The organism is Plantibacter sp. H53 (assembly GCF_001650455.1).
GTDB classification, from domain to species: Bacteria; Actinomycetota; Actinomycetes; order Actinomycetales; family Microbacteriaceae; genus Plantibacter; species Plantibacter flavus_A.
Genome location: NZ_LWCT01000009.1, coordinates 1 through 57671 on the forward strand (window position 1 = coordinate 1; position 57671 = coordinate 57671).

47 protein-coding genes are annotated in these 57671 nt (G+C 70.0%); 23 read left to right on the forward strand and 24 right to left on the reverse strand.

Annotation, left to right across the window (positions count from 1 at the left end):
• Window positions 1-108: 108 nt before the first annotated feature.
• Window positions 109-1542 carry a HAMP domain-containing sensor histidine kinase gene (locus tag A4X17_RS06490; protein WP_082915975.1) on the reverse strand — a complete coding sequence of 478 codons (1434 nt, stop codon included), beginning with the start codon at window positions 1540-1542 and terminating at the stop codon, window positions 109-111.
• Between the two features lie 4 nt (window positions 1543-1546).
• Entirely contained in the window at window positions 1547-2251 is a 705-nt protein-coding gene (locus tag A4X17_RS06495) for a response regulator transcription factor (protein WP_064294861.1), read from the reverse strand.
• Window positions 2252-2448: 197 nt separating this feature from the next.
• Here A4X17_RS06495 and A4X17_RS06500 point away from each other — a divergent pair, with 197 nt between their 5' ends.
• The 5 genes from A4X17_RS06500 (at window position 2449) to A4X17_RS06520 (ending at window position 8485) form a co-directional block, all read left to right on the forward strand.
• The gene (locus tag A4X17_RS06500) at window positions 2449-4002 is read left to right on the forward strand and encodes a sugar ABC transporter ATP-binding protein (RefSeq protein WP_064294862.1); all 1554 of its coding nucleotides are present in this window, start codon (window positions 2449-2451) and stop codon (window positions 4000-4002) included.
• Complete coding sequence (locus A4X17_RS06505) at window positions 3999-5051, forward strand: ABC transporter permease (RefSeq protein WP_079003567.1); 1053 nt, start codon at window positions 3999-4001, stop codon at window positions 5049-5051. The genes A4X17_RS06500 and A4X17_RS06505 overlap by 4 nt, the downstream gene beginning before the upstream one ends.
• Complete coding sequence (locus A4X17_RS06510; RefSeq protein WP_064294863.1) at window positions 5044-6156, forward strand: ABC transporter permease; 1113 nt, start codon at window positions 5044-5046, stop codon at window positions 6154-6156. Before A4X17_RS06505 ends, A4X17_RS06510 begins: the two co-directional genes overlap by 8 nt.
• A 70-nt stretch (window positions 6157-6226) precedes the next feature.
• Window positions 6227-7288 (forward strand): rhamnose ABC transporter substrate-binding protein, encoded by a 1062-nt coding sequence (gene rhaS, locus A4X17_RS06515; protein ID WP_064294864.1) that lies wholly within the window; start codon window positions 6227-6229, stop codon window positions 7286-7288.
• Between the two features lie 126 nt (window positions 7289-7414).
• Window positions 7415-8485, forward strand: coding sequence for a hypothetical protein (locus A4X17_RS06520; protein ID WP_064294865.1), 1071 nt, complete (start codon window positions 7415-7417; stop codon window positions 8483-8485).
• Between the two features lie 33 nt (window positions 8486-8518).
• Here A4X17_RS06520 and A4X17_RS06525 read toward each other — a convergent pair whose 3' ends face one another.
• Window positions 8519-8932, reverse strand: a complete 414-nt coding sequence (locus A4X17_RS06525) for a PLD nuclease N-terminal domain-containing protein (protein WP_064294866.1) — start codon at window positions 8930-8932, stop codon at window positions 8519-8521.
• 48 nt (window positions 8933-8980) lie between these two features.
• Here A4X17_RS06525 and A4X17_RS06530 point away from each other — a divergent pair, with 48 nt between their 5' ends.
• The 3 genes from A4X17_RS06530 (at window position 8981) to A4X17_RS06540 (ending at window position 12646) form a co-directional block, all read left to right on the forward strand.
• Window positions 8981-9910: an aldo/keto reductase family oxidoreductase gene (locus A4X17_RS06530; RefSeq protein WP_064294867.1), complete on the forward strand. Its 930-nt coding sequence runs from the start codon at window positions 8981-8983 to the stop codon at window positions 9908-9910.
• A 130-nt stretch (window positions 9911-10040) separates the two neighbouring features.
• On the forward strand, window positions 10041-11102 hold the full coding sequence (locus tag A4X17_RS06535) for a LacI family DNA-binding transcriptional regulator (RefSeq protein ID WP_064294868.1): 1062 nt from the start codon (window positions 10041-10043) through the stop codon (window positions 11100-11102).
• A gap of 101 nt (window positions 11103-11203) precedes the next feature.
• Entirely contained in the window at window positions 11204-12646 is a 1443-nt protein-coding gene (locus A4X17_RS06540) for an L-fucose/L-arabinose isomerase family protein (protein ID WP_064294869.1), read from the forward strand.
• Window positions 12647-12713: 67 nt separating this feature from the next.
• Here the strand turns inward: A4X17_RS06540 and A4X17_RS06545 are convergent, their stop codons facing one another.
• Window positions 12714-13322 (reverse strand): DNA alkylation repair protein, encoded by a 609-nt coding sequence (locus A4X17_RS06545; protein ID WP_064294870.1) that lies wholly within the window; start codon window positions 13320-13322, stop codon window positions 12714-12716.
• A 39-nt stretch (window positions 13323-13361) separates the two neighbouring features.
• Here A4X17_RS06545 and A4X17_RS06550 point away from each other — a divergent pair, with 39 nt between their 5' ends.
• Window positions 13362-14213: an NAD-dependent epimerase/dehydratase family protein gene (locus tag A4X17_RS06550; RefSeq protein WP_064294871.1), complete on the forward strand. Its 852-nt coding sequence runs from the start codon at window positions 13362-13364 to the stop codon at window positions 14211-14213.
• An 18-nt stretch (window positions 14214-14231) separates the two neighbouring features.
• Here A4X17_RS06550 and A4X17_RS06555 read toward each other — a convergent pair whose 3' ends face one another.
• A complete protein-coding gene (locus A4X17_RS06555; protein WP_082915976.1) occupies window positions 14232-15524 on the reverse strand; it encodes an MFS transporter in 1293 nt (430 codons plus the stop codon).
• Window positions 15525-15741: 217 nt separating this feature from the next.
• Here A4X17_RS06555 and A4X17_RS06560 point away from each other — a divergent pair, with 217 nt between their 5' ends.
• The gene (locus A4X17_RS06560) at window positions 15742-16101 is read left to right on the forward strand and encodes an L-rhamnose mutarotase (protein WP_197479032.1); all 360 of its coding nucleotides are present in this window, start codon (window positions 15742-15744) and stop codon (window positions 16099-16101) included.
• Window positions 16102-16183: 82 nt separating this feature from the next.
• Complete coding sequence (rhaI, locus tag A4X17_RS06565; protein WP_175118044.1) at window positions 16184-17350, forward strand: L-rhamnose isomerase; 1167 nt, start codon at window positions 16184-16186, stop codon at window positions 17348-17350.
• Window positions 17351-17513: 163 nt separating this feature from the next.
• Here rhaI and A4X17_RS06570 read toward each other — a convergent pair whose 3' ends face one another.
• Window positions 17514-18347, reverse strand: coding sequence for an alpha/beta fold hydrolase (locus A4X17_RS06570; protein ID WP_064294873.1), 834 nt, complete (start codon window positions 18345-18347; stop codon window positions 17514-17516).
• 148 nt (window positions 18348-18495) lie between these two features.
• On the opposite strand from A4X17_RS06570, the gene A4X17_RS06575 reads away from it, so the two are divergent.
• From A4X17_RS06575 to A4X17_RS06605, 7 genes are all read left to right on the forward strand, one after another.
• Window positions 18496-19086 carry a TetR/AcrR family transcriptional regulator gene (locus A4X17_RS06575; protein WP_064294948.1) on the forward strand — a complete coding sequence of 197 codons (591 nt, stop codon included), beginning with the start codon at window positions 18496-18498 and terminating at the stop codon, window positions 19084-19086.
• Window positions 19087-19283: 197 nt separating this feature from the next.
• Window positions 19284-20042: a DeoR/GlpR family DNA-binding transcription regulator gene (locus tag A4X17_RS06580; RefSeq protein WP_064294874.1), complete on the forward strand. Its 759-nt coding sequence runs from the start codon at window positions 19284-19286 to the stop codon at window positions 20040-20042.
• 178 nt (window positions 20043-20220) lie between these two features.
• The gene (locus A4X17_RS06585; RefSeq protein WP_064294875.1) at window positions 20221-22260 is read left to right on the forward strand and encodes a bifunctional rhamnulose-1-phosphate aldolase/short-chain dehydrogenase; all 2040 of its coding nucleotides are present in this window, start codon (window positions 20221-20223) and stop codon (window positions 22258-22260) included.
• Window positions 22257-23720, forward strand: coding sequence for a rhamnulokinase family protein (locus A4X17_RS06590; RefSeq protein WP_064294876.1), 1464 nt, complete (start codon window positions 22257-22259; stop codon window positions 23718-23720). The genes A4X17_RS06585 and A4X17_RS06590 overlap by 4 nt, the downstream gene beginning before the upstream one ends.
• Before the next feature lie 9 nt (window positions 23721-23729).
• The gene (locus A4X17_RS06595; protein WP_064294877.1) at window positions 23730-24662 is read left to right on the forward strand and encodes a 2-hydroxyacid dehydrogenase; all 933 of its coding nucleotides are present in this window, start codon (window positions 23730-23732) and stop codon (window positions 24660-24662) included.
• Window positions 24663-24783: 121 nt separating this feature from the next.
• Window positions 24784-25620 (forward strand): FadR/GntR family transcriptional regulator, encoded by an 837-nt coding sequence (locus A4X17_RS06600; protein WP_064294878.1) that lies wholly within the window; start codon window positions 24784-24786, stop codon window positions 25618-25620.
• Entirely contained in the window at window positions 25613-26953 is a 1341-nt protein-coding gene (locus tag A4X17_RS06605) for an alpha-hydroxy acid oxidase (protein WP_082915977.1), read from the forward strand. The genes A4X17_RS06600 and A4X17_RS06605 overlap by 8 nt, the downstream gene beginning before the upstream one ends.
• 234 nt (window positions 26954-27187) lie before the next feature.
• Here A4X17_RS06605 and A4X17_RS06610 read toward each other — a convergent pair whose 3' ends face one another.
• From A4X17_RS06610 to A4X17_RS06620, 3 genes are all read right to left on the reverse strand, one after another.
• Window positions 27188-32398 carry an SdrD B-like domain-containing protein gene (locus A4X17_RS06610; RefSeq protein WP_082915978.1) on the reverse strand — a complete coding sequence of 1737 codons (5211 nt, stop codon included), beginning with the start codon at window positions 32396-32398 and terminating at the stop codon, window positions 27188-27190.
• A 67-nt stretch (window positions 32399-32465) separates the two neighbouring features.
• Window positions 32466-32840, reverse strand: a complete 375-nt coding sequence (locus tag A4X17_RS06615; protein WP_064294880.1) for a DUF3060 domain-containing protein — start codon at window positions 32838-32840, stop codon at window positions 32466-32468.
• A gap of 182 nt (window positions 32841-33022) precedes the next feature.
• Window positions 33023-34738, reverse strand: coding sequence for a YncE family protein (locus A4X17_RS06620; protein WP_064294881.1), 1716 nt, complete (start codon window positions 34736-34738; stop codon window positions 33023-33025).
• 328 nt (window positions 34739-35066) lie between these two features.
• On the opposite strand from A4X17_RS06620, the gene A4X17_RS06625 reads away from it, so the two are divergent.
• Complete coding sequence (locus A4X17_RS06625; protein ID WP_064294949.1) at window positions 35067-35735, forward strand: NAD(P)-dependent oxidoreductase; 669 nt, start codon at window positions 35067-35069, stop codon at window positions 35733-35735.
• A 31-nt stretch (window positions 35736-35766) separates the two neighbouring features.
• Here A4X17_RS06625 and A4X17_RS06630 read toward each other — a convergent pair whose 3' ends face one another.
• From A4X17_RS06630 to ddaH, 3 genes are all read right to left on the reverse strand, one after another.
• Window positions 35767-36525, reverse strand: a complete 759-nt coding sequence (locus A4X17_RS06630) for a polyprenol monophosphomannose synthase (protein WP_064294882.1) — start codon at window positions 36523-36525, stop codon at window positions 35767-35769.
• A gap of 114 nt (window positions 36526-36639) precedes the next feature.
• Window positions 36640-36873 carry a hypothetical protein gene (locus A4X17_RS06635; RefSeq protein ID WP_064294883.1) on the reverse strand — a complete coding sequence of 78 codons (234 nt, stop codon included), beginning with the start codon at window positions 36871-36873 and terminating at the stop codon, window positions 36640-36642.
• Between the two features lie 131 nt (window positions 36874-37004).
• A complete protein-coding gene (gene ddaH, locus A4X17_RS06640) occupies window positions 37005-37886 on the reverse strand; it encodes a dimethylargininase (protein WP_064294950.1) in 882 nt (293 codons plus the stop codon).
• Window positions 37887-38048: 162 nt separating this feature from the next.
• Between ddaH and A4X17_RS06645 the strand changes: the two genes are divergently transcribed.
• On the forward strand, window positions 38049-38486 hold the full coding sequence (locus A4X17_RS06645; protein ID WP_064294884.1) for an Lrp/AsnC family transcriptional regulator: 438 nt from the start codon (window positions 38049-38051) through the stop codon (window positions 38484-38486).
• A gap of 89 nt (window positions 38487-38575) precedes the next feature.
• The gene (locus A4X17_RS06650) at window positions 38576-38926 is read left to right on the forward strand and encodes a GntR family transcriptional regulator (protein WP_064294885.1); all 351 of its coding nucleotides are present in this window, start codon (window positions 38576-38578) and stop codon (window positions 38924-38926) included.
• A gap of 69 nt (window positions 38927-38995) precedes the next feature.
• Here the strand turns inward: A4X17_RS06650 and A4X17_RS06655 are convergent, their stop codons facing one another.
• Window positions 38996-42757 (reverse strand): bifunctional proline dehydrogenase/L-glutamate gamma-semialdehyde dehydrogenase, encoded by a 3762-nt coding sequence (locus tag A4X17_RS06655; RefSeq protein WP_064294886.1) that lies wholly within the window; start codon window positions 42755-42757, stop codon window positions 38996-38998.
• Between the two features lie 180 nt (window positions 42758-42937).
• Here A4X17_RS06655 and A4X17_RS06660 point away from each other — a divergent pair, with 180 nt between their 5' ends.
• Window positions 42938-44725 carry an NAD(P)/FAD-dependent oxidoreductase gene (locus A4X17_RS06660; protein ID WP_064294951.1) on the forward strand — a complete coding sequence of 596 codons (1788 nt, stop codon included), beginning with the start codon at window positions 42938-42940 and terminating at the stop codon, window positions 44723-44725.
• A 29-nt stretch (window positions 44726-44754) separates the two neighbouring features.
• On the opposite strand, the gene A4X17_RS06665 is transcribed toward A4X17_RS06660, so the two are convergent.
• The 8 genes from A4X17_RS06665 to A4X17_RS06700 all read right to left on the reverse strand — a co-directional run bounded on the left by A4X17_RS06665 (window position 44755) and on the right by A4X17_RS06700 (window position 54725).
• Window positions 44755-45750, reverse strand: a complete 996-nt coding sequence (locus A4X17_RS06665) for a DNA-3-methyladenine glycosylase (protein WP_231884313.1) — start codon at window positions 45748-45750, stop codon at window positions 44755-44757.
• An 88-nt stretch (window positions 45751-45838) separates the two neighbouring features.
• Window positions 45839-47788 (reverse strand): hypothetical protein, encoded by a 1950-nt coding sequence (locus tag A4X17_RS06670; RefSeq protein ID WP_064294887.1) that lies wholly within the window; start codon window positions 47786-47788, stop codon window positions 45839-45841.
• Between the two features lie 141 nt (window positions 47789-47929).
• Window positions 47930-48481, reverse strand: coding sequence for a thioesterase family protein (locus tag A4X17_RS06675; RefSeq protein ID WP_064294888.1), 552 nt, complete (start codon window positions 48479-48481; stop codon window positions 47930-47932).
• 124 nt (window positions 48482-48605) lie between these two features.
• The gene (locus A4X17_RS06680) at window positions 48606-49040 is read right to left on the reverse strand and encodes a hypothetical protein (protein WP_064294889.1); all 435 of its coding nucleotides are present in this window, start codon (window positions 49038-49040) and stop codon (window positions 48606-48608) included.
• Window positions 49041-49125: 85 nt separating this feature from the next.
• On the reverse strand, window positions 49126-50952 hold the full coding sequence (locus A4X17_RS06685) for a hypothetical protein (RefSeq protein ID WP_157583362.1): 1827 nt from the start codon (window positions 50950-50952) through the stop codon (window positions 49126-49128).
• Window positions 50953-51021: 69 nt separating this feature from the next.
• Window positions 51022-52146, reverse strand: a complete 1125-nt coding sequence (locus tag A4X17_RS06690) for a bifunctional 2-methylcitrate synthase/citrate synthase (RefSeq protein WP_064294891.1) — start codon at window positions 52144-52146, stop codon at window positions 51022-51024.
• 124 nt (window positions 52147-52270) lie between these two features.
• Window positions 52271-53170: a methylisocitrate lyase gene (gene prpB / locus A4X17_RS06695; RefSeq protein ID WP_064294892.1), complete on the reverse strand. Its 900-nt coding sequence runs from the start codon at window positions 53168-53170 to the stop codon at window positions 52271-52273.
• Window positions 53171-53201: 31 nt separating this feature from the next.
• Entirely contained in the window at window positions 53202-54725 is a 1524-nt protein-coding gene (locus tag A4X17_RS06700) for an MmgE/PrpD family protein (RefSeq protein ID WP_231884314.1), read from the reverse strand.
• Window positions 54726-54995: 270 nt separating this feature from the next.
• On the opposite strand from A4X17_RS06700, the gene A4X17_RS06705 reads away from it, so the two are divergent.
• Entirely contained in the window at window positions 54996-55457 is a 462-nt protein-coding gene (locus tag A4X17_RS06705; RefSeq protein ID WP_157583364.1) for a hypothetical protein, read from the forward strand.
• 85 nt (window positions 55458-55542) lie between these two features.
• On the opposite strand, the gene A4X17_RS06710 is transcribed toward A4X17_RS06705, so the two are convergent.
• The 3 genes from A4X17_RS06710 to A4X17_RS06720 all read right to left on the reverse strand — a co-directional run bounded on the left by A4X17_RS06710 (window position 55543) and on the right by A4X17_RS06720 (window position 57648).
• The gene (locus tag A4X17_RS06710) at window positions 55543-55875 is read right to left on the reverse strand and encodes a helix-turn-helix domain-containing protein (protein WP_064294895.1); all 333 of its coding nucleotides are present in this window, start codon (window positions 55873-55875) and stop codon (window positions 55543-55545) included.
• A 118-nt stretch (window positions 55876-55993) separates the two neighbouring features.
• Window positions 55994-56818 carry an NAD(P)-dependent oxidoreductase gene (locus A4X17_RS06715; protein ID WP_064294896.1) on the reverse strand — a complete coding sequence of 275 codons (825 nt, stop codon included), beginning with the start codon at window positions 56816-56818 and terminating at the stop codon, window positions 55994-55996.
• Complete coding sequence (locus A4X17_RS06720; RefSeq protein ID WP_064294897.1) at window positions 56815-57648, reverse strand: enoyl-CoA hydratase/isomerase family protein; 834 nt, start codon at window positions 57646-57648, stop codon at window positions 56815-56817. The genes A4X17_RS06715 and A4X17_RS06720 overlap by 4 nt, the downstream gene beginning before the upstream one ends.
• Between the last annotated feature and the right edge of the window lie 23 nt (window positions 57649-57671).

Below are 57671 nucleotides of genomic sequence, written 5' to 3' on the forward strand. Positions count from 1 at the left end.
CCTGAGAACGGGCCACCCACCCATATCCGCCCCTAACTCAGGAGTTCTCCGGCGCGGCGCCCCCGCCCGCCCCCGACACACCGGGCGACTCCTGAGAACGGGCGACGATCAGGCGGGATCGCCCGGCCTGGCCGACGCGACGGGCAGGGTGACGACGACCTCGAGACCGTGGCCGGGACGGTTGCGGAGCACGATCTCCCCACCCGCGTTGCGCGCGATGGCGGCGACGATCGCGAGCCCGAGACCGGAACCGTGCCCGGAGGACCGCGTCGCGTCCGAGCGACTGAACCGCTCGAGCGCCCGCGGTTCGAAGACCGGGTCGAGCCCTCCCGCGTTGTCCGACACCCGCAGCGTGAGCTGACCACCGTCGTCGTCGAGCATGACCGACACCCGGCGCGGAGCACCCCCGCGCTCGGTGAACGCCTGCAGCGCGTTCCCCGCGAGGTTGTCGACGACCCGGCCGACCTCGTCGGCGCGCACGGCGTACACCGCCGCGCCATCCCCCGGCCCGCTCTCGGCGATCGCACTCACGTACTCGACCTCGATCCCGGCCAGCGCGTCGTCCGAGGCGACCCGGAACCGTGCGCGCTCGACCGCTTCGAGCACGTCGGCCTCCAGCCTGGCCGCGCTCGTCCGCTCCTCCGGCGTCGCCGCCTCGATGCGGGACAACTCGAGCAGCGAGGTGACGAGCGCCGACAGCCGCGTCGCACTGCGCTCGGCCCCCTCGATGTCGGCGAGCAGTTGCTCGCGCGACGAGTCCTCGAGGCGCGCGAGTTCGAGCTGGGTGCGGAGGATCGCGAGCGGCGTCCGGAGCTCGTGACTCGCGTCGGACACGAGCTGCCGTTCACGGTCGGCCGAGGCCCGCAGCCGCTCGATGAGGTCGTTGAGGGTGATCGCGAGCTGTGCGATCTCGTCGTCGGCACGGCCGACCGGCAGCACCTCGTCCGTCGACCGCTCGCTGAGGCTCTGCGCACTCACCCGGAGCCGGGTGACGGGCCGGAGCGACACCGTCGTCAGGATCCACCCGCCGGCCGCCACACCGAGGACGAGGAGCGCGAAGGATCCGACGAGGAGGAGCCGCATCTGGACGAGGACGGTCGTCTCCTCGGCCTCGTCGCGCCCGGCGATGACGTACCAGGTGTCCCCACCGACGGTCACGGGCTGCGACAACAGGATGTAGGTGGCGGCACCGGCGTCGACCGTGGTGACCTCCCGCGTCGCAGCGAGCGCCGGGAGCGGCGCGGCGAGCGTCGTCGGCAGGCTGAAGACCGGGATGGAGCCGTCGGGGGCGATGACGGCGATGCGGGTCCCGAGGCCGGGTCCCTGGAGCGGGTCGTCGGGTCTCGCCTGCAGCGCGAACACGTATTGCGCGCCGTCACTGCGGAGCGCCTGGACGGTGCCGTCGCGGACGATGCGCTCCAGCTGGGCGTTGATCGCGAGCCCGGCGAAGAGCGACACGACGACGGCGATGAGCAGACTGCCCCCGGCGATCCGCGTGCGGATGCCGTGGTGCCGCGTCGACCGGCGACGGTCCGCCGACACGCCCTCAGCTCCCTGCGGCGACGAGCGAGAAGCCCACGCCGCGGCTCGTCACGATGCGGACACCCGCCTCCGCCAGGTCGAGTTTGCGACGGAGACGGCTGATGTACTGATCGACGACGTTCGGGTCGATGTTGTCGAAGGTCTCCCAGACCTCCCGCAGCATGGCCGCCCGGGAGACGACGACGCCCGGCTCGGTAGCGAGCACCCGGAGGACGTCGAACTCGGTCCCGCTCAGCGGCACGTCGTGGTCACCGACACGCGCGCGGTGCCGGTGCAGGTCGAGCGTCAGCCCACCGACCTCCAAGCGCGGCTGCACGGTGAGCGCGTCCCGCCGCCGGACCGCGCGGATCCGGGCGGCGAGCTCGGCGAAGGCGAACGGCTTGATCATGTAGTCGTCGGCCCCCGCATCGAGCCCGCGGACCCGGTCGTCCACGGCGTCGCGCGCCGTGAGCAGGATCACCGCGAGCGTCGGGTCGAGGCCTTTGAGCTCGCGGCAGACGGCGAATCCGGAGAGCCCCGGGAGCATGACGTCGACGACCGCGACCTGGAAGCCCGCGTCGCCACCGGATGCCGGCGCGATCGCCTGCCGCGCGAGGTCCAGTGCGGTCGGGCCGTCGAACGCCGTCGTCACGTCGTGGCCGTCCGACCCGAGACCGCGGGAGAGGAGGCCAGCCATCTCGCGTTCGTCATCGACGACGAGGATCCGCACGGTCGTCCTCCTTCGCCATCGAGCATCCACAGCCTAGGCGAGCCGACCTGGGCACCGTTTCTGAAGGTCCTGTCAGGAACGACCACTTCGCCTTGCCGCCCGCGATGCGGCGGCCATACAGTGCAGGTGCTCCCGACCCTGAATCGATTCACATCCCGCCGGGAGCGAGCCCCTCACCGTGGAGGAACGGACCCTCAATGACGATCGACCATCCAGCGCAGCCGGCGCGCACCGAGCCCGCCGGGCGCAGCGCCCAGCCGGCGCTCTCCCTCATCGGAGCGGCCAAGACCTTCGGCCCCGTCGTCGCCCTGGCCGACGGCACCATCCGGATCGAGGCCGGCGAGATCCACGCGCTCGTCGGCGAGAACGGCGCCGGGAAGTCCACGCTCGTGAAGATCCTCGCCGGGCTCTACACGCCCGATGCCGGCGACTTCACCCTCGCGGGGAAGCCCGTCGCGTTCCGCGGGGTCGCCGACAGCAAGGCCGCGGGCATCTCCGTGATCTACCAGGAGCCGACCCTGTTCCCCGACCTCACCGTCGCCGAGAACATCTTCATCGGCCGCCAGCCGAAGAACGGCCTCGGCCTCATCAGCACGGGCGCCATGCGGAAGGCCGCCCGCGCCCTGTTCGACCGCCTCGGCGTCCAGATCGACCCCGACCGCGTCGCCGAGGGCCTCTCGATCGCCGACCAGCAGATCATCGAGATCGCGAAGGCCATCTCGCTCGACGCCAAGGTCCTCATCATGGACGAACCGACCGCCGCGCTCTCCGGCGTCGAGGTCGACCGCCTCTTCCAGGTCGCCCGCTCCCTGCGCGACGCGGGTGCCGGCATCATGTTCATCTCCCACCGCTTCGAGGAGGTCTTCGCGCTGTGCGACCGCATCACGGTCATGCGCGACGGCCGCTACATCGCCACGCACGTCACGAGCGAGACGACGGTCGACGCGATCGTCCGGCAGATGGTCGGTCGCGACATCGCCGCCCTCTTCCCCAAGCAGGACGCGGAGATCGGCGACGCGGTCCTCACCGTCGACGGGCTGTCGCGCGCCGGCGTCTTCTCCGACATCTCGTTCACGGTGCGCTCGGGTGAGATCGTCGCCCTCGCCGGACTCGTCGGCGCCGGGCGCACCGAGGTCGCCCGCGCCGTCTTCGGCATCGACCCCTACGACACCGGACACGTCACGCTCGACGGCAAGCCGGTCAAGGCCGGCGACCCGCAGGCGGCGATCGACGCCGGCATGGGCTTCGTCCCGGAGGACCGCCGCAAGCAGGGTCTCGTGATGGACCTGTCGGTCGCCCGCAACGCGACCCTCACCCTCCGCCACCGGCTCGCGCGGTTCGGGATCATCTCCGGCCGCCGCGAACGCCAGGCGGCCGAGGAATGGTCGGCCCGCCTCCAGGTGAAGACCGGCTCCCAGGAGTACGCGGTCTCCACCCTCTCCGGCGGCAACCAGCAGAAGGTCGTCCTCGCGAAGTGGCTCGCGACCGAGCCGATCCTCCTCATCGTCGACGAGCCCACCCGCGGCATCGACGTCGGCACGAAGAGCGAGGTCCACCGCCTCATCTCCGAACTCGCCGGCCGCGGCATCGCGATCCTCATGATCTCCTCCGAACTGCCCGAGGTCCTCGGCATGGCCGACCGCGTCCTCGTCATGCACGAGGGCCGGATCACCGCCGAGCTCACCCGCGAAGAAGCGACCCCGGAGACCGTGATGCACGCGGCCACCGGTTCCCTGGAAGGCGCACGATGACCGACACCACCACCAAGCCGGGAGGCGGCGGCCCCGTCACCGTCGCGACCGAGCGCACGACGAACCCGATCGCGTCGATCGTGCGACTCCGGGAACTCCCGGTCACCGTCGCACTCGTCGTCCTCGTGCTCGTGACCTACCTCGCGAACCCGCTGTTCCTGTCCGCCCAGGGGGTGAAGGACCTCCTCCTCAACGCGACGATCATGATCATCCTCGCCGTCGGTCAGGCGCTCGTCATCATCACCCGCAACGTCGACCTGTCCGTCGGCTCGATCCTGGGGCTCGTCGCCTTCGCGACCGGCACGATGTTCGCGACGATGCCGCAGCTGCCGATCATCGCGGTGTTCGCCATCGCGATGCTGCTCGGCGCGGTGCTCGGTGCGATCAACGGTGCGCTCGTCACGATCGCGAAGGTCCCCGCCCTCGTCATCACCCTGGGCACGCTCTACATCTACCGAGGCTTGAACAACGCGTGGGCCGGTGGCACGCAGTACTTCGCGGACGACCGACCCGACGCGTTCGGGAACCTGTCCGTCGACACCGTTCTCGGCTTCCCGGTCATCACCCTCATCGCGATCCTCGTCGTGGTCGTCGTCGCCGTCTACATGGCCGGCGCACGGTCCGGCCGCGACCTCTACGCGATCGGGTCGGACCCCGACGCCGCGAAGCTGTTCGGCATCCCGGTCGGCCGCCGCGTGTTCCTCGCCTTCCTGGCGAACGGCCTGCTCGCCGGACTCGCCGGCGTGCTCTACGCCTCCCGCTTCAACTCGGTCGGCGCGACCACCGGGTCGGGCATGGAGCTCGACGTCGTCGCAGCGGCCGTCGTCGGTGGTGTCGCGATCTTCGGCGGCAGCGGCTCCGTCGCCGGGGCCGCGATCGGCGCGATCCTCCTCACCACCATCACGAGCGCCCTCACCGCCCTGCGCGTCGACAAGTTCTGGCAGCAGGCGATCGTGGGCATCCTCATCCTGGCCGCGATCGTCATCGACCGCGTCGCCAGCCTCCGTACGGCCAAGAAACTGCGAATGAGCGAGGCACGCGATGTCTGATCTGAAGACCCCGACCACCTCGGGCACCACCCCGAAGGCTCCGTTCACCAAGGGCTCCGGCCCGCTCGGCACCGACACCACCGGCGTGCTCGTGGCCGAACCGAAGGGCCGCACCGGCGCCTCGCGCATCCTGCTCGGCCGCGACGCCATCATGATCTACGCGCTGCTCGTCGTCGTCATCGGTGCCTGTCTGCTCATCCCGCGGTTCGCCTCCCCCGTCACCGTCGGCTTCCTCCTCCTCGACGTGATCCCGATCCTCCTCATCGCGATGCCGATGACGCTCGTGATCATCACCGGCGAGATCGACCTGTCCGTCGCGAGCACCGCGGGCCTCACGAGCGCCGTCATCGGTGTGCTGTGGGCCGGCGGCGGGATGGACATCGGGGTCGTCCTCCTCATCGGGCTGCTCGTCGGAGTCGTCGCCGGCGCGTTCAACGGCTTCCTCATCGCGGTGGTCGGACTCCCGTCGCTCGCGGTGACGATCGGCACGCTCGCGCTGTTCCGCGGCCTCGCGCTCGTCGTGATCGGCGACAACGCGGTCGCGAACTTCCCACCCGAGCTCACCGCGTTCTTCACGTCGAAGATCGGCTCTACCGGCATCCCCGTGGTCATGGTCGGGGTCCTCGTCGTCGTGCTCGCCTTCGGGGTCGTCCTGCACCTGACCCCCTTCGGCCGCGGGCTCTACGCGCTCGGGTACAGCACGGAGGCGGCGAGCTTCGTCGGCATCAAGGTCGCCCGCTCGAAGTTCTGGCTCTACGTCGCGACCGGCGGCGTCTCCGCCCTCGCGGGGGTGTTCTGGACGCTCCGCTACTCGAGCGCCCGCAGCGACAACGCCTCCGGGCTCGAACTCGCCGTCATCGCGGCAGTGCTCCTCGGCGGCGTCTCGATCTTCGGCGGTAAGGGTTCCATCCCGGGCGTCGTCGCGGGTGTGCTGCTCATCGGCACCATCAACTACGCGCTCCGGCTCGGCCGCGTCTCCGACGTCGTCCTCATCATCGTGACCGGGACCCTGCTGATCGCCTCGGTGGTCGGCCCCAGTATCTTCGAATCCGTCAAGCAGTGGAACCACCACCGACGGATCCGACGCAGCCTGCCCCAGCACTGATCTCCCGATCGGCGCAGCCCTCGGGGCACCCCACGCCACAGCACCAGGCGTATCCAGAAAGGAACAGACAATGCAGTCGATTCGAAACCGCGCAGCAGGCCGTCCGGCCCGTCGCGCAGCGGCCCTCATCGCCGCAGCAGCCTCCCTCGCACTCATCGCGACGGGGTGCGCCACCGGCGACTCCGCGGGATCAGGTGGTGGCGGCGGTGCCGCGGAGAGCATCACCTTCATCCCCAAGCAGCTCAACAACCCGTACACGGACGTCGTGCTCGGCGGCGGCAAAGACGGCGCGAAGGCGGCCGGCTTCAGCGCCACCGAGGTCGTCGGCCCGCTCGAGGCGAGCGCGTCCAGCCAGGTGTCGTTCATCAACGCCGAGACCCAGGCCGGCACGAACGTCATCGTCATCGCGGCGAACGACCCCGACGCCGTCTGCCCCGCCCTCAAGGAGGCCCGCGACGGCGGCGCGAAGATCGTCGCGTTCGACTCCGACACCAGCAAGGACTGCCGCGACGTCTTCATCTCCCAGGTCGTCGCCAAGGACGTCGCCCTGATCCAGACGAAGCTCATCTCGGAGCAGATCGGCGGCTCGGGCGAGATCGCGATCCTCTCGGCCACGGCCAACGCGACGAACCAGAACGAGTGGATCAAGTACATGGAGGAGGAGCTCGCCTCCAACCCGGACTACAAGGACATCAAGCTCGTCGCCAAGGTCTACGGCGACGACGACGACACGAAGTCGTTCCAGGAGGCCCAGGGTCTGCTCCAGGCGCACCCGAACCTCAAGGGCATCATCTCGCCCACGACGGTCGGTATCGCCGCGACCGCCCGCTACCTCTCCACCTCGGAGTACAAGGGCAAGGTCGCGCTGACCGGCCTCGGCCTCCCGAACGAGATGCGTCCGTTCGTGAAGGACGGCACCGTCACCGCGTTCGCGCTGTGGGACCCGGCTCAGCTCGGCTACGTCGCAGCGTTCGCCGGCAAGGCACTCGCCGAAGGCACGATCACGGGCAAGGAGGGCGACACCTTCGAGGCCGGCGACCTCGGTGAGCGCGAGGTCGGCGCCGACGGCACCGTCATCGTCGGCCCGCCGACCACCTTCGACGCATCGAACATCGACAAGTACGACTTCTGACCCGTTCGCAATTCAGGACGATCTCGGCGCGTCGCCCCCGGACCCTCGGATCCGGGGGCGACGCGCCGTTCGCGTCCTGAATTGTGAACCGCACGTGCATCCGATGGCGGCGATATCGTGAACGCTGTGCCTCCGACCGCCGAGCCCGACACGACCGAGCTGACGCGGCACCTCCCGTGGAAGGAGGTCGTCGCCGACCAGCCCTGGGTCTTCCGCGACGCCGCCGTCGGCGCGGGCGTGGTCGTCGCGAGCGGGCTGTACCTCTGGTGGGCGGCCACCAGCCTGCCGCTGCGTCTCCCGGACGGATGGGAGGGCCTCAGCAGCGGGATCGAGATCGTCGCCGGCATCGTCGCCGTGGTCGCCGTGCTGGCGGTCGTCCTCGGCGGTTTCCTCCTGACGCAACCGCTCACCGAGCGTCGCCTCCTCCGCGTTCGTCGCTTCGCCGCCGACAACGGTCTGGAGTACCGGGCCAACGGTGCGCCGCCCCCACCGGTCGGCGTCGTCTTCGGCACGGGCCTGCACATCGCGGTCGCGAACCAGCTGCTCAGTCCGGAGGGGCGACGGATCCGCGGACGGACCGGGCCGGCGACGGTCGGCGTGACGATCGGCGACGCGACCCTCTCGGAGCGTTCGGCCTCGGGCGGTGCCGGCAAGACCCGCGGTTCGGTCGGTTTCGTGCACGTCTCCCTGCCCACGCGGTCACCGCACCTGCTGCTCGACGGTGTCGCCAACAACGGCGGCGCGCGTCGCGGGATCGCACGCACCGTCGAACACGAACAGCTCGTCTCCCTCGAAGGCGACTTCGACCGGCACTTCGCCCTCTACGTCCCCCGCGACTTCCAGGTCGAGGCGCTGCAGGTGTTCACCCCGGACGTCATGGCGCTCCTCATCGACCACGGCCGGCGCTGGGACATCGAGATCGTCGACGACAACCTCTTCGTCACCACGAGCGGGAGCTTCCGGCTCTGGGACGCGTCGGAGACGCTGCGGCTGTTCCGGTTCATCGACCTGGTCGTCCCGAAGCTCGGTGGACGCATCGCCCGCATGAGTCCGGTCACCCCGCGTCCGTCGCGTTTCGACGCGGGGACCACCCGTGGGGCGCGACTGCGTCCGAGCCGGAACTGGGTGCTCGTCCCCGTCCTCGTGGTCGCCGGACTCGTCGTCGGTGCCGAGATCCTCGTCGCCGTCCTCGACTGACCGTCGTGCGGACCGCGTCGTGCGCAGCAGCGGTCAGCGGGGCTCGTCGCGACGGTCGTCGTCCCGCGCGAGCTCGGCTTCCAGCTTGAGGATGCGCTCGGCGTCCTCCGCGGCCTGGATCTCGCGTTCGAGGGCCGCGAGCTGCTCCTCGGTGCTGCTGACCGCGCGGTCGGGCTGGGACGGCGAGGGTGACGAGGATGCCGCGGGACCCCAGGAGCCGCTCGAACGGGACGCACTGCGCGGCCGACGCTCGGGGAACCTGATGCGGCTGTTCGACCAGTCCTTGCCGAGCAGGAACCACAGTCCGACGCCGATGAGCGGGATGAAGACGATGAGCAGTACCCACACGATCTTGGGCAGGTTGCGTACGACGGGCTCGGGCTGACCCACCACGTCGATGAGCGCGATGATCGTGAGGACGATGAGCAGCAACGACAACACGAACATGTCGTCAATCCTAGGCAGACCATCGGTGGGTTCGGCCAGGATGGTCGGATGAAGACCATCCCCCTACCCCAGACCGACCTGACCGCGTCCAGCATCGTCCTCGGCCTCATGCGCATCGAGCCCCTCGACGACGAGGCGATCCGCACCCTCTTCCACACCGCACGAGACGCCGGCGTCACCGTGTTCGACCACGCCGACATCTACGGCTCGGAGCGTCACGGCTGCGAGCGCCGCTTCGGAGACGCCGTCACCCTCACCGCCGCCGAGCGCGAGCAGGTGCTCATCCAGTCGAAGGTCGGCATCCGCCCGGGCTTCTTCGACTTCTCGGAGGAGCACATCCTCCGCACCGTCGACGAGTCGCTCGCCGCCCTCAAGACGGACTACCTCGACCTCCTGCTTCTGCACCGCCCCGACAGCCTCGTCGAGCCGGAGGAGGTCGCTTCGGCGTTCGACGCCCTGCAGGCCTCGGGCAAGGTCCGGAACTTCGGTGTCTCCAACCACACGCCGGCACAGGTCGAGCTGCTGAAGGGCTCCGTCGAGCAGCCGCTCATCGTCAACCAGGTGCAGCTGAGCATCACCCACGCCCCGATCATCGCGTCGGGCGTCGCCGCGAACATGGCGGGCCTCGACCAGTCGATCGACCGCGACAACGGGATGCTCGACTACAGCCGCCTGACCGGTATGACCCTGCAGGCGTGGTCGCCGTTCCAGGCCGGCTTCTTCACGGGCGTCTTCATCGGCGACCGCGAGCACTACGCGGAGCTGAACGACGTGCTCGACGAGCTCGCAGCCGCACACGGCGTGACGCCGTCCGGCATCGCGACCGCGTGGATCACCCGTCACCCCGCGAACATCCAGGTCGTGCTCGGCACCACCAAGCCGTCGCGCGTCGAGGAAGCGGCCGCAGGTTCCGACGTGAGCCTGTCACGCGAGGAGTGGTACCGCCTCTTCACCGCTGCGGGCCACACCCTCCCGTAGCGGTCGCCTCCGGACCGTTCTCAGGACTTCCGCGGCGTGTCGGGCGGAGATCGCCCCACCACACCGGAGGAGTCCTGAGAACGGGACGAGGGGCGCGCCGGGTACGCTCGGAGTGGAATCGGAGGGCAGCATGGCGAAGCACGACATCGGGTTCGCCGCCGTCGCCAGACTCGCCGGCGTCTCGAACGCGACCGTCTCCAACACGCTCAACCGCCCCGAGATCGTCGCCCCCGCAACGCGCGAGCGCGTCCTCGCGGCGATCGAGGAGCTCGACTTCGTCCCCAACCGCGCCGCCGCCACCCTGCGACAGGGCACGAACCGGCTCATCGGCCTCGTCATCCCCGACATCGCGAACCCGTTCTACTCGGCGATCGCCCGCGGGGTCACCGAGGCCGCGGCCGAGCACGGCTACACGGTCGCGCTCTGCGTGAGCCATGACGACCCGGACCTCGAACTCCGGCACTTCGAGATGCTCGCCGAGCACCGGGCTGCCGGCGCACTCGTCGCTCCGTTGACGGCCGACGCCTCCCGGCTGGCCCAGCTGCGACGGGTCGGCAGCCGCCTCGTGCTCATGGACCGTACCGCCCCCGAGGGCACCGGCTGCTCCGTCGCGATCGACGACGTGCACGGCGGGGAACTCGCGGTCGCGCACCTGCTCGCCGATCCCGCCCGAGTGTCCGCCGGACGCGATGCTCCCGCCCTCGCCGACGGGTCGATCGTGCTCGTGAACGGCGACCTGGCGATCCCGCAGTGCGCCGATCGACGCGAGGGTGCCCGGAACGCGTTCGTCGCGGCCGGTCTCGACCCCGACGACCTCCGCGAGGTCACCGTGGACGAGATGACCGTCGACTCGGGGCGCATCGCGGGCCGTCGGATCGCGGCAGAGACACCGCGTCCGACCGGGGTGTTCTGCACGAACGACCAGCTCGCGCTCGGCGTCATCAGGGGGTTGAACGACGGTGGTCTCGCGGTGCCCGACGAGGTGTCGGTGGTCGGCTACGGCGATCTCGCGCTCGCAGCCGACGGGCGGGTGCCGCTCACCACGGTCGAGCAGCCGAAGGACGAGCTCGGGCGTTTGGCCGTCGAGATCCTCCTGGCCGAGCTGGGGGCCGACCGCGCGGCACACGAGCACGTCACGCGGACGCTCGAGCCGCATCTCGTCGTCCGCGAGTCCGCTCCCCTGCCTGCCTGAGCAGCGGCGAGGCTGGACGCGGCGGTGACGCCCGGGTACAGTCGTCACCAGTATTTAATCGATTAAATACTCCCGTACCCGCACCCATCCAAGGATCGACGATGACCCACACCGCAGCAGCCGCCCACCCGCTCCTCACCCCGAAGGCACGGCGGAAGCCCCGCATCGGCCTCGTCGCCGGCGGCCTCGGTACCTACTGGCCGCAGTTCCCGGAGCTGCTTCCCCAGCTCCAGGAATCGGCCCGGTACGTCTCGGAACGCTTCCAGCAGATGGACGCCGAGGTCGTCGACGTCGGCTTCATCTCGGACGCGCAGGAGGGCGACGCCGCGGCGGAACAGCTCCGACAGGGCGACTGCGACCTCATCGTCCTGTTCCTCACCACCTACCTCACCTCCTCGATGGTCCTGCCGATCGCCCAGCGCGCGAACACCCCGGTCCTCGTCATCGACCTGCAGCCGACCGAGCGGATGGACCACGCGAGCTTCGACACCGGCGCTTGGCTCGCCTACTGCGGGCAGTGCCCCGTGCCCGAGGTCGGCAACGTCTTCCGTCGGGCGGGCATCCCGTTCCGCTCGGTGTCGGGGTGGCTGCGTCAGGAGTCGGCGTGGGACCGCATCTCGCAGTGGATCCGGGCGGCGCACGTCCGCGCAGCCCTCCGTCACGCCCGCCACGGCCTCATGGGACACGTCTACCCCGGCATGCTCGACGTCTCCACCGACCTCACCCTGCTGCCGACCACCTTCGGCTCGCACGTCGAGGTCGTGGAGTTCGACGACCTCCGGGTCCTCGTCGACGAGGTGACCGATGCCGAGGTCGCCGACCGCATGGCCCTCGCCAGGGAGGTCTTCACCCTCGACGACACGGTGGTCGAGGACGACTTCGCGTGGGGAGCGAAGGTGTCGGTCGGGCTCGACCGGCTCGTCGACGAGTTCGCGCTCGACAGCCTCGCCTACTACCACCGGGGCCGCGACGGCGAGCAGCACGAGCGACTCGGCGCCGGCATGATCCTCGGCGCTTCCCTCCTCACCGCTCGCGGTGTCCCCACGACCGGCGAGTACGAGTTGCGGACCACGGTCGCCCAGCTCGCGACCCAGGTCGTCGGCGCCGGTGGGTCGTTCTGCGAGATCCAGGCGCTGGACTTCGAGGACGGAGTCGTCGAGATGGGGCACGACGGTCCGGCGCACCTCGCCGTCAGCTCCCGCGACCCACTGCTGCGCGGACTCGGGGTCTATCACGGCAAGCGCGGCTGGGGCGTGAGCGTCGAGTTCGACGTGCGCCACGGGCCCGTCACACTGCTGGGGCTGGGACAGGACCGCGACGGATCACTCGCCTTCGTCGCTTCGGAGGGCGAGGTCGTCCCGGGCCCGCTGCTCGCGATCGGCAACACGACGAGCCGCGTCGACTTCGGGCGCGACCCGGGTGTCTGGGTGGACGAGTGGAGCGCGACCGGTATCGGGCACCACTGGTCGCTGTCGCTCGGGCACCGGGCGGCGGATTACCGGGCTGCGGCGAGCCTCCTGGGGATCGACTTCCGCCAGGTGTGAGTCCGCGTCGGCCCCTGCGCTGAACCCGGTCCCCGAGCCTGTCGAAGGGCGCTCGCGACAGGACGGATCAGAGCACGGCGCGAAGACGCTCCATCGCGGGCTCCACCACGGCGATCGGCGCCGGCCGCTGCAAGCCGTCCAGGGCGACGGCCAGCCGACGGGTGGCGCGATCGACATCGCCGCCACCCGCACCGAGCTCGCGGATCGGGGCGAGCAGCGCCGCACGTCGCAACCAGGGCTCGTCCTGCATCCAGCGGTCGAGGACGCTCTCGGCCTTGGTCCGGGGCGTCCCGTCGAGGCGCTCCAGGAGCGGTCCGATGACGTCGGTGGCCAGCGGGTCGGCGAGCTCGGGCACTCGACCGGCGCGGACGAAACCTTCGATCCGCGTCAGGTCGGTGCGCTTGAGCACCGGGACGCTCGACTGCAGCAGGACGATCGCGGCGAGCCGGCGCTCGAAGACCGGCACGGCCCACAGCTCCGAGGCGAGGGCTGTCAGCTCGTCGTGCTCCAGCCCGCGGAACTTCCGGAGCGCGTCCCGCACGGTGCCGCGGACCGCACCGACCGAGGACCCGTAGGACTGAAGTCCATCGCCCAGCCGCTCGGCCACGTCCGCTGCGCGATAGCCGTCGCCCTCGTATTGGAGCGCCGCGTCGATGAACTCCCCCGCAGCACTCATCCCACCATTCTCACCCCTGGCGCCGGGTACGGTGGAGCGATGACCGTCGTGATCGTGGGACTCGGACAGCTCGGCTCGGACGTCGCCGGGAGGCTCCTGGCCCGTGGGGAGGACGTCGTCGGCGTGAAGCGCACGGCGCCCGAGTCGAACCCGGCCCCCGAGTCGGTCGAGGGGCGCTTCACGCTCCAGCTCCGCGACCTCACGACCTCCGTCCCCGACCTTCCTGCGGACACGACGGCGATCGTCGTGGCCCTTGCGCCCCGGGCACGCTCGGTCGATGCCTATGACGCCCTCTACCGCGACGGTGTCGGGCACCTCCTCGCTGCCGTAGCCGCACTCCCCGGCACCCCACCCCGCATCCTGTTCGTCTCGTCGACCGCGGTGTGGGGCGAGGACGGTGGGGAGACGATCGACGACACCACGCCGGCCGTCCCGACCGCCGGTACCGCGCGCGCCCTGCTCGCAGCCGAGGAGGCCGTCCTCGCCGCCGTGCCCGAGGCGAGCGCCATCCGCTTCGGCGGCCTCTACGGTCCGACGGCCACGATGTTCGTCGACCAGGTCCGCGACGGCCGCGTCACCCGGCCGTCCGGCTGGACCAATCGCATCCACCGTGACGACGCCGCTGCCGTGATCGTGCACCTGCTCGACCTGCCGGCGGCATCGCTCCCGCCGGTCGTGGCGGGCATCGACGAGGAGCCGGTCCTGCTGTCGACGGTCGCCGACTTCCTCGCCGATCGACTCGGCGTCGCTCCCCCGACGCTCGACGACGCCGGTCGCACCCCGGAAGAACCGCACCACGGCAAGCGCATCACGGCGGCCGCCCTCCGCGACACCGGATTCGCCTACCGCTATCCCACCTACCGCGAGGGCTACTCGGCGCAGCTCCCCTGACCGGACGGCCGGAGCGGATCACGGCTGCTTCGTCACCTCGGCCATCGCCCGTCGCCCGGACGGCACGAGCACGGCGACGGCGAGCACCACGAAGGTGAGCACGCCGGCGACGACGAGGAGCACTTCGACGGACACGACGTCGGCGAGCGGCCCGAACACGATCATCCCGAGCGGCATCGACACCGCCATGACGATGCCGACGAACCCGAACACGCGACCCTGACGCTCCGATTGGACGCGTTCCTGCAGCAGGGTCATCGACGTCGTCGAGAAGAACGGCACCGCGATCCCGAGCAGGAACATGAAGCCGAAGAAGACCCAGAGGTTGGTCGAGAGTCCGAGCCCGATGGACAGCGCCCCGAACACCACCGAGGACCCGACGATGAGGAGCACGCGGTTCCTGGTGCCGCCCCAGATCGCGATGATCGCGCCGCCGCCGACCATGCCGACGCTGAAGGCGAGTTCGTTCACGGTGAGCATCCAGACCTCGTCGCCGAAGGTGCGGGCGATCATGAGCGGCGTGAGGTAGGACGGCGCGACGACCAGCAGGAACACGATCGCGAAGAGGATGAGCAGCCATCGCACGAAGCCGTGGTGCCAGACGTAGCGCACGCCCTCGGTGAGGTCGGCGAAGTAGCCGGGGCGCTCGCCCGACCGAACGAGCGTCCGCACCGGCACGAGCAGGAGCAGCCCGATCCCGATCGCGGCCGTGACGACGTCGACGAAGAAGATCGCGACGAGCGACGCGCTCGCGTACAGCGCACCGGCTGCAGCCGGCGCGACGAGCATCATGGCCGACTGGATGGATCCGTTGATGCCGTTGACCCGCATGAGCTTGTCGGTCGGCGTGATCTGCGGGATGAGCGCCGACACCGCCGGCATCTGGATACCCGCGCCGACCGAGCGGATCGCGAGCGTGAGGAAGATGAGCCAGAGCTCGGCGGCGCCGTTGATGAGGAAGATCGCGAGCGCGAGGGTCGTGATGGCGATCGAGCCGTCGGCCGCGATGATGAGCAGCTTGCGGTTCATGCGGTCGGCCCACACCCCGCCGAAGATCGACACGATCGCCTGCGGCAGGAACCCCGCGACGGCGGCGAACGCGAGCACCACACCGGACTTCGTCTCGAGTGTGAGGTGCCACATGATCGCGTACTGCACGAGCATCGAGCCGAACAGCGAGACCGTCTGGCCGGACAGGAACACCGCGACGTCGCGACGCCAGTGCGGGCCCTCCGAGGCGACGGCCGTCTCCTCCGAACCGTCGGAACCGTCGATCGTGGGTGCATCGGGTGGCGCGTCGTCGGCAGCCATACGTTCCACGCTAGGGACTTCGCTCCGGGGTGTCCAGGGGTGATCGTCGCGGACGACGGGCGCGCCCTGAACGCCGAACGGTCGATGCACCCTGTCCAGATCTTCAGACGTCCGGTCAGCCGGTCCGTTGACCCGCGGCCGATCGCCCGGATACGCTGCTTGCGATCCTCTGAATCGATTCAGAGCGTCCGTGAACCGAACCGAAAGGTGCGCCTCGATGACGAGTGCCCGACCCCTGCACCGCGTGTGCTTCCAGCTCCAGGTCAAACCCGAGCGCCTCGCGGAGTACCGCGAACGCCATGCCGCCGTCTGGCCGGACATGCTGCGGGCTCTCGCCGACACCGGCTGGCACAACTACTCGCTCTTCGTCCGCGACGACGGCCTCCTCATCGGGTACTTCGAGACGGCGTCCCTTGAAGCGGCCCAGGCCGGCATGGCCGAGACCGAGGTCAACGCCCGCTGGCAGGCCGAGATGGGTGAGTTCTTCGTCGACCTCGACCTCCCGCCGGACCAGGGCTTCCTCCAGCTCACCGAGGTGTTCCACCTCGAGGACCAGCTCGCCGCCCTGCACGAGTAGCATCATTGAAACGATTCACGTATGCTGCAGTCAGCGCCGTGAACGCGCCCAAGACCACCGGAACACGCACAGAGAAGTGACCATGACCAGTTTCGACACCATCACCCCCCTGCTCGAGAAGCAAGCCATCGAACTCCCCTCCTGGGCGTTCGGGAACTCCGGCACCCGCTTCAAGGTGTTCACGACGCCCGGCACCCCGCGGACGCCTGAGGAGAAGATCGCCGACGCCGCCAAGGTGCACGAGTTCACCGCCCTCGCGCCGAAGGTCGCACTCCACATCCCGTGGGACCTCGTGGACGACTTCAGCGCGCTCCGTCGCTACGCCGAGGACCACGGCGTCGCGCTCGGCACGATCAACTCGAACACCTTCCAGGACGAGGACTACAAGTTCGGCAGCCTGACCCACAGCAACCCGGTGATCCGTCAGAAGGCGATCGACCACCACTTCGCCTGCATCGACGTCATGCACGCGACCGGCTCGCAGGACCTCAAGATCTGGCTCGCCGACGGCAGCAACTACCCGGGCCAGCAGGACATCCGCGGCCGGCAGGACCGCCTGGCCGACTCGCTCCAGCAGATCTACGCCCGCCTCGGCGAGGAGCAGCGACTCGTGCTCGAGTACAAGTTCTTCGAGCCGGCGTTCTATCACACCGACGTCCCCGACTGGGGAACGTCCTACGCCCAGGTGGCCCAGCTCGGTGACCAGGCCCTCGTCTGCCTCGACACCGGCCACCACGCGCCTGGCACGAACATCGAGTTCATCGTCGCCCAGCTCCTGCGTCTCGGGAAGCTCGGCTCGTTCGACTTCAACTCGCGCTTCTACGCCGACGACGACCTCATCGTCGGTGCAGCCGACCCGTTCCAGCTGTTCCGGATCCTCTACGAGGTCGTCCGCGGCGGCGGCCTCGACGACGACTCGCCGGTCGCGTTCATGCTCGACCAGTGCCACAACGTGGAGGACAAGATCCCCGGTCAGATCCGCTCGGTGCTGAACGTGCAGGAGATGACCGCGCGCGCACTGCTCGTCGACCGCGACGCACTGACGGCGGCACAGGAGGCCGGCGACGTGCTCGGCGCGAACGGCATCCTCATGGACGCGTTCTACACCGACGTCCGCGGGCCGCTCGCCGCCTGGCGCGAGAGCCGCGGCCTGCCCGCCGACCCGTTCGGCGCCTACCTGGCCTCGGGCTACCAGCAGCACATCGCCGAGGAGCGCGTCGGCGGGACGCAGGCGAGCTGGGGCGCTTAGGCACACCCGAGCACGAGGAAGCCCCGCGACCGACCCGGTCGCGGGGCTTCATCCACATCCGGACGTTCACAACTCAGGACGCGCGCGGCGTGTCACCCCGGGTGCGCCGGCCGAGCTCACCGACGCGCCGGAACGGACCTGAATTGCGAACCGACCGAGCCGACTACTTCGCGAGGAAGGCGAGCAGCTGCTCGTTGACCTCGCGGTAGTGGGTCCAGAGCATGCCGTGCGGGGCGCCCTCGATCTCGACGTACTCGGCGGAGGGCAGCGCCTTCGCGAACACGCGACCGGTGGAGTCGATCGGCAGGACGCGGTCGCCGGTGCCGTGGACGATGAGCGACGGGACGTCGATCTTCGCGACGTCGGCCCGGAAGTCGGTCAGCCAGGTCGGCTGCGCCGCGACCGACGCGTACGGCGACGCGTTGTAGGCGAGCTGCGTGTTGGCCCGCAGCGCCTCCTCGCTCAGGCGCGAGCCGAGGTTCTCGTCCGTGTTGAAGAAGTTCTCGAAGAAGCTGGTGAAGAACGCGTAGCGGTCGTCGGTGACGGCGGCGAGGAGCCCGTCGAACACGTCCTGCGGGACGCCCGTCGGGTTGTCATCGGTCTGCAGCAGGTACGGCTCGAGCGATCCGAGGAAGACGGCCTTCGCGACGCGCTCCGAGCCGTAGGTGCCGAGGTAGCGGCCGACCTCGCCGGTGCCCATCGAGAAGCCGACCAGGACCGCGTCGTGGAGGTCGAGCCCGTCGACGACGGCCTTGAGATCGGCGGCGAAGGTGTCGTAGTCGTAGCCCTCGGTGGGCTTGGAGGACTTGCCGAAGCCGCGGCGGTCGTAGGTGATGACGCGGTAGCCGGCGTCGAGGAGCGCCGCGGTCTGCTTCTCCCACGAGGAGCCGTCGAGGGGGTAGCCGTGGATGAGGACGACGGGCTGGCCGCTGCCGTGATCCTCGACGTAGAGCTCCACGGAGGTGCTGTTCTCGGTTCCGACGGTGATGAACGACATGGTTCGATTCCTTTCGTCTTCGGCGTCCGGGCTCGTCGCCCGGTTCCACGCCCCGAATTGAGAACGATCGTTCTCTTCGGTGTCCATCAGCATAGGGAACGATCGTTCTCGATGCAAGTACACTGATGGAATGACCAGCGAACAGATGATGACCATCGCGTCGCCGAGCCCGGCGAGCGCACCCGCGACACCGGCCTCCGTGCGCGACATCATCGTCGACGCCGCCGACCGCCTGTACTACGCGAAGGGCATCCAGTCCGTCGGCATGGACGAGCTGCGCTCGGCGGCAGGCGTATCGCTGAAGCGCCTGTACTCGGAGTTCCCGAGCAAGGAGGACATCGTCCTCGCGGTCATGGAGTACCGGCACGCGATCTGGACCACCGGCGTCAGCGCCCTCGTGGACGACGCCGAAACGCCCCGAGACCGCCTCCTCGCGATCTACGACTACCTGGCCGGCTGGTTCAGTGACGACTCGTTCCGCGGCTGCGGATTCATCAACACCTTCGGGGAGCTCGGGGGCGTCTCGCCGGCGGTCGCCACCATCACCCGCGAACACAAGGCGTCCTTCCAGGACTACGTCGCCGACCTCGTCGCCGACGCCGGCGCGCCGGCATCACTCGCACCCCAGCTCGCGATCCTCGCCGAGGGCGCCCAGACCACCGCCGCCATCACGGGTTCCCCTGAGGCCGCGCTGCACGCTCGTCGCGCCGCCGAGACGCTCATCGACGCCGCCTCCTGAGATACCTCGGCGTCCGTGACGCACGCTGGTTCGCAACTCAGGACGCTTGCGGCGCGGCGCGGCGCCACGCCGCGTCACGCGACCAACGCGCCGAAGGCCTCCTGAGTTCTGAACCAGACCGAGACCTCCCCCCGCTGTGACATCCTGTTCACACGGACACGAACGGACACGTCCGACACCGAAGGACAGGGGGCGGCATGGCCACGACCGGCACGCTCGGCGCCGAGGAACGGCGGACCCGGCTCACCGCGATCCTCGAACGCGACGGCAGCATCCGCCTCGACGACGCGGCTGCGGAGCTCGACGTGTCCTCGATGACCGTGCGACGCGACCTCGCCGACCTCGAGCAGCTCGGCCTGGTACGGCGCGTCCGGGGCGGGGCGATCCCGACCCTGCGCCCGAGGACCTTCACCGAGCGGTCCGCGACGGGCGTCCGCGAGAAGGGCGCGATCGTCGAGAAGCTCCGGTCACTCATCCCGACGGACGGCGCGATCGCGATCGACGCCTCCAGCACGGCCGGCGGCATCAGTCGACTGCTCGGCGAGTCGACGCTCACGGTGGCGACCAACTCCTACCCGAACTTCCTCCTCGCCGGCGCGAACCGCGAGATCACGGCCATCCTCGTCGGCGGCCAGGCCGAGCCGCGCACTGACAGCTTCATCGGCCCCATCGCCTGCCAGGCGGCGTCGTCGGTGCTCTACCGGCGCTTCTTCCTGTCGGCCGCCGCGATCGACTCGACCGTCGGCAGTTCGGAGGTCACCCTCGAGGAGGCGCAGGTCAAGCAGGCGTTCGCCCGTGCCTCGGACGAGACGATCCTCGTCGCCGCGTCCTCGAAGCTGGGGCAGCGCGCGATGGCGGTCGGCTTCGCCCTGGCGGACATCGACCTCCTCGTCACGGAACTCGACCCCACCGACCCCGCGCTCGACGCCTACCGCGACGCCGTCGAACTCCTCTGAGCACCCGGCCCCGCACGTCCCGTTCTCAGGAGTCACCCCGCGCGTCGCTCCGCGACGACCGCGACGCGCCACAGCCCTCCTGAGATCGGGACATCCGCCATTGCGAGATCTGTCACTTCGTGTGACACTTAACACGATTGAACACTGGGCACGGACGTGCCCCGACGAAGGAGTGCGAATGTCCGTGAACCCCACCGCTGCAGAGCTCATCGCCCGCAGCAACCGCCTCGGGAGCGACCCGAAGAACACCAACTACGCCGGCGGCAACACCTCGGCCAAGGGCACCGAGATCGACCCCGTCACGGGCGAGCCGGTCGAGCTCCTCTGGGTCAAGGGCTCCGGCGGCGACCTCGGCACGCTGAAGCCCGAGGGTCTCGCGGTCCTTCGCCTCGACCGCATGCGCGCCCTGCAGGACGTCTACCCCGGCCTCGACCGCGAGGACGAGATGGTCGCCGCCTTCGACTACACCCTGCACGGCAAGGGCGGCGCGGCTCCATCGATCGACACCGCCATGCACGGCCTCGTCGACGCGGCCCACGTCGACCACCTGCACCCCGACTCCGGCATCGCCATCGCGACCGCCGCCGACGGCCCCGAACTCACCGCGAAGATCTTCGGCGACAAGGTCGTGTGGGTCCCATGGCGTCGCCCCGGCTTCCAGCTCGGCCTCGACATCGCCGCCATCAAGGCCGACAACCCGCAGGCGGTCGGCACCATCCTCGGCGGGCACGGCATCACCGCCTGGGGCGACACCTCCGAGGAGGCCGAGGCGAACTCGCTGTGGATCATCGACACCGCGGCCGCCTACATCGAGGCGAACTCCCGCCCCGAGCCCTTCGGTCCGGCGCTCGACGGCTACGCGGCCCTCCCCGAGGCCGAGCGTCGTGCGAAGGCGGCGGCCCTCGCGCCCACCATCCGCGGGCTCGCCTCCGCCGACCGTCCCGTCGTCGGCCACTTCACCGACAGCCCCGAGGTCCTCGACTTCCTGGCCTCGGCGGAGCACCCGCGCCTCACCGCACTGGGCACGAGCTGCCCCGACCACTTCCTCCGCACCAAGGTGAAGCCGCTCACGGTCGACCTGCCCGCCACGGCGAGCGTCGAAGACGTCATCGAGCGCCTCGGCACCCTGCACGAGGCGTACCGCGAGGACTACCAGGCCTACTACGACCGCCACGCCACGGCCGACAGCCCGGCGATCCGCGGTGTCGACCCGCTCATCGTCCTCGTCCCGGGCGTCGGCATGTTCAGCTTCGGCAAGGACAAGCAGACCGCCCGCGTCGCCGGCGAGTTCTACGTCAACGCCATCAACGTCATGCGCGGCGCCGAGGGACTCTCGACCTACGCGCCGATCGACGAGGCCGAGAAGTTCGCGATCGAGTACTGGGCGCTCGAGGAGGCGAAGCTGCAGCGGATGCCGAAACCGAAGCCGCTCGCGACCCGCATCGCGCTCGTCACCGGTGCCGCATCCGGCATCGGCAAGGCCATCGCCACGCGTCTCGTCGCGGAGGGCGCGGTCGTCGCGATCGCCGACCTCTCACTGGAGAAGGCGCAGGCCGCGGCAGCCGAGCTCGGCACCACGGACGTCGCGATCGGCATCGCCGCCGACGTCTCGAACGAGGCAGCCGTCCAGGCCGCGATCGACGAGACGGTCCTGGCCTTCGGCGGGCTCGACCTCGTCGTCAACAACGCCGGTCTCTCGCTGTCGAAGTCGCTCCTCGAGACCACCGAGGCCGATTGGGACCTCCAGCACAACGTCATGGCGAAGGGCTCGTTCCTCGTTTCGAAGGCCGCCGCACGCGTGCTCATCGACCAGAAGCTCGGCGGCGACATCGTCTACATCTCGTCGAAGAACTCCGTGTTTGCCGGCCCGAACAACATCGCCTACTCCGCGACGAAGGCCGACCAGGCCCACCAGGTCCGTCTCCTCGCCGCAGAGCTCGGCGAGTACGGTGTGAAGGTGAACGGCATCAACCCCGACGGGGTCGTCCGCGGCTCCGGCATCTTCGCCTCGGGCTGGGGTGCGAACCGCGCGAAGACGTACGGCATCGACGAGCAGGACCTCGGCAAGTTCTACGCGCAGCGCACCATCCTCAAGCGCGAGGTCGTCCCGGAGAACGTCGCGAATGCGGTCTTCGCGATCTGCACGAGCGACTTCAGCCACACGACCGGACTGCACATCCCCGTCGACGCGGGCGTGGCCGCGGCCTTCCTGCGATGAGCGCGGCAGGCCGGAGCGGCACCGTCGCGGCGGTCGACCTCGGGGCCACGAGCGGGCGGGTCATGCTCGGCTACGTCGGCCCCGGCGAGCTGCGCCTCGTACCGGTAGCGCGGTTCCCGAACACGCCCGTCCGCACGCCGGACGGCCTGCACTGGAACATCCTCGAGCTGTACCGCTCGATCATCGCGGGGCTGTCGGGCGCAGCGAAGCAGGAGCCGCACCTGGCGAGCATCGGCATCGACTCATGGGCGGTCGACTACGGCCTCCTCCGGCAGGGGCGCCTCCTCGGCGCACCGTTCCACTACCGCGACGAACGGACGGCTGCAGGTGTCGAGGCGGTCCACGGAACGGTCCCCTTCGCCGACCTCTACCGCGTGAACGGCCTGCAGTTCCTGCCGTTCAACACCGTCTACCAGCTCGCGACCGATCGCGACGCCGGCATGCTCGACGTCGCCGACACCGCGCTCCTGGTGCCCGACCTCATCGCGCACTGGCTGACGGGTGCCCGTGTCGCCGAGGCCACCAACGCGTCGACCACCGGCCTCGTCCGCGCTGGCGAACCGACCGCCTGGGACACCGAGCTCCTCGGCCGGCTCCACATCCCGGCGACGATCCTCCCGCCCATCGTCCAGCCGGGCGATCGCATCGGGACGCTCCTCGAAGCGGTCGCCGCCGAGGTCGGCCTGGCCTCCTCCACCCCCGTCACCGCCATCGGCTCGCACGACACGGCGTCAGCGGTCGTCGCCGTCCCGATGACGACCCCGGATGCCGCCTACATCTCCTGCGGCACCTGGGGACTCGTCGGGGTCGAGCTCGAACGCCCGGTCCTCACCGAGGCGAGTCGAGCGGCGAACTTCACGAACGAGGGCGGCGTCGACGGACGCACCCGCTTCCTGCACAACGTGATGGGACTCTGGCTCCTGAGCGAGTCGGTGCGCACCTGGGAGCGCGGGGGCGAGACGATCGACCTCCCCGGGCTCATCGCCCAGGCCGCCGCGGTCGACGCACCCGTCTCGGTGTTCGATGCGAACGACGCCCGGTTCCTCGCCCCCGGTGACCTGCCGGCGCGCATCGCCGGGTTCCTCACCGAGCACGGGCGGGCGGTCCCGCAGTCCCGTGCCGAGTTCGTCCGGTGCATCATCGAGAGCCTGGCGCAGGCGTTCGCGGACGCCGTCCACACGGCCTCAGAGCTGTCCGGGGTCCAGGTGCGCGCGATCCACGTCGTCGGCGGCGGATCCCAGAACACGCTCCTCTGCCAGCTGACGGCCGACCGTGCGGGGATCCCCGTCATCGCCGGCCCGGTCGAGGCGACGGCACTGGGGAACGTCCTCGTCCAGGCGAGGGCGGTGGGGATCATCGACGGCGACCTCGAGTCCCTGCGCGCCCTCGTCGCCCGTTCCTTCGAGCCGACCCGCTACGAGCCGCGCAAGCCTGCCGGCTCCACGACCGTCAGCCGGTAGCGTCGCAGCATGACCGCTTCTCCACTCATCGTCAGCCTGCCCGCCGACCTGCGCGAGGAGGTGCTGTCGCAGGGACCCCTCCCCGAGGGCGTCGAGTTCGTCGAATGGGATCTGCGCACCGAACCGCCGGTCGAGCACATCGACCTCGTCGTGCCCGTGTACCTCGGCTCGAACAAACCGCTCGCGAACGTCGGTGCGGTGACGCCGAAGCTCGTCCAGGTGCAGTCGATCGGTTACGACGGCCTCGCGGACCTCCTCCTGGAGGGCATCACCCTCGCCAACGCGGCGACCGTCCACGAGGCCTCGACGGCGGAGCTCACGGTCGGGCTCATCCTCGCCTCGCAGCGCGGCATCCCCGACTTCGTGCGGGCCGAGCGGACGGGCGAATGGCTGCAGAGCCAGCGCCCGAGCCTCGCCGACCGCCGCGTGCTCCTCATCGGGTACGGCGGGGTCGGTGCGGCCATCGAGGAGCGCCTGCTCCCGTTCGAGGTGGAGGTCATTCGGGTGGCGTCGAGCGCGCGGGAGGACGAGCGGGGGCCGATCCACGGCATCGACGAACTGCCCGAACTCCTGCCGCACGCGGAGATCGTCATCGTCGTCGTCCCGCTGACCGACAGCACCCGCGGCTTGATCGGAGACGACTTCCTGGCGGCACTGCCCGACGACGCCCTGGTCGTGAACGTCGCCCGCGGCCCCGTCGCCGACACCGACGCCCTGGTGGAGCACGCGACGAGCGGTCGCATCCGACTGGCGCTCGACGTGACCGACCCCGAACCACTGCCCGCCGACCACCCGCTGTGGTCCCTGCCGAACGTGCTCGTCTCCCCGCACATCGGGGGTGCGACGAGCGCCATGCTGCCGCGGATGGCGCGTCTCCTGCGTCGGCAGATCGAACATCTGTTGGCCGACGAGGAGCCGGAGAACATCGTCCTCCGCACCTGAGACGGGCGTCGATATCCGCCGAAACCCCCTCGCAGAGAAATCTGCGAGAAGGGCTCGCGTTGAATCGGTTCAAGAGGTAGGGTTTGTGGTCTGACCACACCGCAGTGTCGAAGGAGGATCGATGAACGCACCAGCGACGGCCGCGCCGGCCGCGGCCCCGGCGACGCAGCCCGCCACCCCAGCGGCGGAGCCCCGGGCCTGGGAGGTCGTGCTCGCCCGCATCGAGTCGGACCTCCTCAGCGGTGTCCTCACCCCCGGTGACCGCCTGCCCGGCGAACGACAGCTCGCGATCGACCTCGGCGTCGGTCGGTCCAGCGTCCGCGAGGCGATCCGCGTCCTCGAGGTTCTGGGACTCATCCGCACCCACACGGGATCCGGCCCCACCGCCGGCGCGATCATCGTCGCCACGCCGTCCGGTGGCATGGCCACCCTCATGCGGCTCCAGGTGGCCGCGCAAGGGTTCGCCGTCCAGGACGTGGTCGACACCCGGCTCGTGATCGAGACCGCGGTCGTCCACAGTCTCGCGTCGCGCGCCGGAACGACCGTCCCCGATCTCACGCACCCCGAGTCCCTGCTCGACGCGATGGACCAGTCGACGCTCACGGAGGCCGAGTTCCTCGCCCTCGACGCGCAGTTCCACCTGTCGCTCGCCGAGGCGGAGGGCAATCAGGTCCTCGTCGCCACGATGTCAGGCCTCCGCGACTCCATCGAGCGCTACGTCCTGGCCGGTGTCCCACAACTGGCGTCGTGGTCAGCCACCGCCGACCGCCTGCGCGCCGAGCACCGGGGCATCGTGGAGGCGATCCGTCACGCCGACGCCCCGCTGGCCCGCGATTCCGTCCGCTCCCACATCACCAACTACTACCAGGCTCGCGAACGGTCAGAAGACGACAGTCCGCACCCCTCGACACCCACCTCAAGCGACAGTTCGCGGAAAGAAGAGACAGACCATGGTTGAACGCCGCATCCCCAAGCCCCATGACCTCCTGCCGCTCATGCAGTTCAGGAAGCCGGAGTTCAACGCTCGCCGGCGACGGCTGGCGGCCGCCACCACCATCAGCGACCTCCGGGCGATCGCGAAGAGGGTCACGCCGACGGCGCCCTTCGATTACACCGACGGCGCCGCCGAGGGCGAGATCTCACTGGCTCGGGCACGGCAGGCGTTCCAGGACATCGAGTTCCACCCGGCCGTCCTGAAGAACGTCGCGAACGTCGACACCGGCTGGGACGTCCTCGGCGAGCGTGTCGCGTTCCCCTTCGGCATCGCGCCGACCGGCTTCACCCGCATGATGCAGACTGAGGGCGAACGGGCGGGGGCCTCCGCCGCCGCGGCCGCGGGGATCCCCTTCACCCTGTCGACCATGGGCACGACCTCGATCGAGGACGTCAAGGCGGCGGCACCCGGTGGGCGCAACTGGTTCCAGCTGTACATGTGGAGCGAGCGCGAACGGTCGATGGCGCTCGTCGATCGCGCGGCCGCGGCCGGCTACGACACCCTCGTCGTGACGGTCGACACCCCGGTCGGCGGCGCCCGCCTGCGCGACGTCCGCAACGGCATGACGATTCCGCCGTCGCTCACCCCGAAGACCATCGTCGACGCGCTCCCCCGCCCGGCATGGTGGATCAACTTCCTCACCACGGAGCCACTGGCTTTCGCGAGCCTCGACCGCTGGTCGGGAACCGTCGCGGCGCTCATCGACACGATGTTCGACCCGACCGTCGGCCCGGACGAGGTCAAATACATCCGCGAGCAGTGGAAGGGCAAGCTCATCGTCAAGGGCGTCCAGTCGGTCGCCGATGCGAAGCTCGCCGTCGACCTCGGTGCGGACGCCGTCCAGCTCTCCAACCACGGCGGCCGCCAGCTCGACCGCGCGCCGATCCCGTTCCACCTCCTGCCGAGCGTCGTGCGCGAGGTGGGCAAGGACGCAGAGGTGCACCTCGACACCGGCATCATGAACGGCGCCGACATCGTGGCCTCCGTCGCGCTCGGTGCGCGCTTCACCTTCATCGGCCGCGCCTACCTGTACGGGCTCATGGCCGGTGGACGCGAGGGCGTCGATCGTGCGATCCAGATCCTCTCGGGTGAGATCGTGCGCACGATGAAGCTGCTGGGTGTCGCCTCGCTCGACGAGCTGCAGCCTCACCACGTGACGCAGCTGTCGCGGTTCACGACCCTGCAGCCGCTGCCCGAGCAGTCGACACTGAGTGCCGGACGCTCCACAACAGCGAAGCCCGCGACGTCGCCCGCCCGCAAGGCTCCTGCGCGGAAGCCCGCAGCCGCGAAGGCGTAACCGTCTCCTCACTCGACCGGCCCCGGTCACCGCGCGCGTCGAAGGATCCTTGTCGACAGGCTTGGTGACCGGGGCCTTGGACGTCCTCGCAGGCGCACAGTTCCGTCCCGAGCTCTCGCCAGACGGCACGCCGCACGACGCGAGCGCGGGGCCGCCTCACGCTTCCGCATGAGACGACCCCGCCGCCGGCCTGGGCCGATCAGTCCTGCCCGAACCCCGGGCAGGACCGTCTCGTCATTCCGTCAGGTCCGAGCCGACCTCCTCACGCTGACGGCGGCGCACGATGAGGCCGAAGCCCAGGGCGATCCCGAGCAGCGCGAGTGCCGCTGCGCCTCCGAGGAAGGCGCCCTCGGCTCCGGTCTTCGCGAGCGGACCGTCCGTCGATCCGGACGAGACGACGGGTGCCGGCGTGTTCGGTTCGGGCGTCTCCGGTACGACGATTCCGACGTACCAGGACTCGGTGGAGGCGGATACCAGCGAGCGAGGCTGCACGCCGTCGTCGAACGATCCAGACCCGTCTTCCGCGGTCGTCGTGACGATCCGGTGGTGTGCGCCGAGCTCGGCGCGCTCCTCGAGATCGACGCTGACCGACGCACCTGGTGCCAGCTCACCGTCGACGGACAAGGCTGACCGGGGCTCCATGCCGTCGTCGAGGACGACGTCCGTGAGTGTCCGCGGACCGGTGTTCGTCACGATGTACGTCCACGTGATGCCGTCAGCAGCCAGGATCTCCGGCCCGGGAGCCTCCTCGACGATTTCGCCGTTCAGCAGCACCTCGACGCTGATCTCACCGGCGGTCGGCAGCTGCACTTCGGCCAGGTCGTCGTCGGAGACCCGCGATCCATCGGCAGCATGTGCTCCCGACGCCGACACCTCGCGCGAGACGAAGCCCGCGTCGATGTCCGACTGCGTGATCGTGGTCTCGAACGTGGTCACTTCGATCGAGCCGGGGGCCAGAGACTCCCAGGTCCCGATCGTCTGCTCGTCGTCGTGGACCTCGACGTTCCGCAGCGTCGGCAGCCCGGCGTTCTCGACGGCGACGGTCCAGTCCACCGTGGCACCGACCGCGACCTCGTCACGGACACTGCCCACGATCGACACCGTCACCGCAGCACCCGTTGCCAGATCGATGGTGACCGAGTCACCGGCCTCGACCGTGTCGCCGGCGAGGTCGACGCCGGACGCGACCGCATCCGTGGTCAAGGACCCTCGATCGATGTCAGCCTGCGTCAACGTGTACTCCACCGTCGCGACCGCGGACTCGCCGAGCTGCAACGTCCCGGGCTCGCCCGGCCACACCACCTCCGGCTCACCCATTCCAGCGAACCGGTCGCGGACCTGGACCTCCGTCAATGCGGTGCCGGCGCTCGTGTTCGTCGCGGTGAGCTCGAACTCGATCACCGAGCCGACGACCAGGTCGCCGTCAGGCAGGATCGCCCGCTCGTCGACCGTGATCGAGGAGTCGATCACACCCTCGTACCAGCTGACGTCCTCAGCACGCACCGGACCCATCGGCCGATCGCCCGCCTCGACACCAACGACCTCCGCGGTGACCGTCTGCTCAGCGAACACCGCGTCGGAATCGACCGTGATCTCGCGGCTCTCGCCCGGGGCGAGCGTCTCGATGACCGCCAGCTCGGACCCGAACGAATCCGAGACGGACAGATCAGCAAGGGTGCGGATACCGGTGTTCGTGACCACGTACGTCCACTCGATCGACTCGCCGACCGTCACCTCAGGACCAGGAGCCGAAACGACATCCTCTCCGTTCAGCAACACCTCGATCGACACCGCACCGGCCACGTCCAGCGGCACCTCCGCAGTGTCCTCATCGGTCACCGACGAACCGTCCGCAGCGTGGAACCCTTCCACCTCCACCGATCGGGATACCAGGCCGGCATCGATGTCGGACTGGGTCAGGGAAGTCTCGAACGTGGTGATCTCGATCGCCGCGGGCGCGAGGGTGTCCCAGCTGCCGATCGACTGTTCGCCATCGCGAACCTCGACATCACGCAGCGTCGGCAAGCCGGCGTTCTCGACGGTGACGGTCCAGTCCACCGCGGCACCGGCCGCGACCTCGTCGCGCACGCTGCCCACGATCGACACCTTCACCGCAGCCCCCGTGACGAGATCGACGGTGATGCTGTCGTCATCGCTGACAGCGCTTCCGAGCGCGTCGGTCCCGGCGACGGTCGCATCGTTGGTCAGGCGACCACGGTCGATGTCGGACTGCGTCACGGTGTAGCTCGCCGTCGCCTGCACGGTCGCCCCGGCAGCCAGCACACCGGATTCGGCGGGCCAGTCGAAGGCGAGTTCGCTCAGGCCCCGGAGGTCGTCGTCCAACTGGACGTCACTGAGGGTTCCTTGCCCGCTGTTCGTGGCGACGAAGGTGTAGTCGATGACCGAGCCGACCTCGAGATCCCCCTCGGGCAACGTCGCACGCTTGTCGAGCACGATGCTCGAGTCGACGGTCTGGTACCCGAACACGAGGTCGTCGCGACCACTTCCCATCGGGACCGTGAACGGACCGGCGACGTCGTCTCGGCGATCCTGCCAACCGGCGGTCTGCAGGTGTGACGCCGGGAGCGTCGTGCCGTCGACGACCACCTCGTACTCCTGGCTGGAAACGAGCCCGTCGATCGAGAACGTCCCGTCCGATGCGGTCGAGCTCTGCTCGATCGCATCGCCGCCGGCCGGACGGAGGTCGAGCCTCACGTCGGCCAGGCCGGGCTCGTCGGCCTGCTGCACGCCGTCGCCGTTCCGGTCGTCGAAGACGACACCGCCGACCGTGGAGCCGACGACCTCGGACGTCTGGTTCGGCGTCCGGAGACGGACCGAGTTCGATCCGAAGTAGGCGTCGGCGCTGTTCTGGTAGACGTCTCCCGCCTCCTGCCCCTCCACCGAGAGGTCGAGACGGAGGCCACCCGCGGCCGTGGAGTTGAACCCGACGTAGACGACACGCACAGCGGTCACGGTGGAGAGATCGGCGTCCTCGGCGAGATCGACCCACTCGACCTCGTCGCCGGGCGCATCGCCGATGAGGCGAGGATCGGCGGTCGTGACCTGCACCGTCGCCGGCTCGACGCCCAACAGGCGAAGGCTCTGGAGCGTGGCGGTCCCCGAGAAGCTGGAGCCGCGGGCGTCGCCGTTGTATGGCAGGACGTCGAGGAACACGACGTTGCCCTCGTAGTTGCTCCGGGTGAAGTTGTACCAATAGGTCGTGAAGTCGATCGACGTGTCGTCGGACTCGATCTGCGGCTTCCCCGCGGCGCCGCTCAGCGAGAGGGTGTCCACCTGCACGACGTTGACACGCGAGGACGCCTGGAGCGCCGTGTCGCCGATGCCGGAGAGGGTGCTCAAGGTGGACAGGGTGCCGTTGGTCCCGCCGGTCCAAGCGTTCGGCTTGACCGGCCGCTGGACCGACACCGTCGTGCCGATGCGAACGGGCTTGAGCGACGTGGACGACGCATCGAGCACGACCGGGGCCGTGCTTTCGAGCGTGACGTACGCGGGAGCGCGGTCGTCGCGGGTGCCGGGGAGGCCATCGGGGCCGAGGTCGGCCTCGCGCACGCCGACGACTCGCCACGCCGGGTCGAGACGCGACACGTCGAAGGCCGTCACCGCGGAGTCGAGTCGCACCTCGGTGCGGACCGCGTCGAAGGTGATGGGCGCAGCGTCGAGGCGTGCGCCGGCCGGTCGAACCAGGCTGGTCTGCGCGATCTGGTCGACGGAGTTGCCACCGACGACCGACGCCGAACCCGCTGCCAGCGAGTGGTTCGTGGTGAACAGCTCGACGCAGGTGCTCGTCCGCTGTCCGCGGGCACCGGTCTCGTCCGCCGTCCAGGTGTGGTTGATCGTGATGCAGGATCCGACCGGCGCACGCGCCTCCAACGGGACACGGACGGACAGCTTGAAGTCTGCGACGCGCCCGATCACGTCCTTCTGCCAACTCTCTCCGAGGTACTGCACGCGCACCCCGGTGATCGCCGTGGGGCCCCCGGCCTCCTGCGGCGTGTCGAACCAGGCGTTGCTCTCGGGGTCCTGCTGATCGGTTCCGTTCGTGTACTGGACGAGGAACCGGTCGGCCGGCTGCTGCTGGAGGGTGCTGTCGCGGACGACACCGAAAGCCACGGCCGGGGTGTCGAGGACGAACTGAGCCTCCTCGGGATTCCAGAACTGGTGGGTGACCAGGTTCGTCAGCCCCTGGCTGCGGGTCTGGCCGGACTCCGCGCGGGTCGGCGGGGTGACCGTCCCCTCGGAGAAGAGCTCGGCGTCCGGCGACACCAGACTGTTGCTCACGCTCGTCCAGCGGGACGCGTTGAGCGGCGGATAGCTCGGCGTTCCGGAGATGTAGCGTGCTGCGGAGATGCCCGCCGTCGGCGGAGCGAGGACCCAGCCGCCCTCTTCGTCGTCCTTCAGGTTCTGCGTCAGACGCGCTGAGGACTGACCACCGATCGCACCGACGATGGTCGAGCCACCGTTGGTGGTCCAATCGGGACCCGTCAGGGTGTAGGGGATCACGATGGCATCGGCCGCCTTCTCAGGGACGTCGTCCTTCGGGTACCAGAGGGTCGGCCGGATGGCCAGGCGGGTGGGAGCCACGTCGCTGATCGGGAGGGAGGTGATCCGTAGGGTGATCTCCTTGCCGTCGACGGAGACGATTTCCGCAAGGTCGCTCTCGAGTTCGACGCCACCGGCGGTGGGACCGTCGTACGTCAGGGTGACGTCGATCGGGAGGTCGATCTCCATGGGCCGCCGCTGTCCGGCTTCGAGCAACGAGGTCAGCTGTACGCCGATGGACAGCGGAATCGCGTCCTCCAGACCGTTCCCGAAGTCGTACTGGCCAAGCGCGTTGGACTGGCCACCGACCGGCGTGAGGTCCGAGCGGTACTCACCCACGGTCGTGAGCGTCCCGCCGGACGCCTCTCGAGCGCCCGTGCCGTCCTCGTAGACGACCGTCGCGTCGTACACCGTGCCGGGGGCCGTCGTGAATCCGTTCATCGTCGCGGTGAGACCGTCGACCGTCACGAGCGACCCCGAGGGGATCGACATCGTCGCACGGAGCGTGCGCCCACCGTCCTCGAGCACGTAGCGGGAGGTGAACGTCGGAGAGTCGTTGTTCAACTTGATGAGGGACGATTCGTCCCAGACCCACCCCTCGGGCAGGGTCTGCGAGGCGACACCGTCGGTGAGTCCGTCGCTTCCGAGCGACCAGGCGAACATCGCCGAGGAGCCGGTCGCGATGAGTCCGTTGTCGGCAGCCGGGTCGAGCGTGCCGACGATGCCGTCGTCCGTGATCGAGAGCTTGAACTCGGTGAACGAGCCGACGGCTTGGAGGTCGGTGGTCGCCGCAGCCGGCGCCGAGAGCACACCACCGAGCGCGGTCGTGATGGCCAGGGTGCCGGCCATGAGTTGCAGGCGCGAACGCCAGCGAGGGGGTTTCATGCTGTTTCCTTCGAGAGAACGATTGCGGCCGGGCGGCCGCACGGGGACGGGATGTCGGGGAGGGTGGTCACTGAGCCGGCGCCAGGGTGTTGCCGGGGAAGGCGTCCTCGGCGAGCTCGGCGCCGTCGAGCCAGGTGAGGTCGTTGCCGGATCCGACGACGTCGACACGCTCGACGAAGTCGATGCTGATCGTGTTGTCGTCGCCGTCGACCGTGAGCGAGGTCGCCGAGTCCGCATGCAGCGTGACGGCGTCGGCTCGCACCGTCACGGCACCGCAGTCGCCGATGAGGCGCACGTTCGCGCCGTCCGAGCCGATGGTGACATCACGGCCGGTGCACTGGGTGACGGCAGGTTCGGCCACGCTGGCGATCGGTGCGGACGTACAGGCGACGAGGGTGCCGACGAGCGCAAGGGTCACGGCGGCGAGGACGGCTGGTTTCATGGGGGAGATCTCCGGTCGGTTTCCGAATGTCTGATTCTACACGTGAAATACTAGCCGACGAATGAGTGATATACAAGCGGTCACGAGAGTGCAGGCCGACACGACGACGGAACGCGCGACCCCTCAGGGCCGCGCGTTCCGTCGGATGCGCTGTGTGCGCGTCGATGACTGGGGCTTCGCCCCTACCCCACCCTCCTCCGCGCGCACGCGATCGCGATCGCGGAGGACCCGAGCCCGGCGAGGATCAGGATCGCCGCCAGTGCGAACGGCGCGGAGTCGGCCCCCGTCCGGACCAGCGAACCGTCCTCGGACGAGGGATCGATCGGGCTCGGAGGCGGAACGACGACCGTCGCAGCGGTGATCGTCCAGGTGAAGGTCGTGGAAGCGACCAGTTCGCCTGCGGTCGCCGAGACGGTCACGGCGAAGACCCCGACGGTGGTCGGGATCCCCTGCAGCACGCCCGTCGACGGGTCCAGACCGATGCCGCCGGGCAATCCCACCGCCGAGTAGGTGACGGCCGAGCCGTCCGACGTCGTCGCGTTCGCGGCGACGGAGACCGCATCCCCCGACCGGTCGCTCCGATCAGCCAAGGGATCCAGTGCGATCGTCGGTGCCGGTGGATCCACCGTCAGGGTCGCTGCCGCAGTCGGCGTCGACCCGACCGAGTTCGTGAAGACCGCACGGTATCGCTGGCCCGACTGATCGACGGTCGCCGCCTCGATCGTCAGCGACGGTGCGGTCTCACCGGCGAGATCACTCCAGGTCGCGCCCCCGTCGGTACTGACCTGCCAGACCACGGTGGTCGCCTCGACGCTCGAGGCCTGGGCCTCGAAGGTCGCATCACCGCCGGCAGCCACGCGCTGATCGATCGGATCGGAGACGATGGACGGTGCCGTGGCGATGGGATCGATCACCGTCAGGTTGTTGCTCCGGATGCTCGTCACGAAGGTCCGATGGCGGGTCGGGTCGGTCGCGATCTGGAACGCGCCGATCGCGGGCACGTCCTGGACGCGGGCGCCGGTGGCCGCATCGACCACCACGACCGTTCCGCCGTTCGCCTGCGGGGACGTGAGGAAGGCCGACTCGAGCGCACGGTCGGCGGAGGTGAAGTAGGTGTTCGTGACGTCGATGGACCCGGACACCGCCCCGGTCGAGGTGTCGTGGACGGTCGCGGTCGGGCCGAGCTGCGCCGTGACGAAGGCGCTCGTCTCGTCCGAGGAGAGGAGGAGGCTCTGCGGCACGCGGTTCGTCGACCAGCTCGTCCGCAGCGTCCCGTCCGCGGTGTCGAACACGAGCACCTGGTCGTTGTTCGGCGCGACGGCGTACGCGGTGGTTCCTGCGGCGTCGACGGTGACCTCCTGCATCCCGGTCACAGCCGACCAGGTGGTGACCGGGACCGGAGCCGCCGGATCCGAAGCGTCGAGCACCGAGAGGTAGGCCGAGGCGGAGTTCACCACGTAGATCTGCTTCGTCGAGAGGTTCAGGCTGACGCCCGTCGGCGCGTTTCCGACAGGCACGCTGGCCACGACCGACGCGGACACGGGATCGATGACCGCGAGGGACCCCTGCAGCAGGTTGCCGGTGTATTGCGACACGTAGACGTAGCCGCTCGCCGGGTCGACCGCGATCTGTGATGGCAGGTTCGGGACGGCGACCGTCGTCACCCGCTCCAGCGTGTCGGCGTCGTAGACCCAGACGACGTTCGACGTCCGGCCCGACACGTAGACGAGCCCACGGTTCGGATCGACGGCGACCCCGTACGGTCGAGCGTCGAGTGTCAGGACGCGGCTCGCCTGATACTCCGGCGCGGCCGCCGACGCCGCTTGCGGCAGGCCGACCGACATGGTCATCGCCGCAACCGCGATCACCGCGGCGACGACCTTCTGAATCACGGGCATACGCCACCCCATCGCTCGAGCCACTCCCCCCACCGAGATCGTCGAGGAGTCCGGACCGCACCGACCGATCACCTGAGCGAGGATCAGTTCTGCGGCGACTTCGCGACAGTTGTTGGTGAGGATAGCGGTCACGGGACCGCACCGACAACCGGTCGCGGAAATCGGCCAGCGCCGGTCGCTCGGGCCGGACTCGCGCGCTCACACCATCACACCGCCCTCCCCGGGTTGTCCCCGATGCCCTCCGTCGCTCCGTCGGGGACGATGGATCCGTCCGGACGGTCGCAGCACCTGCGCCGTCGGGCCGGTGTTCGACGATCGGGAGGCGACGGTGGCACACCTCCTCGTGATCGGTGGGAGCGGCCGCACCGGGCGGCTCATCATCGGCGAGGCACTTCGCCGCGGCCACTCGGTCACCGCGCTCGTCCGCGACCCCGCCGCCGTCGTCCCCGGCGACCGCCTGACGGTCGTCCAGGGGTCTCCACTGCGGAGTGAGGACGTCGAGGAGGCCATGCGTGGCGCGCAGGCCGTCATCATCGCCCTCAGCAACATCGGCTCGTCCGACTGGCCGTGGGCGCGCCAGGTCAGCCCTCCCGACCTCATCTCGAACGCCGTGCGAGTCGTCACGGACGCGATGCGCTCGCGTGGGCTGCGTCGAGTCGTCCTCCTCTCCGCGCTCGGCGCCGGCGAGTCGGTCCGGAGCGTCCCCGCCGGCTTGCGGTGGGCGACGCACTTCCTCCGACTCGGCACCGTCTACGCCGATCACGAGCAGGCGGACGCGTTCCTCCGCCGCTCGGAACTCGACTGGACCATCGTGCACCCGACCGTGCTCTCCGCCAGTGACGCCCGTCGCCCGGTCGTGTCCTCACCACCGGGGAGCTGGCCGAGCTCGCTCCGCATCCCTCGCTGCGACGTCGCCGCATACCTCGTGGATGCGGTCGACGACGAGGACCTCATCGGCTCTGCCCCGGTCATCTCGTCAGGGCCGCGCCGCAGCTGACGACGAACCCGCCGACGGGCGCCGTCGCGACTCAGGAGCCGGCGGCCGCCCGTGATGCTGCAGGACGACGCCCGATGATGCGGTCCGTCAGTTCGCAGACGCCCCACCAGGTGACGCGGAGCATGGCTTCGACGACGATGCCGCTCGTCATCTTGGACGCCCCGAGCGTCCGCTCGGTGAAGGTGATCGGCACTTCGACGATCCGGAGACCGGCGCGGTTCGCGTGCCAGAGCATGTCGACCTGGAAGCCGTAGCCGTGGCTGTGGACCTCGTCGAGCTGCAGCCGCCGCAGTGCATCAGCACTGAACACGCGGTAGCCGCCGGTCACGTCCCGCGCGGGCAGCCGGAGCGCGAACCGGGCGTAGGCACTGCCGACCCGCGAGATGGCCTCGCGATGCTTGGGCCAGTTGACGACGGTGCCGCCCGGGACCCAGCGCGACCCGAGGACGACGTCCGCCTCCGCGGTGGCCGCGAGAAGTGCCGGCAACTGCTCGGGGGCATGGGATCCGTCGGCGTCCATCTCGACCACGTTGCCGAATCCGCGGCCGATCGCCCAGGCGAAACCGGCCTTGTAGGCGGCGCCGAGCCCTTCCTTGCCGGTGCGGTGCAGCACGTGCACCGCGTCGTCCTCGGCGGCGAGACGGTCGGCGATCGCTCCGGTGCCGTCGGGTGAGTTGTCGTCGACCACGAGCACCTCGACGGATGGTGCAGCGGTACGGACGCGCGCGACGATCCTCTCCAGGTTCTCGCGTTCGTTGTAGGTGGGGATGATGACCACCGTGGAATCCATGTGCCGTCCTCGTGTCTGCTCAGCCAGCGTAGCGCGCTGAACAGGACCGTATCGGCGGCCTCCGACCGGACGTCCGGACGCTCAGGAAACGGTCGGCGAACGTCCGGCTGGGGATCAGTTGTTGCTGGCGAAATGCGCCGGGATGAAGATCGCGAGCGCGATCATGAGGATGCCACCCATGAACCAGACGGCCTGCAGGACGTCCGTGCGGAACGCCTCGCCGAACGCCCACATGCCGCCGGCGAACAGGGCGAAGGCGATCACGACCCAGAACCCCGTCGCATCACTCAGGGTGCCGGAGCGTCCTGCGTCGGCGCGTTCGTGGTCACGTCGTTCTCCGGCGTCCATGGGTGCCCTTCCTCAGGTTCAAGCGGTCAGTGCAGGTATACGCCGCGCCACCGGCACCCGCAACCCCTCGACATCGACCCCGGCCCCTGAGACCGCACAGCCCCGGTCCGGTCCCTCAGCTTGTCGAAGGGCTAGCCGCGCAGCTCCAGCGTGCAGCACTTCACGCCGCCGCCGCCGAGGAGCAGCTCGGACAGGTCGACGCCGATCGGCGTGTAGCCGCGCTCGCGCAGTTGACGCTCGAACCCGACGGCCCGGGCGGCGATGACGACCTCACGACCGTTCGAGATCGAGTTGAGGCCCAGGACGGCTGCATCCTCGGTGCTCACGTGGATCGCGTCGGGGTAGCGCTGCTCGAGGATGCGGTTGCTCGCCTCGTCGAACGCGGTCGGCAGGTAGGCGATGTTCGCGGGCGAGCCGTCGGCGGGAGCCACCGGGTCGAGCACGGCGATCGCGGTGTCGAGGTGGTAGAAGCTCGGGTTCACGAGGTTGAGGGTCACGACCTCGCGGTCGAAGATGCGCCGCACCTCGTCGTGGCTGCGGGGATCGGTGCGGAAGCCGGTCCCGGCGAGGATGGTGTCGCCGACGAGCATGATGTCGCCCTCGCCCTCGTTCACGAACTCGGGGCGCTCGACGCGGAAGCCGTTCGCCTCGAACCAGTCCATGTAGGCCGGCCCCTCGGGGATTCGCTCCCGGTAGGTGAACTTCGCCCCGTAGGCGGTGCCGTCGAGCGTGAAGCCGCCGTTCGCCGCGAACACCATGTCCGGCAGGCCGTCGAGCGGGTCGATGAGGTCGATCCGGTGGCCGAGATCGAGGTAGGCCTGGTGCAGCTGCTCCCACTGCGACACCGCGAGCGAGGTGTCGGTCGGGTCGTCCGGGTTCATCCAGGGGTTGATCCGGTAGCTGACCGTGAAGCGGTCCGGCCGGCACATGAGGTACCGGCGACGGTTCGCGACGCGGGTGCCGGTCGTGGCGTCCTGCGTGGTGGGGGTGGGGTGGTTGAGCGTCGACGACACGTCGGCCTCCAAACGAGCGAGGGTCGGCGGACGAGGTCCAGGGGCCCGGGGGCACGCCACGTTCATCATTGCATGCGATTCGCAGCGTTTTCACGGAGTTTGGCGCAGGAATACTGCGAAGTGGCAGCTTTTCGCGCAATGATTGCGCTTACACTGAGTCTCATGGACAACCTCGACCGCGGCATCATCGATCTGCTCCGACAGAACTCACGCGCCGGCTACGGCGACATCGGCGCGGTCGTGGGCCTGTCGGCCTCAGCGGTGAAGCGACGCGTCGACCGCCTCGTCGCCGACGGGGTCATCCAGTCGTTCACGATCCAGGTCGACCCCACGGTCGACGGCATGCAGACAGAAGCCTACGTCGAACTCTTCTGCCGCGGCACCGTGTCCCCCAACGAGCTGCTGCGGATCCTGTCGGGCGTCCCGGAGGTCGTCGACGCCGGCACCGTCACCGGGAGCGCCGACGCCATCGTGCACATGCGGGCCCGGAACATCCCAGCCCTCGAGGACGCCTTGGAGAAGGTGCGGATCGCCCCCAACGTCGACCACACCCGCAGTGCGATCGTCCTCACCCGCCTCATCCACCGCCACATCGACTGACCCCTCCCCCGGCCCGCGAACGGTCACCAACGCACAGTGCGGCTCGTCCGAAGTCGCCATTCGTGACCGTTCGCGGGCAGGATGGGCGAATGGAGTGGACGATTCAGGCGGGGACCAGTGTGTTCGAGCAGCTGCGGACGCAGGTGATCGAGGCCGTCCGCGACGGGCGGTTGACGACCGGCGCGAAGCTCCCGACGGTGCGCGGTCTGGCCGACGAGCTGGGGATCGCACCGAACACCGTCGCGAAGGCGTACCGGCTGCTCGAGACCGACGGGGTCATCGAGACCCGGGGGCGCGCTGGGACGTTCGTGTCAGCGCACGGCGACGTGATCGACCGGCAAGCGCAGCTGGCGGCGGCGGCGTACGCGGTCCGCATCCGGGACCTCGGCGTCTCGCCGGAGGACGCCGTGGCGCTCGTGGAGGCCGCGCTCCGCGCCTGACGGCGGCTCGCCCTTCGACAAGCTCAGGGACCGGGGAATGGACTCAGGGACCGGGGAACGGGTTCAGGGTCAGATGACGCTCTGGGACCACGGATCGGGGTTACCGAACCGATGCGCCGTGATCGAGATCGCCTGTTCGCGCAGGAACGGCAGCAGTTCGACCCGCCCGGCTTGCGTGACCGGCCCACCCCAGATCGCGATCTCGGGATCGCCGCCGAGCACCTCAGCGAGTCGCTTCGCGAGCGGCTCAGGCTCGGAGGCCTCCGTTCCGGGTTCCGCCTCCGCAACCGTCTCGGGACGCGGACCGACGATCCGCACCCGGGTCGCGACCGGTGGCCCCTGGCCCAGCTCGCCCGTGTCGATCGACCCGCGGGCCGCCATCCGGGTCAGCCACTGCTCGTCCGTCTCGAGCGAAACGGGGATGCTGAGCTCCGACAGCCAGTCGCGCACCTCGCGCGGCAGCCGCCCACCGAGGCTGACGGTGAACCGCGACCGCGACCGCACCGCGGCGATGAGGACCCGCAGCGCGTCGCCCAGGTCGGCCCCCGACGCGACCCGCACCGCGACCGGAACCGGCCGGTAGCGCAGCAGGTTCCGTTCCACGCCGAGCTGCGAGACGTCCTTCACCTCGCCGAACTCGTTCCCCCACGCGATCGCATCACTGAGCGCCGACCGTCGCAGCACGTCGAAGGCTTCGTAGGTGAGCGACGGCTGGGCGGACTCGATGAGCTTCACGATGCGGGTGTCGAGCCCGCGGAGGTGCAGACTGCGGCTCGCCGATCCCGGATCAGGGCGCCACTCGCCGAGCCCGAACAGGTAGTTGGGGCCGCCGGCCTTCGTGCCGGTCCCGACCGACGAACGCTTCCACCCGCCGAAGGGCTGGCGCTGCACGATCGCACCGGTGATGCCCCGGTTGACGTACAGGTTGCCCGCCTCGACGGTGTCGAGCCATTCCCCGAGATCGACCGGGTCCAGGGTGTGCAGGCCCGCGGTCAGTCCGTAGGGGGTCGCGTTCTGCAGGGCGATCGCCTCGGTGAGGTTCGCGGCCTGCATGACACCGAGGACCGGTCCGAAGTACTCGGTCACGTGGAAGGGCGAGCCGGGCTGGACACCGGTGCGGACCCCAGGCGACCAGAGGCGCTCGCTCGGCCGGCCGAAGTTGACCGAGGAGTCGTCGAGCAGCTTCGGCTCGACGAGCCACTTCTCGCCGAGGCGCAGCTCGGTCAGCCCGGCGAGGAGCTTCTCCCCCGCCGGCTCGACGATCGGCCCCATCTGCGTCCGCGCATCGGACGGCCAGCCGACCCGGAGCGAGCGGACGGCGTCCTCGAGCTGCCGCAGGAAGCGGTCGGATCGTGCCACCGAGCCGACGAGGATCACGAGCGACGCGGCCGAGCACTTCTGCCCGGCGTGCCCGAAGGCGCTCTTCACGATGTCGGCGACGGCGAGGTCGAGGTCGGCACTGGGCGTGACGATGATCGCGTTCTTCCCGCTCGTCTCCGCCAGCAGCGGCAGGTCGGCACGCCACCCACGGAACAGCTGCGCCGTCTCGAAGGAGCCGGTCAGGATCACCCGGTCGACGGCCGGGTGGGAGACGAGCCGACGACCGAGGTCACCCTCCGCCACATCGGCGAGCACGAGGAGGTCGCGCGGCACCCCGGCGTCCCAGAGCGCCTCGACGACCACGGCCGCGCACCGCTTCGCCTGTGGAGCGGGCTTGATGATCACGCCGCTGCCGGCGGCAAGCGCCGCGAGGACGCCTCCGGCCGGAATGGCGACGGGGAAGTTCCAGGGCGGCGTCACGACCGTGAGCGCGGAGGGGACGAAGCTCGCCCCGTGCACGCTCTCGAGCAGGGGCGCGTTGGCCGCGTAGTAGTGCGCGAAGTCGACGGCCTCGCTCACCTCGGGATCGGCCTCGGCGATCGTCTTGCCGGTCTCGCTCGCCATGACCTCGATGAGGTCTGCCCGACGGGAGGCGAGGACCCGAGCTGCAGCGTGCAGGACGGCGGCCCGTTCGGCGGCCGGGCGGGCTCCCCATCGCTCACCGGCGGTGCGGACCATCGTGATCGTGCGTTCGAGGACACGTGGGTCGTCGATGGCTGCGGCCGCGACCGCGGAGCCACCGAGGGTCGACTGCGGGACGCGCGCCAGGATCGACGCTCCCCACGCCCGGTTCGCCGCGAGCGAGGGGTCGGTGTCTGCAGTGTTCTCGAAGCCCGGGGCGCCGTCGACGACACCACCACGCTCCGAGCGGGAGAAGACCGCCGTCTCGACGTACGCGGAGGAGGGGTCGGCGTGGAAGCGGTCCTCGCCGCCGCTCGATCCGCGTTCCAGCCCGAGGACCTGCTGCGTGAGTCCGGCGTCGGGCGCCTGCGCAGGATCGCGGAAGCGGTCGTCCCCGTCGTTGTCGGACAGCGGTGCCTCCGGGGCCTCCGCGGCGCGGTCCTGCGTCCGGTTGGGGGTCGGCACCTGCCCGGCGGTCTCTCCGAGGGCGTCGACCGAGGCGAGGAACCGACGTCGCTCGCGTGCGAACAGGGTCGGCTTCTCGGCGAGCTCGAACACCGCCGACATGAAGTTCTCCTCGCTGGCGTTCTCCTCCAGACGGCGGACCAGGTAGGAGATCGCGACGTCGAACTCCTTCGGGTTCACGACGGGCGTGTACAGCAGCACCGCCCCGACGTCCCGCTTGATGGCCTCGACCTGACCGGTCGCCATCCCCAGCAGCATCTCGAAGTCCACCCGCTCACGTACACCGCGGTCGCCCGCGAGGAGCCACGCGTAGGCGATGTCGAAGAGGTTGTGCCCGGCGACCCCGACCCGCACGACGTCCGTGTGCGCCGGCGTGAGCGCCCAGTCGAGCACGCGCTTGTAGTTGGTGTCGGTCTCGCGCTTCGATCCGGTCGTCGCGAGCGGCCAGCCGTGGATCGCCGCGTCGACCCGCTCCATCGCGAGGTTCGCGCCCTTCACGAGCCGCACCTTGATGGGCGCGCCACCGGCGGCCACGCGCTGCTTCGACCAGGCGGTGAGCTGCATCATCGCCTCGAGGGCGTCGGGCAGATAGGCCTGGATGACGATGCCGGCCTGGTAGTGCAGCAGCTGCGGCTGGTCGAGGAGTCGGGTGAAGACCGCGATGGTGAGGTCGAGGTCGCGGTACTCCTCCATGTCGAGGTTGATGAAGGTGCCGGTCGCGAGCCCCTCCTCGTAGAGCGGCACGAGGCGACGGACGATGCGGTCGACGACCTGCTCGAACGACCACATGGACAGCTGACTGGCGATCGACGAGACCTTGATGGACACGTAGTCGACGTCGGGGCGCTGCAGGAGCTCGCGGGTGCCGGCGAGCCGTCTCGCCGCCTCGCCCTCGCCGAGGACGGCCTCCCCGAGGAGGTTCAGATTGAGCCGTGAACCGTCGGCGCGCAGCTTCGCGATCGCGTTGCCGAGCTCACGAGGACGGCTGTCGACGATGAGGTGGCCGACCATGCCCCGGAGGACGCGTCGCGCGGCGGGTACGACGACCCAGGGCAGGACCGGACCGACCAGACCACCCGTGCGGACGGCGGCCTGCTCGTACCAGGGCAGGAACCGCGGCGTCCGACCCGCGAGGGCGGCGAGGGCGTTGCCGGCGACGAGCGGGTCCTCCGGGCGCATGACGCCGTCGACGAACCCGACGGTGAATTCGAGACCGTTGGGGTCGCGCAGCACGCCGGCGAGCCGCTCGGCGGCGGGATCGGTCGGAGCTTCCGCCCCTTCGTCGACCCACTTCGACGCGAGGGCGATCGCACGATCCGCGAGTCCGACCGCTTCGGTGGGACCCTCGTTCGCAACGTTCGCCATGCTGCTCAGCCTATGCTCCGATCCGGTGATCCCAGCTGAGGCTCGCGAGTACACGCCTGGCGGCTGAGCACCCCGGTCGGTCACCGCCCTTCGACAGGCTCAGGGACCGGTGGGCGACGTCGCGGTGCGCCTCCCCGGTCGCTGAGCCTGTCGAAGCGCGCCTGCGAATAGGGTGTGGTCATGCACTCCGTCGAGCAGTACGACGCCGTCATCGTCGGCGGCGGACACAACGGCCTCACCGCCGCCGCCTACCTCGCACGCGCGGGCAAGCACGTCCTGCTTCTCGAACGCCTCGACCATACGGGTGGAGCAGCCGTCTCGGAACGTCCGTTCCCCGGCGTGGACGCACGCCTGTCCCGGTACTCGTACCTCGTCAGCCTGCTGCCCCAGCGGATCATCGACGACCTCGGGCTCGATGTCCGGCTCGTCCGGCGCCGCTTCTCCTCGTACACGCCCGACCCCGCGAACCCCGGTACGGGTCTCCTGATCGACAACCGTGACGACGACGCCACCGTCGCGTCGTTCGCGTCCATCGGGCATCCGGAGGACGCCGCGGGCATCGCCGAACTGCACCGTCGGATCGGTCACCTGGCCTCGGTGCTCTGGCCGACGGTGCTCGAGCCGCTCCGCAGCCGTTCCGATGCGCGTGACGCGGCGATCGCCGCCGCCGCGGACCTCGGGGTGCCGGCCGCAGAGGTCGCGTCGATCTGGTCGGCGGTGTTCGACGAGCCGATCGGCCGGGCCATCGAGGACGCCGCGCGTTCCGACCTCGTCCGAGGTGTCGTCTTCACCGATGCGCTCATCGGCACCTTCGCCCGCGCCGGCGACCAGACCTTGCAGCAGAACATCTGCTTCCTCTACCACCTGATCGGCGGCGGGACGGGCGACTGGGACGTCCCGGTCGGCGGCATGGGCGCGGTCACGGACGCGCTGCGCCGCGCGGCCGAGGAGGCCGGCGCCGTGATCCGGACGCTCGCCGAGGTGACCTCCATCCAGCCGGAGCACGGGCTCGTCGCCTACGTGGACCTCGCCGCGGAAGCGGAGCTCGAGGCGACCGAACCGATGCCGACGCTCGACCGGTTCCGGCCCCGCCCCGGGGTCGTCGTCCGCGGCGAGTGGATCCTGTCGGGCGCGGCCCCGGCGGTGCTGGAGCGCCTCCTCGACCCGGCGGCGGAGCAGCGGGCGGCCGCGGCCGCATTCGCCGCGTGGTCGGCAGCGCGGGGGACGCCGGTGCAGTGGAGTGGTACCGAAGCGATCCTTCCCACGGTGCCAGCGCCGGAGGACGGTGTCCCGCATCCCGAGGGCGCTCAGGTGAAGGTGAACCTGTTGCTGCGGAGACTCCCGAAGCTCCTCGACCCGGCCGTCGATCCGGCGGCGGCGTTCGGCGGCACCTTCCACATCAACGAGGGCTGGGCGCAGCTGGAGCACGCCTACCTCGAGGCGGAGGCCGGCCGGATCCCCGACCCGCTGCCGTGCGAGATCTACTGCCACACCCTGAGCGACCCGAGCATCCAGTCAACGGAGCTGCAGGCCTCGGGGGCGCAGACGCTCACCGTGTTCGGCCTCCATGTGCCGCACCGGCTCGCGGTCGCGGCGGACGCGGTCCCCGGCGGCCACGACGCCTTCCGTGACGCACTGCAGGCCGCGGTACTGCGATCGTTGGACTCGGTGATCGCGGAACCCATCGAGGACCTGCTGCTGCTCGACGCCGAGGGGCGGCCCTGCATCGAGACGCGGACGACGCTCGACCTCGAGCGCTCCCTGGCGATGCCCGGCGGGAACATCTTCCACGGCCCGCTGTCGTGGCCGTTCCTGGAGGACGACGCCCCTCGGTCGACGGCGGCCGAGCGGTGGGGCGTCGCGACGGCGCACCCGCGCGTCCTGCTCTGCGGCGCTGGGGCCCGACGCGGTGGCGCGGTCAGCGGGCTCGGCGGGCACAACGCGGCGATGGCCGTCCTGGACGCCTGACCCGCACGCCGTGGAGCGCGCTCCCGCGCTCAGTGGTGGCGGTGGTCCTGGATGGTGATCTTCGGGCCGCGACGCGGCTTGTGGATGCCGCTCCGGCCGATGAGCCGCAGCACCCGCTGCCGGTGACCAGCCCAGGGTGCGAGCAGCTCGAGCATGCCGTCGTCGTCCACGGGTGAGCCGGTGAGCGCCTGACCCACCGAGGCTGCGAGGTGGTAGTCGCCGACACTCACGGCGTCGGGGTCGCCGTGCGCTCGGAGCGTCACCTCAGCGGCCGTCCATGCGCCGATGCCCGGCAGGCTCTGGAGGCGCCGTGACGCGTCATCGGGGCGCTCGTCGATCGTCCGCTCGATCGCGGAGGCGAGTCGCGACGACCGCACGACCGTCTCCGACCGTTGCGGCCCGACACCCGCCGTGTGCCACTCCCAGCTCGGAACCATCCGCCAGGTCTCGGCGGACGGCGCGACGACCATGCCCTCGGGTGCCGGCCCTGGCGCCGGGTCACCGTGTCGCCGCACGAGCAGGCGCCACGCACGCCACGCTTCGAGTGCGGTCACCTTCTGCTCGAGGATCGACGGCACGAGCATCTCGAACACGAGCCGGTTGCGGCTCAACCGCAACCCCGGGTTCCGTCGGGACACCTCGGTGAGGAGCGGGCTCCGGCTCACGTCGAGCTCCGACCAGTCGTCGTCGCGCCCCAGCAGCTCAGGCACGCCGGCGATCATCCACTCGGCTCCCGGGCCCCAGGCGGTCGCCTCGACCCTGCCGTCGCGGACCGTCGAGACGTACAGCGTCGCGCCACCGTGCGGTGTCCGCGCCGTCAGCCAGACCCCGCCAGGCGTACGGCGGTAGCAGGGTCCGTCGCCTCCCCGGGCGATCAGCCGCAGGGTGCCATGGACGTCGAGTGGACCGCTCGGGCGGTACACCGTCCGCATCGGCTCCGCCTCGCGCGACACCGATCCGGTCGGCTGCAGCGCGGCCTCGACGGAGGACAGTGATGGAGCGGCGAACGATGCAGAGGCGGACATGGTGGTCACCCTACGTGGTGACCACCGACATCCGGCGACGCCGACGGCGGCTGAGGATCGCGAGGACGCCCCGACCGCCGCCGATCCGCTATCGCACCAAGCGGAAGTCATACCCGGCCTGATCGATGAACGTTCCGTTCACGCGTTGCTCGACGCGTCCGCCCTGGTAGCGGCCCGGGAGGTAGTCCCGACTCCATTCGACGGTCCACGAGCCCGAGGAGTCGGCCTTCGTCGTCCCGAGTCGGGTGCCCCAGGCTCCGATGATCTCGATGTCGGCCAGCGGTGTCGCCGTGCCGGTGAACACGGGCCGCGTACCGGTGAGGGTGTCGCCGATCCTCGGCGACGTCACCCTGAGGACGGATGCGACGGTGAAGTCGTAGACGGAGCGGTGCGTCTCGACGCCGCCGATGATCTGTCGGACGGTGCCACCCGCGTACCGGGCGGGGAGCAGCGACTTGTTCCAGCTGATCGTCCAGCGTCCACTCGCAGCGACGGCCTCGGTGGTGCCGACGAGATCGCCCCATGCGCTCCAGATCTCGAGCCTCGCACCGGGCTGTGCCGTGCCGCTGAACACGGGCACCGACGAGGAGATGACGCCACCGCTCGCGGGCGACTCCACGACAAGCGGTGCGACGACCGCGCGGGCGGCCACGGTGAAGTCGTACGGCGCGCGAGACTGCTCCACCCCGTCGATCTCCTGGCGCACGGAGCCGCCGCTGTACCGACCGGGGGTCAGGCTCTTGTTGATCGGCGCCGCCCAGCGATGGTCGTCTCCGACCTCGGCTGCAGCGATCTCCGTACCCCAGGCACCGATCACCCGGATGGTCGCGCCCGGCTCTCCACGACCGCTGAACACCGGGTCTGCGGTCTCGATGGTCTCCCCAATGGCGGGCGAGAGCAGGGTGACGTCCTCGACCGGGCCCGGCTCGGGCGTGGGCTCCCGATAGGTGAACCGGAGCGGTGCCGTGGTGCGCTGTTCCCCGAAGACCTGCGTCGCGGTCGCGGTGTACGCGCGCGGCTCGAGCGTCCGGAGTGACTGCTGACTCCAGGCGCCGCTTCCGTCCACCTCGACGTCGACCAGCGTCACACCCGTCGTGTCATCGAGGACGGTCACCCGCGCGCCCGGTTCTCCGAGACCGGAGAACACCGGACGCGGATCGTCCACCGTGGCGTCGAGTGCGGGCGTTCGGACCGTCACCGCTGTGACGACGCGGTAGGTCAGCGACCAGTTCGCGGTCGAGTCGTCAGAGCGTTGACGAACGGTGCCGGACTGCGCTCCGGGCGCGAGATCGCGGGTCGGAACGGCAGACCAGGTGCCCTCTGCGGTGACGGTCGCCGTGGCGAGTGGTCCGCCGGACGAGTCGAGGACCTCGACGACCGCATCGGGCGTGCCTCGCCCGCTGAACACGGGACGTGGCTCCCGGACGACGGACCCGGGCGTCGGCGCTTCGAGGGTGACCGGGATGGCGACGGGGACGGGATCGAGTCCCTCCGGGGTGACCCGGTCGGCGTCCACGACCGAGCCGAACCCGCCCACGGCCAGCCTGCCGTCGAACTGACGGAGGAAGCCACCTGCTCCGCCGTTCGAGACGAGGCCGTATCCGCTGACACGGTCGTTCGCGAAGACCTCCCAGCCCCATTGCTGCGCGGTCGAGCCGGTGCAGACCGCCGGGTACACGTACTTGTAGGCCTGCGACGGATCAGGCTGGAGGCACCTCGTGACGCCTCCGACCGTGGTCGTGACCGGACCGGACGCGTCCACCGACGGGAACGTCCAGCGGCCGGATGCGGCGAGCGCCTGGTCGAGCGTGGCGTGCAGCGTCACCCTGGCCGGGTTCAGGACGTCCGTCGAGCCACCGACCGCAAAGAAGGCGTCCGAGCCGGAGGGGAACGCCTGGCCGACGAACCTGCCCTCGACCGAGGACACCGCCGGGGTCGTGTCAGGCGCCGGCTCGGTGGCCCGGGCGGCCGGACCGGTGAGCAGACTCACCGTCATGCCGAGCAGACTGACGATGGCAATGGGGATGGGGAGTTTCATGGGCGACCTTTCGCAAGGGTGCGCCCGAGACGACCCGAGGGAGGGCCGTCCGGACGCACCGGCGGAGCGTTCGCGAACGAACGCGGTCAGCCTACAAGTATTCCAGTTGCTTAATCCAGTATGTCGACCAACTCCTCCGGTTCACCAGTCGCTCGGTGCCGACGCCTTCGTGGGCGGCAGGGCTACATCCCTCGCCCACTGCGCCTGCCATGCAGGGAGGTCGGTTGGAGCCGGGCCGGTGAGCTCGATGAGTTCCGAGAGCGCCACCACGCCGCCCGAGCGCTTGAGGAACCGACCTCGGACGACGGCTTGCGTGTAGATCTCCCCGCCCACGACCACCCGGTGTTCGATGAACACGCCCTTGTCGTCGTAGCCCGTCACGCGGGTCTCGACGGTGAAGCGCTGCCAGGGCTGCAGCGATTTCCGGAACGTGATGCTCTCACTCGACACCACCGGGTACCAGCCCAGGTGCCTGAAGCGATCCCAGAGTCCGTTCCGGATCAGGAGGTCGAACCGGCCGAGGTCGAAGATCGACAGGTAGACACCGTTGTTCATGTGGCCGAGGACGTCGAGGTCGGTCGGCAGCACGCTCAACCGGATCCGTCCGACGTCCCAGGTGTCGAGGCGCTCGCCGCGGCGGGCTCGACGGCGGGACTGCAGGAACATGGCGATGGTGCGGAAGATGAGGTGCACGGATGCGACCGTATCCCGCCGGCGCGGCGTCGTGCACCACGGTTGTCCCGACTCGACAACACCGGGGTCCTGGGACGCCTGGCGACGTGTGGCGTCCGACACACCTGGGCCGGATCGCCGACGGTCAGTCAGCGGCGACGGTGTTGCCCTCCCCACTGTCGGTGACCATCGGCGCCGACGAGGTCGCGACCTTGTTGCCGTTGGCTCCCTCGACGAACGTGACGTTGTCGACGGTCGAGACGTTCACGAGGGTGATGGAGCTGTTGAACGAGAGGTTCACGACGGCTCCCGTCACGGTCACGATGCTGTTGGAGGCCTCCACGACGACGTTCTCGCAGTCGCCGTCGATGGTCACGTTCGAGCTGTCGTCGACGATGGTCGCCGTGCCGTCGACGCACTCATCGGTGACGTCGGGGATCGTGTACTCGGAACCGGTGGTGGACTCGGCGGCGACCGTCGGTGACGCGCTCGTCGTCGACGTCGCATCCGCGTCGGTGCATCCGGTGAGGGCGATGACGGCGAGGCCCGCGGCGGCGAGGAGGGTGGGTTGCTTGGGCATGGGTGCTCCTTCGGAGGCTCGGTAGGGGGAGGCAGGAGCCGCCGGCCCGGTGCAGTGACACCGGGCCGGCGGCCCGATGGTCAGCTCACTGGGTGAGGGTGAAGTCGTACCCGGACGAGGCGATGACCTTGCCGCCGACGGTCTCGGTCACGGTGCCGCCGAAGTACCGCGCCGGGAGATAGTCACGCGGCCAGGTGATGGTCCACTCCCCGGTCCGTGGGTCGGCGATCGCGGAGCCGAGGTCGGTGCCCCACGCGCCCGTGATCTGCACCCGCGCCCCCGGGTTCGCCGTACCGGTGAACACCGGCCTGGTGCCGGTGAGGGTGTCGCCGACTCTCGGCGAGGTGACGACGAGTCGAGGCTGGACGATCGTGAAGTCGTAGACGAAGGTGTGCGTCGGTACCCCGTCCACGAACTGCTTCACGGTGCCTCCGGCATACCGGCTCGGCAAAAGGCTCTTGTTCCATGTGATCGACCAAGCACCGCTCGCGTCGACCCGCTCCACTGAGCCGAGGACGTCGCCCCACGCGCCACGGATCTCGATGCGCGACCCCGGCTCGCCGGTCCCACTGAACACGGGGGTCGTCTCACTGATCGTCTCGCCGCGCCTCGGCGACTCGACCACCAAGGGGGCGATCGGCTCGTCCGGCGCCCGGACGATGTTCGCCGTGAAGTCGGCGATCGTGATGCGGGAGGAACCGTAGGTGACCTTGCCGCCCGTGGCCTCGCCGACGGGAGCGTCGTCGTTCGCCCGCAGCGTGAACCTCAGCGTGGTCGCGCCGACCGGCAAGACACCCCCGATGCCCAACGCGTCGAGTGTGAAGGCCGGGTGGTCGACCGCAGTGATCCGCGTGTTCGCCGGGTGGTAGACGTCGATGCGCTGACCACCGGCATCGGCGTTGAACGTCGCCTCCACCTCCACGGACTGACCGGGGGCGAGCGTCGGCGTGGGGATCGAGGCGCCGGGCGCGAGCGGCGACGGGACCGTGAAGTCGAAACGCACCTGGACATCCGAACCGGTCCCGCTCTGGGTCGCGGTGCCCGTGTAGCGGCCGGGCTCGAGCTGGATCGACGGAACCGACCAGGACGTCGAGTCCAGGGGGACACTGGTGCTCGCGAGCAGGGCCTGCGCGTCGGTGCGGATCGAGATGGACGATCCGGGCTGCCCGATACCGCTGAACGTGGGGGACGGCGTGTCCACCGTGGCGCCGATCGCCGGCGTACGCAGTTCGAACGGCTCGATCGGGGCTAGCTGCGACTCCACGACGACGTCGGTGAGCGCGTCCATCGTGAGCTCGACGAAGGTGTCGGTGTCGGTCCCACCCAGGGAGTACCGACTCGACACCGGGTACAGCGCGTAGCCGGCGACCCACGTGTTCGAGACGTAGCGCCACTCGAAGTCCTGCGACGGGGAACCGGTGCACGTCCGGGCTGCGACGAACGCCCGGGAGCCGTCGCCGGCGGGCGTCAGGCAGAGCGTCGAGGAGGCTCCCACGCCGGTGATCGGCCCGGCCGCACCGACGGAAGGGAGGGAATACGTTCCCGCGAGCGACGCTGCTCCGCCCACCGAGGACGAGTACAGCCGCTGGACGTTCCGACCCGACTCCGGCGCGGAGAGCCCGACGTACGCCGAGGATCCACTGGACCGGTTCTGCAGGACGAGCTTGCCGATCACCCTCGAGGTGCCTGCCGAAGGGGCCACGGCGTCCGGCGCACCGGGGACGTCCCCGGTGCCGAACGCGTCACGGGGTCCGTCGTCGTGCTCCTGAGGGTCGGCGATGGAACCGACGGGCGGAGCGGCGGACGCCGGGACCGGGGCTCCCACCGCGGTGAGCAGGATGGTCGCAGCGGCCAGGGCCGAGAGCGTGGATCGCAGGAGCAAGGAGCGCGGAGGACGAATCAGAGCAGTCACGAGGACCGAGGCTACTCATCTGGAATATCGCCGTGGGGGCTGCCGCCGAATCTGTGGAGAACTCGTCCCTCAGTCGGTCGGCACGTGCCGCTCGTCGGGCCCGACGTACTCGGACAGCGGACGGATGAGCGCGTTCGACGCGAGCTGCTCGGCGATGTGCGCCGTCCACCCGACGATCCGAGCGGCGACGAACAGCGGCGTGAACGTGGCCGTGTCGAACCCGATCAGGTTGTACGCCGGGCCCGAGGGGTAGTCGAGGTTCGGCTTGATGTTCTTCCGCGCGACCATGTCCGCTTCGAGCGTCGTGTACAGCTCGAGGATCTCGGGCTTGCCGTAGTGCTCGGCGAGCCGCTCGAGCGCCTTGAGCATCGTCGGCACGCGCGAGTCGCCGTTCTTGTAGACCCGGTGTCCGAAGCCCATGATCTTGCGCTTCTCGGCGAGCGCCGCGTCGAGCCAGGCGCCGGCCTGGTCAGCGGTCCCGATCTCGTCGAAGACGTGCATGACGGCCTCGTTCGCCCCACCGTGCAGGGCGCCCTTGAGCGCGCCGATCGCTCCGGTGACCGCCGAGTACAGGTCGCTGAGGGTCGAGGTGATGACCCGGGCGGTGAACGTCGACGCGTTGAAGGAGTGCTCCGCGTAGAGGATCATCGACACGTCGAACGCGTCGACGACGACCGGATCGGCCTCTTCGCCGAAGGTCATGAAGAGGAAGTTGGCGCTGTAGCCGAGGTCGTCGCGCGGCGGGACGAGCTCGAGGCCATGGCGGCGGCGCTGGTCGTACGCGACGATCGCGGGCAGCTTCGCGTACAGGCTCGCGGCCTTCACCGCGTTGGCCTCAGGGGTGTTCGTCTCGGCGGTCGGATCGTTCGCACCGATCACGCTGACCGCCGTCCGGAGGGCGTCCATCGGGTGGCTCGTCGTCGGGAGGAGGTCGATGGCCGCCTTGACGTTGTCGTCGAGTGCGCGCTGGCCCCGCTCCGACGCCGTGAACTCCGCGAGTTCGGCGTCCGTGGGCAGTTCACCGTTCCAGAGCAGGTACGCGACCTGCTCGAAGCTGCAGTGCTCGGCGAGCTCCTGGACCGGATACCCGCGGTAGAGCAGCGAGTTCGTCTCCGGGTTCACCTTCGAGACGCTCGTCACGTCGACGACGACGCCGGCGAGACCCTTCTTGATGTCGCTGGTCGCTTCGGTCATGCGTTGCTCCTTTGCGTACTGCCTGCGCGCGTCCTGCGCGCGTCGGTCGAGCTTGGCACCCGGCTCGCCCCTCGACAAGCTCGGGGAGCGGAGACCCAGGTGGTGTTCACCGGTGAGGGGACGCCTACCGGTCGATGGTGAAGTTGAAGACCGAGGTGTCGAAGCGGTTGTAGCCCTCGTAGTCGATCAGTTCGTAGAGGTCGGCACGGTGCTGCATCTCACCGAGCTTGCTCGTGAGCGAGCCCTCGTCGTTCAGCGTGTCGAGCGCGCGACCCGCGGCGCCCATCGCGATGCGGAGGAGCGACACCGGCCAGATGACGAGGTTCACGCCCACATCGGCGAGCTGCTGACTCGTGAACAGCTCGCTCTTGCCGAACTCCGTCATGTTGGCGAGGATCGGCACGTCGACCGCGTCGCGGACGGCGGCGAACTCCTCGAGCGACCGCATCGCCTCGGGGAAGATCGCGTCGGCTCCGGCGTCGACGAGCTGCTTGGCCCGGTCGATCGCGGCGTCGAGCCCGTCGACGGCGGCGATGTCGGTGCGCGCCATGATGAGCAGGTTCGCATCGCGCCGGGCGTCGACGGCGGCACGGATCCGGCCGAGCGCGGTGGAGGTGTCGACGACCTGCTTGCCGTCGAGGTGGCCGCAGCGCTTCGGGTTGACCTGGTCTTCGATGTGGAGCCCGGCGAGCCCGGCGTCCTCGATCTCCTGGACGGTGCGCGCGACGTTCATCGGCTCCCCGAAGCCGGTGTCGGCGTCGACGATCGCGGGCAGCTCGGTCATCCGGGCGATCTGCTTGGCGCGACCGGCGACCTCGGTGAGGGTCGTCAGTCCGATGTCGGGCAGCCCGAGGTCGGCGGAGAGCACCGCGCCGGAGATGTAGACGCCGTCGAAGCCCTTCTGCTCGATGAGCCTCGCCGAGAGCGGGTTGAACGCGCCCGGGAAGCGCAGCAGCTCACCGGTGGCGAGTCGCTCCCGGAACAGCCGGCGCTTCTCTGCCGGCGTGGTCTCGCTGTACAGCATCAGCACGGTCCCTTCTGGAGGTCGGCCGGCATCAGAACAGGCCGGCCGGGTGGGGTGCCGAGGCGAGGACCCCGGAGGCGGCCTGGATGCTCAGCTGCTTGACCTCGTCGGCGTCGAGCTCCGGGAGGCGTTCGGCGAGCGCGAGGAAACGCTCGATCTCCTCCGCATCGAGGACGTCGGCGGCGAGCGTGCGGAACTTGTGGATGTAGTCGGCGCGCGCGAACGGCCGGGCTCCGAGCGGGTGGGCGTCGGCGACGGCGATCTCGTCGACGATGGTCGACCCGTCCGTGAGCGTGATCTCGATGCGCCCGCCGAACGCCTGTTCGGCCGGGTCGAGCGAGTGGTAGCGGCGCGTCCACTCAGCGTCCTCCGCCGTCGAGATCCGGTGCCACAGCTCGACGGTGTCGGCGCGGGTGGCGCGTTCGGGTCGGTAGGAGTCGACGTGGTGCCACGCGCCGTCCTGCAGCGCCACCGCGACGATGTAGGGGATGGAGTGGTCGAGCGTCTCGCGCGACGCCGTCGGGTCGTACTTCTGCGGGTCGTTCGCGCCGGAGCCGATGACGTAGTGGGTGTGGTGCGAGGTGTGGAGGACGATGAGGTCCACGGCTCCGGGCACGAGGACTTCAGGGTGCTCGTGGTGCAGCTTGCGGGCGAGGTCGATCCACGCCTGCGCCTGGTACTCCGCCGAGTGCTCCTTCGTGAAGGAGTCGAGGATCGCGAGCTTCGGCTCACCGGCGCCGGGCAACGGGACGTCGTAGGAGGCGTCGGGGCCGTCGAGCAGCCAGGCGACCACGCCGTCCTCGCCCTCGTAGATCGGTGACGGGCTGGTCTCGCCGCGCATCGCCCGGTCGACGGCCTCGACCGCCATCTTGCCGGCGAATGCGGGAGCGTGCGCCTTCCAGGTGGAGATCTCGCCCTTGCGCGACTGGCGGGTGGCCGTCGTGGTGTGGAGTGCCTGGCCGATCGCCTGGTGGATGGTGGCCTGGTCGAGGCCGAGCATCGTGCCGATGCCGGCGGCGGCGCTCGGGCCGAGGTGTGCGACGTGGTCGATCTTGTGTCGGTGCAGGCTGATCGCCTTCGCGAGGTCGATCTGGATCTCGTAGCCGGTCGCGATCCCTCGGACGAGGTCGGCGCCCGTGCAACCGACGTGCTGGGCCACCGCGACGATGGGCGGGATGTTGTCGCCCGGGTGCGAGTACTCGGCGGCGAGGAAGGTGTCGTGGAAGTCGAGCTCGCGCACGGCGACGCCGTTGGCCCAGGCGGCCCATTCCGGGGAGACGCGGCGGGCGAGGTCGGGCCCGAACACCGTGGCACCGTCGCCGCCGGTGCTGACGGGGTGGCTGAGCGCCTGGGCGCGAGCCGAGGAGACGGGCCGGCGCGTGAGCGAGGCGGCTGCGACGGCGGCGTTGTCGATCACCCGGTTGATGATCATGTCGACGACCTCGGGCGTCACCTCCACCGGATCGGTCGCGACGCGGGCGAGCTGCCAGGCGAGCTGTCCTTCGCGGGCGAGGTTCTCGTCGCTGCGATGGACGCGCAGGTGGTGCTGGATCACGGGTGTTCCTTTCGGGTGCGGCCCGTCCGAGTGTGCTGCGGGGCGTCGCATCCTCCAGCCTACGCCCGCGGGTCCGTCGCGCCGCAGCAGGAGAACCGCCTGGGAACAGGACATTTCGCGTGGAACGGTCCTGCTGTCGCGCCGATCCCCCGGCACCGTGGAATACCAGCCTCGTTCTCCGCATCCACCCAGCCCGCGTACACCGCGCATACGGCGGCCGCGGCCAGAGTGACACGCATACCGACCCCTGACGAACCGAAGGAGACGACCGTGCCGATGCACACCCCTGGGGTACCGCAGACCCCGCACCTGTTCGGCGACGTGGTTCGAGCCGAGGCGCTCCACTACACCGAACTGTTCGCGGAGAAGCCGTTCGTGCCGGCCCTGCTGCTGTACTGCTCGAACGGCGCGTACCGCATCCTGTCGCCGGGCGAGGACCACCCCGGCAGTTACGTCGCCGAGGGGCCGCTGTCCGCTGAGCGGGTGCGCGTGAACTTCATCTCGTGGCCGTCCGAGGACTGGAACCGGAACGTCGCCTTCCACGTGCTCGACTTCGACCGGACGACCGGAGGGTTCACCCAGCGGCTGCGACTCCCGGGCGATCCCGAGCCGAAGCACCAGGCCGGCCGCCACACCGAGGTCACCGACCTCGGTGCCTGGGATGTGGACACGACGTGGGAGACGGCCGAGCCGCTCCTCCGCGAGTCCTTCAAGGCACTCGCCCGCGGCTGACGGAGGGAGCGGTGGGCCGAGCGAGCGGCAGGCCGTCACCGGACGGGACGAAGCACCGTGTCCGGACGACCGCCGACGGTCGGGGTCAGGCGGCGAGCAGCTGCGGGTCGGCCGCCGGGCGCAGCGGAGTGATCGTCGCATGGGCGAGCACATCCTCAGCCAGCGGCAGGTCGACGACGATCGGAGCCGCCGCGGTCTCGAAGCGGTCCGCGATGTCGAACATGAGCGCGTCGAGGCGGGTGCGGAGCGCGTCGGCGATGGTCACCACCACCTCGGAGGAGGCGTCCTTCCGGCCGCGTTCGATCTCCGACAGGTAGGGCGTCGAGACGGCTGCGGCGGTCGCGACGTCCTGCAGGGTGCGCCCCTGTTCGAGTCGACGCGTGCGCAGGGCCGCGCCGAGGGCTTCGCGGTACAACATGGCGACTCCTTCCGGCTGCGGGCGCGGGCTCCGTGACCGCGTGTTCTCACTGTAGGCGCGGGTCGGCCAGGCTCGGGGAGCACGCGTTCTGCCGTCAGCGGACAGGGCGAGCCGTCCGCTACAGGAAGATGTCGGGGTAGAGCTCCGACTCGTCGACGCCCGGTGAGTACTTCGCGAGGTCGGTGACCCCGGCCTCCGCGAGGACGTCCTCCACGATGAGCGACCGACCCGTGAGCTCACGAGCCGATGCCGTCAGGACCTCGTAGGCGGCGTCGGCGTAGATCTCGGGGGTGCGACTCTTCGCCAGGAGGGCCTCGCCGCCGAGGATGTTGCCGACCGCCGCCGTCTTGATCGTCGTCTTCGGCCAGAGCGTGTTCGCGGCGATGCCGTCGCGCCCGAACTCGGCAGCGAGACCGAGCGTCACCATCGACATGCCGTACTTCGCGAGTGTGTAGCCGGTGTGCGCGCCGAGCCACTTCGGGTCGAGGTTGAGCGGCGGCGACAGCGACAGGATGTGCGGGTTCTCCGCGTCCTTCAGCATGGGGATGGCCGCCCGCGACAGCATGAACGTGCCACGCACGTTCACGTCCTGCATGAGGTCGTACCGCTTCGCGTCGAGGTCGAGGGTCCGAGCAAGGCTGATGACGCTCGCGTTGTTGACGACGATGTCGATGCCGCCGAACTCACCGGCGGTCTCGAACACGGCCCGTGTGATGTCGTCGTCGTTCCGGACGTCGCCGAGGATCGGGAGCGCCTGCCCACCGGCCTCGCGGATCGCGTCCGCTGCGGTGTGGATCGTCCCCTCGAGGCGGGGATCGGGGGTGTCGGTCTTGGCGAGGATCGCGACGTTCGCACCGTCGCGGGCGGCACGCAGGGCGATCGCGAGGCCGATGCCGCGGCTGCCGCCCGACATGAGGATGGTCTTGCCGGCGAGGGTGGTCATGCGGTGGGCTCCTTCGGGGTGGTGGTGGTCGACGCAGCCGAGCGTTTCGCCGACGCGGCGGCGAACGCCGCGACGCGCGCGACCGACTCGGGTGTCTCGATCGCCGCACCGATCGTGCGGGCTTCGTCGTCGAGGGCGTCCTGATAGCCGCGGCCGACGCTCTCGCGCAGCAGCCGCCGCGCCTGACCGAACGCGGCCGTGGCTCCGGCCAACCAGAACGCGGCCACCTCGCGGGCACGGGCGTCGAGCTGCTCGGCGGGGACCACCTCGGTCACGAGCCCCCAGTCGAGTGCTTCGTCCGCGCTCAGCATCCGCGGCCCGAGGGTGAGCTCGAGCGCCCGACGCATGCCGACCGCCTCGGGCAACAGGGTGCTCACGCCGCAGTCGGGCGTGAGGCCGATGTCGGCGTACTTACTGACGAACTTCGCCCGGTCGGATGCGATGATCACGTCGGCGACGAGCATGAACCCCAGTCCGCCGCCGGCGACGGCGCCCTGGACGGCGGCGACGATCGGCTTCGCGACCGATTGCAGCGTCCGATGGCCCTCGTGGATGATGTCGGCGAGCTCGGTGACGAAGGCGCCCGTCGATCCTGCGCTGCCGTCACCCATCCGCGACATCGCGAGGACGTCGCCGCCCGCGCAGAACGCGGGTCCGTTGGCGTCGAACAGGACGGCCCGGACGTCGTCGCGCTCCGCGATCTCGAGGGCGAGGTCGCGCCACCGTCTGGCCGCACGGTCGTCGATCGCGTTGAGGCTCGCGGGCCGGTTGAGCGTGAGGTGCGCGAGGCCGTCGCTCACCTCGAAGAGGATGGTGTCGTCGCTGGTCACGGAGTGGCTCCCTGGTCGGTGGA

Excerpts from the sequence above, each read along its gene's own strand:
- A4X17_RS06500 (WP_064294862.1), top strand. The coding sequence starts at position 2,449 with ATGACGATCGACCATCCAGCGCAGCCGGCGCGCACCGAGCCCGCCGGG.
- A4X17_RS06505 (WP_079003567.1), top strand. The coding sequence starts at position 3,999 with ATGACCGACACCACCACCAAGCCGGGAGGCGGCGGCCCCGTCACCGTC.
- A4X17_RS06510 (WP_064294863.1), top strand. The coding sequence starts at position 5,044 with ATGTCTGATCTGAAGACCCCGACCACCTCGGGCACCACCCCGAAGGCT.
- rhaS (WP_064294864.1), top strand. The coding sequence starts at position 6,227 with ATGCAGTCGATTCGAAACCGCGCAGCAGGCCGTCCGGCCCGTCGCGCA.
- A4X17_RS06525 (WP_064294866.1), bottom strand. The coding sequence starts at position 8,932 with ATGTTCGTGTTGTCGTTGCTGCTCATCGTCCTCACGATCATCGCGCTC.
- A4X17_RS06530 (WP_064294867.1), top strand. The coding sequence starts at position 8,981 with ATGAAGACCATCCCCCTACCCCAGACCGACCTGACCGCGTCCAGCATC.
- A4X17_RS06535 (WP_064294868.1), top strand. The coding sequence starts at position 10,041 with ATGGCGAAGCACGACATCGGGTTCGCCGCCGTCGCCAGACTCGCCGGC.
- A4X17_RS06540 (WP_064294869.1), top strand. The coding sequence starts at position 11,204 with ATGACCCACACCGCAGCAGCCGCCCACCCGCTCCTCACCCCGAAGGCA.
- A4X17_RS06545 (WP_064294870.1), bottom strand. The coding sequence starts at position 13,322 with ATGAGTGCTGCGGGGGAGTTCATCGACGCGGCGCTCCAATACGAGGGC.
- A4X17_RS06550 (WP_064294871.1), top strand. The coding sequence starts at position 13,362 with ATGACCGTCGTGATCGTGGGACTCGGACAGCTCGGCTCGGACGTCGCC.
- A4X17_RS06555 (WP_082915976.1), bottom strand. The coding sequence starts at position 15,524 with ATGGCTGCCGACGACGCGCCACCCGATGCACCCACGATCGACGGTTCC.
- A4X17_RS06560 (WP_197479032.1), top strand. The coding sequence starts at position 15,742 with ATGACGAGTGCCCGACCCCTGCACCGCGTGTGCTTCCAGCTCCAGGTC.
- rhaI (WP_175118044.1), top strand. The coding sequence starts at position 16,184 with ATGACCAGTTTCGACACCATCACCCCCCTGCTCGAGAAGCAAGCCATC.
- A4X17_RS06570 (WP_064294873.1), bottom strand. The coding sequence starts at position 18,347 with ATGTCGTTCATCACCGTCGGAACCGAGAACAGCACCTCCGTGGAGCTC.
- A4X17_RS06575 (WP_064294948.1), top strand. The coding sequence starts at position 18,496 with ATGACCATCGCGTCGCCGAGCCCGGCGAGCGCACCCGCGACACCGGCC.
- A4X17_RS06580 (WP_064294874.1), top strand. The coding sequence starts at position 19,284 with ATGGCCACGACCGGCACGCTCGGCGCCGAGGAACGGCGGACCCGGCTC.
- A4X17_RS06585 (WP_064294875.1), top strand. The coding sequence starts at position 20,221 with ATGTCCGTGAACCCCACCGCTGCAGAGCTCATCGCCCGCAGCAACCGC.
- A4X17_RS06590 (WP_064294876.1), top strand. The coding sequence starts at position 22,257 with ATGAGCGCGGCAGGCCGGAGCGGCACCGTCGCGGCGGTCGACCTCGGG.
- A4X17_RS06595 (WP_064294877.1), top strand. The coding sequence starts at position 23,730 with ATGACCGCTTCTCCACTCATCGTCAGCCTGCCCGCCGACCTGCGCGAG.
- A4X17_RS06600 (WP_064294878.1), top strand. The coding sequence starts at position 24,784 with ATGAACGCACCAGCGACGGCCGCGCCGGCCGCGGCCCCGGCGACGCAG.
- A4X17_RS06605 (WP_082915977.1), top strand. The coding sequence starts at position 25,613 with ATGGTTGAACGCCGCATCCCCAAGCCCCATGACCTCCTGCCGCTCATG.
- A4X17_RS06610 (WP_082915978.1), bottom strand. The coding sequence starts at position 32,398 with ATGAAACCCCCTCGCTGGCGTTCGCGCCTGCAACTCATGGCCGGCACC.
- A4X17_RS06615 (WP_064294880.1), bottom strand. The coding sequence starts at position 32,840 with ATGAAACCAGCCGTCCTCGCCGCCGTGACCCTTGCGCTCGTCGGCACC.
- A4X17_RS06620 (WP_064294881.1), bottom strand. The coding sequence starts at position 34,738 with ATGCCCGTGATTCAGAAGGTCGTCGCCGCGGTGATCGCGGTTGCGGCG.
- A4X17_RS06630 (WP_064294882.1), bottom strand. The coding sequence starts at position 36,525 with ATGGATTCCACGGTGGTCATCATCCCCACCTACAACGAACGCGAGAAC.
- A4X17_RS06635 (WP_064294883.1), bottom strand. The coding sequence starts at position 36,873 with ATGGACGCCGGAGAACGACGTGACCACGAACGCGCCGACGCAGGACGC.
- A4X17_RS06645 (WP_064294884.1), top strand. The coding sequence starts at position 38,049 with ATGGACAACCTCGACCGCGGCATCATCGATCTGCTCCGACAGAACTCA.
- A4X17_RS06650 (WP_064294885.1), top strand. The coding sequence starts at position 38,576 with ATGGAGTGGACGATTCAGGCGGGGACCAGTGTGTTCGAGCAGCTGCGG.
- A4X17_RS06655 (WP_064294886.1), bottom strand. The coding sequence starts at position 42,757 with ATGGCGAACGTTGCGAACGAGGGTCCCACCGAAGCGGTCGGACTCGCG.
- A4X17_RS06660 (WP_064294951.1), top strand. The coding sequence starts at position 42,938 with ATGCACTCCGTCGAGCAGTACGACGCCGTCATCGTCGGCGGCGGACAC.
- A4X17_RS06665 (WP_231884313.1), bottom strand. The coding sequence starts at position 45,750 with ATGTCCGCCTCTGCATCGTTCGCCGCTCCATCACTGTCCTCCGTCGAG.
- A4X17_RS06670 (WP_064294887.1), bottom strand. The coding sequence starts at position 47,788 with ATGAAACTCCCCATCCCCATTGCCATCGTCAGTCTGCTCGGCATGACG.
- A4X17_RS06680 (WP_064294889.1), bottom strand. The coding sequence starts at position 49,040 with ATGCCCAAGCAACCCACCCTCCTCGCCGCCGCGGGCCTCGCCGTCATC.
- A4X17_RS06690 (WP_064294891.1), bottom strand. The coding sequence starts at position 52,146 with ATGACCGAAGCGACCAGCGACATCAAGAAGGGTCTCGCCGGCGTCGTC.
- prpB (WP_064294892.1), bottom strand. The coding sequence starts at position 53,170 with ATGCTGTACAGCGAGACCACGCCGGCAGAGAAGCGCCGGCTGTTCCGG.
- A4X17_RS06710 (WP_064294895.1), bottom strand. The coding sequence starts at position 55,875 with ATGTTGTACCGCGAAGCCCTCGGCGCGGCCCTGCGCACGCGTCGACTC.
- A4X17_RS06715 (WP_064294896.1), bottom strand. The coding sequence starts at position 56,818 with ATGACCACCCTCGCCGGCAAGACCATCCTCATGTCGGGCGGCAGCCGC.